This is a genomic window from Cellvibrio fontiphilus (assembly GCF_042646205.1).
GTDB lineage: Bacteria > Pseudomonadota > Gammaproteobacteria > Pseudomonadales > Cellvibrionaceae > Cellvibrio > Cellvibrio fontiphilus_A.
Genome location: NZ_JBHRTF010000002.1, coordinates 1 through 57,671 on the forward strand (window position 1 = coordinate 1; position 57,671 = coordinate 57,671).

Consider the following 57,671-nt stretch of genomic DNA (forward strand, 5'->3'; position numbering starts at 1 on the left):
AACTTTCGCGCTCGACTTGCATGTGTTAGGCCTGCCGCCAGCGTTCAATCTGAGCCATGATCAAACTCTTCAGTTTAAAATCAGGTGTCGTCTTGTCGGCGAACCAACTCGAACAACTAAACTTTGCTCAGAATCATTAAACACAAATACATTACTGTTTGTGTGTTCACTTCATCTGATAATTTGCTTGTTGCCAATCACCATCCGCAAGTGCCCACACGCATTGCTTGATCTGTCTTGTTAAAAAACCGGTTAGCGCTTCGGCTTAACCGTGGGAGGCGCATTATACGCACCTTTTAAACTTTGTAGACCATTAATTTCATTAATTTTTTACAACTTATCGAGCTTGATGTTGTTACCGGGTCGCTGCTCGACAGGGCGCGCACTATACGAATCGCACCGCACCAACGCAAGCTTTTTTTGGCGCCAATAACAAAAACCTATCACTCCGCCTGTTTGATAAACACAACGGCGATTAATTCACCTGCCCCTGATCTGTTTTGCCGCCAAAAATAAACCCATACAGCCAAGCCAGCGGACCAGAGAGCCCGTAGATAACCGCAATCGCCAAAACACCCTGCTGCTGATAAATAATCAAGGAGGCAAAAACCAACACCACCAACAGCATAAAGGCGAAGGGAACCCGACCGCGGAAATTAAGCCCTTTGAAACTGGTGTAGCGGAAGTTGGAGACCATCAGTAAGCCGGTAAATGCCGTCAGAACCGCTATAGCCGCAGCCCAAACTCCTGTAGGGGCACTATCAAACCAAACCCAGACTGTAGCAGCGATAATCGAAGCCGCCGCAGGACTCGCCAACCCCATAAAATACTTTTTGTCGACAACACCTATTTGCGTATTAAAGCGCGCCAATCGCAGCGCCGCACATGCCACATAGATGAATGCCGCCGCCCAGCCCCAACGCCCTAAATCCTGCAACACCCAGCTGAACACCACCAATGCTGGCGCAACCCCAAAAGAGACCATATCCGCCAAACTATCGTATTGTTCGCCGAACGCACTTTGGGTGTTGGTCATGCGCGCAACGCGCCCATCCATACCATCCAGCAACATGGCGACAAAAATGGCGATGGCAGCATGGGAAAAATTGCCATTCATTGACGAGACAATGGCGTAGAAGCCACAAAAGAGCGCACCGGTAGTAAACAGGTTTGGCAGCAAATAGACACCGCGATGGCGAACCTTTTCACCACCCTCAGAAACTTCTTCGACCAAGTCACCAAAAGGCAAAGGCCCCTCATGATCCGTCACCTCGGTGGACTTGGATTGTTTCTGCTCATTATTAGTCATGCTCAACCTCATCGAATGCTAGGAGCCGGGGGCGACATTCTACACAGTCACCAACAAAAAACGCGGCCTGAGCCGCGCTTTTTGTTGTCGCCAAAACCGGGGTTAGTTCTTGGTCTGGTCAACGATTTTGTTGGCTTGAATCCAAGGCATCATTGCACGCAACTTGGCACCAACCACTTCAATGCCATGAGCGGCGTTGTTGCGACGGGCAGCAGTCATTGATGAATAGTTGGTTTGACCTTCCAGAATAAACTTCTTGGCGTATTCGCCAGTCTGGATATCTTTCAGCGCTTGACGCATAGCTTTGCGCGACTCTTCGTTGATCACTTTAGGACCAGTCACGTATTCGCCGTATTCAGCGTTGTTAGAGATTGAGTAGTTCATGTTGGCGATACCGCCTTCGAACATCAGATCAACAATCAACTTCAGCTCATGCAAACACTCGAAATAAGCCATTTCTGGCTCGTAGCCTGCTTCAACCAGAGTTTCAAAGCCCATTTTTACCAACTCAACAGCGCCGCCGCACAATACAGCTTGCTCACCGAACAAATCAGTTTCAGTTTCGTCTTTGAAGGTAGTTTCGATGATACCGGTACGGCCGCCACCTACGCCTGATGCGTATGACAGAGCAGTATCTTTCGCCTTGCCAGAAGCATCCTGGAATACAGCAATCAGATCTGGTACGCCGCCGCCACGTACGAATTCAGAACGCACAGTGTGACCTGGTGCTTTTGGCGCGATCATGATCACGTCCAAATCTTTGCGTGGCACTACTTGGTTGTAGTGGATCGCAAAACCGTGAGCAAACGCCAAAGTAGCGCCTTGCTTGATGTTTGGCTCGATCTCTTCTTTATAAAGCTTTGATTGGAACTCGTCCGGAGTCAGGATCATCACCACATCTGCAGATTTAACTGCAGTAGCAACGTCAGTCACTTTCAAGCCATGAGCTTCTGCTTTTCTTACAGTAGCAGAACCGGTGCGCAGACCAACTACCACATCAACACCTGAATCTTTCAGGTTGCAGGCGTGAGCGTGACCTTGCGAACCGTAACCAATGATGGCTACTTTTTTGCCTTGGATGATAGAAAGATCAGCATCTTTATCGTAATAAACGTGCATAACAGACTCCTGTTGGGATGATTACCGCCTGAGAGTGGAAAATCACAAGGCGATTTGGATAAAAGGCCGCCAGTGTAGAGAAACACCCGCATCGCGTAAAATGATATATTCGCAATTCAATATTTCATTTTATGAAACACGGTTATTACCCACTTTATGGATATCACCAAACTTCGCCTGTTTTGCAACCTCGCCAACAGCCTGCACTTTGGCCGCGCTGCCAATAGCAGCCACGTTTCTCCCTCCACGCTTAGCCGCAATATCAAGCAACTTGAAGACGATTTGGGTGTGAGCCTGTTTGTGCGCGACAACCGCTCGGTGATACTCACCCACGAAGGCGAACAATTTTTAGGGTTTGCCAAAGAAGTGATCCAGCAGTGGGAGACGTATCAGGAATCGCTGCTGGCGCAGGCCGACCAACTGCGCGGGCAACTCAGCATCTACTGCTCAGTCACTGCTAGTTACAGCTTCCTCTATGAGATCCTCACTGAGTTCCGCGTCAAACACCCAGGTATTGCGATCAAACTTCACACCGGCGACCCAGCTCAATCCATCGAGCGAATTTTGGCAGGCGATGAAGATATCGCCATCGCCGCCAAACCCGACAAATTACCATCAGGCATCAGCTTCAAACCTATCAACAGCTCGCCGCTGATTTTTATCACCGCAAACACAGAAGATTGGCAGGGCAAAAGCTGGGATGAAATTCCGGTGATCATTCCGGAAGAAGGCTTGGCAAGGGAGCGCTTAAATATTTGGTTCGATTCACTCGGCATCAAACCGAATATTTATGCCGAGGTAAAAGGTAACGAGGCGATTGTGAGTATGGTGAGTTTGGGATTCGGTGTGGGCGTTGCACCGCAAATAGTGGTGGATAACAGCCCACTGGCCGATAAAGTAAAACGTTTTGATCCACAACCGGATTTAGGCCCTTATGACACAGGAATCTGTGTGATGGAAAAACGCCTGAAAAGCCCGATTGTAAATGCATTTTGGAGCCAACTGCGCGAACCGAATCGTTAGATATTTACCGAAAGGGTTTGCTCAGAAAAGGCGAGCCAGCCAAGCCAAAACGCCAAGGCAAATCCATCGCTTTGGAAATTCCGATGCGCGGGCCAGCCACCACATCAATGGGTGTCATTGCAGGCGATAAGTGAAAAGGTTTTTGTGTGAGCGAGCGCCCATTAAATGCATGAACAATTTCCAATGCCTGCCCCACTCGTCCTGGCCCTGAACATAACAATTTTTCCGCATCAACACCGCGCCGCTCGCGCATAACGTCCAAACCCTGTGTGGGCTGTATCGCACGAATTAAAACACCTGCACCATGCCCTTCCGGCGCGCACACAAAATTCAAACACCAATGAATGCCATAAGAGCGATAAACATAGGCGCAACCCGGCGCACCAAACATAGCCATATTGCGCACACTCGGCCCAGAGAAAGTATGTGATGCAGGCTCGGATTGATCATAAGCCTCCACCTCAACAATTACACCGCCAACACCATTTACAAAAAAGTGCGCACCTATTAACTGGGGCGCAACTATGTGCGATGGCTGGGAGAAATCTATTGCGATACTTTTCATATGTTATTGTTGAGCGGAAGTAAAACCTTGCTGTTTTTTCAGTTCCATCAGCAGCGCATGTAACATTTCCGTTGATAAACCATGCAGCACCAAACGATAACCCGCGCGCAGAGTACTCATTGGCACTAGCGGATGTTTGTTGTTAAGCAATACCAAATGCTGGGGGGAATTTAAAATCGTCGCCACATACAAACCAATCGTTTCATCCAGCTGCAGCGAGTTTGAGGCGCGCCAAAAATCATTATCGGTTAAAAATAATTGATAAGTCGGCGTAAACATTTCGATAGCAGTTTGCAGATCGATGCCGTTTAACCTACCGCGCGGCATGGCTTCCAGTGTCACCTCCGGTTCTTTGATCATACTGAAATCGGGTTGTGCAACAGGCTGTAATTTTTTATCGGCGTCGCGCAGGGCTTTGCTCAGGCGAATCACGAAGTTAAATAAATTTAAATCGTGTTTTAAAAATAATTCGTCCTTCAAATCATCCAGAGTTATTGGTTTCAAAGGTGATGTTTCAACTTTCACCGGTGAATTAGCCGCAATAAATTCCAGAATCTGCGCCCCCATATGAAAGTGACGCAACACCAACCAGTTAGCCTCGGGGCGCACGCAATATTTCAAGCCAGCAGCGAGAATCCAGTGCAAAAATTTGGACGCCGCCCACTTGCGCGGCACCACCACTTTAAAAATCTGGATTAATACAATCAGCGTGCGTGCGATAGGTCTGACAAAAGGCAATAAAAATTGGCGCGATGGTGATGCCGAGTCAGTAAGCCAAGCCTGCTTAACATGATCCGGCAGGGGTGTACTTTGATCCAAATACAGCGCAAGCCACGGATTAGGATCGCGCGGATCAAATTCTGTTTGCAAAAACTCAGGTAACTGTTCTGTTTTTTCTACGTTATCCATCTGTTATGACTCCAGAATATGTTCGAACTGCATAAGATACAGTTGTGCCGTGCGTTTGGCCGTAGCGATAATCGCGCTTGCCGCCTTAGGATCAATCGCCATCACCAGTTCAACGGCAGCCAACCAACGCGCGAGATGATGTTCGTCATTCGCTCCGTGATATTCCAAAAAGCGAAATGCACTTGCCGGTAAATCCACTTGTTTGCGCAGTAAGGGTAGGAGCGCAGGCACGATACGCTGACCAGTGCCTTCAATGATATAGATCGCACCCAATAATCCGATGGGATTGGTTGTCGCAGCAAGCGAATGCAAATAACTATTCAAAGCTTCACCACCGGGATTGCGGCGTAAATTATCCAGCGGTTCAGTGCCGCCTGCTGCACAATAATCCTCGTACAAAATTTTGAAATCGTTTTGCTCTTCGCCCGCATGAGTTTCAATTAATGCAGCAAGGTCAGCATAGCTACCGGTGAGCGATGCCACGGCTTCGCGCATCCATTTACTACCCTCGCGCACTTGCGGCACCCATTGCGCAGTCCACTGGCGATAATCTTCCAGCGCAAATTGTTGGCTCACTAATTTGTGAATCACCGGACTGCGCCAAACTTGCGAGCGGTAGTCATGCCAGATACCTGCAAGGGTTGTTAATAAACTTTGCAAATGTTGCGGCGCAGATTGTGGATCATGAGGCGCTGCAATAGCAGGCAACTCGGTTTTTTCTGACGCTGTCGATCTAATTGCGGGAGTAAGGTTAGCAGCCAAAGGCGCATTGGCCGCTTCCACTTCAATCAGCATGTAAGCCGCCGTCATACGCCCCGACTCGGGGATAAAACAGAATATTTTTTCGCCCGGTTTAACCTGATGGGTATCAAGAAATTCCGCCAGCATAATAAAAATCGAGGCGGAGCCGGTATTGCCGCGCGTGGTTAAGTTGCTGTACCAGCGCTCGCGCGGAATGGTTAAGCCCGCCTTTGCCAGCAATTCTTCTACTACTGGAATAAAACGCGCCGATGAATAGTGACAAAGAAAATGATCAATCTCATCCGATGTAACCCAACCATCGTGGACGAGCTTTACATATTCGTGAATGCTCACATCAAACAAATGCGGCAGCAGGCGAATATCCTGCCGCAGCGACAACGCACCCGCCGCTTCCGCTTCACTGGATGACGGAAAATCCAAGAAAGATTTTCTGCGATCTTCGGTTAAACCCAGTTGCATGCAGACCGGATAATCACCCGCAAAGCTTTTTTGGTGAATCCAGTTTATTTTTAAGCGCACGCCGTTTTTTGCTTGTGGTGCATCGGTAAGCAACACTGCACCTGCGCCGTCAGATAACATCCAGCGCAAAAAGTGCGCATCAAAATCACTACTGTAACCGCGCGGGGCAAAGCGGCTTTTTTTAAAAATGCGCGAGGGCATTTCCGCTGTCGCCACTAAGGCTTGTTGATGCGCACCCAGCTCCACGGATTGCGCTGCGTAATTTAATGCGGAAATACCCGCAGCGCAGACACCAAGGCTCGATAAGGTTTCCATTGGCGGCGCACCTAGTTCACCTTGTACCATGGTGGCAAAACCGGGGATTAGTGCATCACTGCCCGATGAACCGACCGAGAGCAAACTTACATCACTCAGGCTCGTATTGGCGCGCGCGAGACAATCGTTAATCGCATTGGCCGCAAGCTGCGTGTGCGACGTCACTGTCTCGCCATTTTTATCAATGGCGTAATGACGGGTTTGAATACCGTTCTCTGCCAAAATTTTATTTTTGATACGCAGTGAAATGCGATTGAGTGGCGCAATAAAATCATCCATCGCCTGATTATCAACTGGCTCACCCGGTAGGTGATAGCCCGCTGATTGAATATACACACGATTAAAACGGGTAGGCATAAGTTAGTCCTTGTTGTGAAGCGAACGACTGCGCCAGCGCGGGTGCAGCAACGCCAATAAATAAGTGCGCAGCATATAACGCAGTAAACTATCTTCCTGCAACGCAGGATGAACTTGTGTTGCATAATCATAATGTTGGTGCAACTCCAGCAACTGCGACCAATGCGCACGCGGGTGTTGGTGGTGCGCGGTATGCAGCCCGATATTAAATAACAAGGGGTTAAGCAAACCATAAAAATTACGCGCAAAGTGTAAATTTTTGCCCGAGCCATCGGCATGTGCGTGTTGCAAATAGTTAGTCGCCAACAACCAATGCAGCCCATGCAACTGTGGAATCAATACCAACACGAGCCACTTTTCCCAATCAATCCACGCCAGCGCAATCCACAACCCAACAACAAGAAAATACTGCAACACACAATAATAAAAATACGCGCGTTGGAATTGATAGCGGCGTTTTAAGTAGGCGAAAAATTCTGGATAGAGCACCGAAATTGCCTGCAGCGGATGCAACAAATAACCCAACAAATGATTAGTGTCGCCGCGCGCACCGGGTGTATTAAAACGATAGGTGCGAGCCAGATCCTGCTCGCCGTGTTGGTAGCGATGGTGATTGCCAATATGGGAGGGATAAAACACAAAGGTGGGATGCCCCTGCAAGAGCGTGAGCCATAAATCCGTCAGGCGATTTAACCGGCGCGAAGTCCAGATTCGCAAATGGGTATGATTATGGTGAATCACCCCCACACCCAGCGTTAAAAATAACTCTAGCAAATACAGCGGCCAACTGAATCCCTGCTGCCATTGCCACACAACCAATAATGGCAACAGCAGTAAATAGGCAATGCTCTGCCAATCGCGCCAGTTACGCATCTTATTTAGCGCACACGCCAGCGGTTAATTTGTTTGTCGGCAGCATCGGCAGGCAAAGCGGTTTTAAAAATCCAATCCATAAACGGAAACATAAAACCGTAGTTGCCATTAAAACAGGCATGATGCAAATGGTGGCGACGCGCACCGTTAAAAATCACGCGCGGCGAGCGCGGATTAAAATCAAAATTGGAATGACCAATACTATTGAACAGCAAACTAAACAAAGGCACAGAAAAAAGTGCATAAACACTAAAATCATGCACTAACATGGGCAGCAGAATCACGTTGCCCAACATCAAAGCTTCAACTGGATGAAACGCATAAGTAGACCAGGGAGTCGTCACTACCGAGCGATGATGCGGCAAGTGAAAACGGCGCAACCAGCGCGTATGTAGCAACCAATGGTTGATATAAAAATGGATTTCATTCCAGATAACCAACACAAAAATTTCCAGCAGGATTTGTAACCCGGAAGGATTCTCCGCCAACTCCGCCCAACCCAGTTGCAGCAATCCCCAAGGGAAAATCATCCCCACCCCAAAAATCCCAATCGAACTTGCGGACAACAATAACTCACGCCGCAACTGCCCCTCACCCAACGGACGAGGGTCAAGCTTGATACCAATATGCAATCGCGGCAGCAGTTGCTGGGTGAGCATAAGGTTCAATGTACCAAACAACAAATAAATTCCGCCAAAAAAAGCGAGACCAACACCGGCTATCTCGAACATATTGGAATGTAAAATAAACTCACGCATTACTCTGAAAACCTATTCCGTTAATGATGCAGCAGCAAAGCACTTATAGATTGACTACAGCTTTATAAAAAAGGCCGATACCCTTGCGAGTATCGGCCCCTCTTATACCAACAAACACAACTTACAAACTCAACACCTTCTCGCCGCGCGAAATGCCGCACACGCCAGTGCGCACCACTTCGATAATCGCGGCATCGCCGACTGCTTGTAAAAACGCGTCGAGTTTGTCGCTCGCGCCGGTGATTTGGATGGTGTAGAGAGTGCTGGTGACATCCACGATTTGACCGCGGAAAATATCTACGCAGCGTTTAACTTCCGCCCTTTGCGCGCCAGAAGCTTTGACTTTGATCAGCATGAGTTCGCGCTCGATGTGCGAACCCTCGGTCAAATCAACCAGTTTTACCACATCAATTAATTTATTGAGGTGTTTGGTGATTTGTTCGATTTTGTGATCATCACCCAGCGTCGTCAGCGTCAGGCGCGACAGGGTTTCATCTTCCGTTGGCGCAACGGTCAGGCTTTCAATGTTGTAGCCGCGCTGGGAGAACAAACCAACAACACGGGACAGTGCACCGGGCGCGTTTTCAACTAATACAGAAATGATGCGTCTCATATCAGGTGCGCTCCGTTTTGCTTAACAACATATCGCGCATGGAACCATTGGGCGCAACTTGCATGGGGTAAACGTGTTCAGATTGATCAACCATGATGTCCATAAATACCACGCGATCTTTCAATGCAAAACACTCGGCCAATTTCGCTTTCAGCTCTTCTTTTTTGGTCACGCGAATACCAACATGACCGTAAGCTTCCGCTAATTTTACGAAGTCAGGCAATGAATCTTCATACAGACTTTCCGCGTAGCGGCTGGAGTACTGCATGTCTTGCCATTGGCGCACCATACCCAGGGCTTGGTTGTTCAAACAAATCACTTTGACTGGCAAGTGATATTGCGTACAGGTGGACAACTCCTGAATACACATTTGAATAGAACCTTCACCGGTAACGCAAACCACGGTCGCATCGCGCTCCGCCATTTGCACACCCATCGCCGCTGGCAAACCAAAGCCCATGGTGCCGAGGCCACCAGAGTTAATCCAACGACGCGGTTTATCGAACAGGTAATATTGCGCGGTAAACATTTGGTGCTGGCCAACATCAGAGGTGACATAGGCATCGCCTTTGGTGACTTCCCAAATCGCTTGAATAACCTCTTGCGGTTTAATTTTATCGCCCGAGGTATCAAAACGATTTTTGGTATACAAACCGTGGCGCTCGCGCCATTCGTTGATTTGCTCCCACCAGCTGGCAATCGCTTGCGCGTCCGGTTTTTCATCGCTTTCTTTAATCAGGCTGAGCATTTCGCTGAGCACGTTATCCACCGCACCGACGATGGGCACATCCGCCGTTACGGTTTTTGAAATGGACGCTGGGTCTATATCAATGTGGATAATTTTGGCGTTGGGGCAGAACTTGCTCACGGTGTTAGTCACACGGTCATCAAAACGCGCGCCCACAGCCAGAATCACATCACTGTGATGCATAGCGGTGTTGGCTTCATAGGTACCGTGCATGCCGAGCATACCGAGGAAGTTTTTGCCGGTGCCAGGGTAAGCGCCCAGACCCATCAGGGTATTGGTTACCGGGTAGTTGAGCAGATCCACCAATTCTTTGAGCAGGTGTGATGCGTTGCCTTGAATCACGCCGCCGCCGGAATAAATCATCGGGCGCTTGGCGCCGAGCAGCAACTGCACTGCTTTTTTGATCTGACCGGAGTGACCGCGAGTCGCTGGCGTGTAAGAACGCAGCTTTACTTTTTCCGGATAAGCATAAGGAAAGGTGTAAGCCGGATGCGTCAGGTCTTTAGGCACATCAATGACCACCGGGCCAGGGCGACCGGTTGAGGCGATGTAATAAGCCTTTTTAACAATTTCAGGAATCTCACTGGCGTGTTTGATCATAAAACTGTGTTTGACGATCGGGCGAGAGATACCCACCATGTCGGTTTCCTGGAAGGCGTCTTCACCAATCAAGTGGCTTTGCACCTGACCGGAGATCACCACCATCGGGATGGAATCCATATAGGCCGTGGCAATACCGGTAATGGCATTGGTCGCACCTGGGCCGGAAGTTACCAGAACTGTACCCACTTTGCCGGTCGCACGGGCGTAACCATCGGCGGCGTGAGTAGCGGCTTGTTCGTGGCGAACAAGAATGTGTTTAACGTCTTTTTGACGAAAGATGGCATCGTAAATATGCAGCGCAGCGCCACCTGGGTAGCCGAACACGTATTCAACGCCTTCGTCTTTCAGGGCGCGGATGAGCATATCTCCGCCGGAAAGCATTTCCACAATAATTCCCCTTTTAGGACAATAAATCGCATTTGCGAGTGCGAGCCGCATGCAGGCAAGAAGGAGCAGCGAGGCATCACACAAAACAGGCGCTAGCGCACAGCAGCAGACCAGCGCAGTGAATGATCCACGAACAAGACCCGGCAAGGCCAAGCTCGGACCAGCGAAAACCCTGCAGGTAAACAAAGGCTTTCTCAGGCAAGGCTCTGGTAGGAACCTAACCATTAGATGGGTCGCCAAGAGGGTGACTTGGCGGGAGCAGCCTAACGCCCAAGCTTAGGGGCTTCTGCAACCATCTAGCGGAAGCGGCAATTGTCCCAAGATAAGCTGCAATGTCAAGAAATTAGATGAATTTTTGTTCGTTTTTTAACGGCGAGATGAATCTACTTACCTGCTTGCGCTTGCTCACAGTTTTCAGCGGTGCGGTTTCGCTGGCCCAGCTTAAGCGCTATATTTGAGACAATTACTGCTGCAACCACCGGAACAAGGCGATCCCCATGAAACACAAACGTTTAATTAGCATTATCAGCCTTTGGGTTGCTGCATTAGCCAGCGGCAGCGCAATAGCTGCAAAAGATAATGTATTTACCTGGACCGACGACAAAGGCGTGGTTCACTACGGTGAACGTCCACCCAAAGATTCCCAGGCCCGTCAAATCAAAACACGTACAGGCCATAGCGATCCGACACCCAATACCACTGCCCCCACATCACCGACAGTATCCGCAAATGCAACACCCGATCAGGTTGCCGCTTCACTGAAAGATCCCGAGCGCTGCCTGACTGCACAAAAAAATCTGGAGCTGCTAAATACTGCAGCGCGCATCAAAATCGCCGGTGAAGATGGTGTTCAGCGCCTGCTCACCGAAGAAGAGAAAGAAGTTCAGCGCAACACTATGCAAACCATTATTGATCAAGCCTGTGAGTAATACCTAACCGGGAGCTTAATGCTCCCCGTTTGACAACATCCCCGCCTAGCACTCACCAATCTGCGTAGCTCCACTTTATTAAATATACCTACAGTTGGTAATTACAGCTGGTAGCTACCGTTGTATGACTCTTGCGCCTGGCAAGGGCCAACACATATGTCGATCAAATTTACAATTACACTATATTACAAAATCATTAACCCTATGAATTTAAATGAATTTTAACCTGCGGCACAAAATCTGCTTAGAGGAGAACGCTAGGGAAAACTCCAGCATTCAATTTTGTTTCTTAAAGGAAAAGGTCACATGAAAACTTCATTAGTTGCGGCGGGATTCATCGCCACTCTGGCACTCAGCAGCGCTGCTAACGCCTTGGTTGTTACCCCGGAAAATAGCGGCTCTACACTTGCCAATACCATCCTCGGTTCAGGCATCAGCATTAGCAACGTTAACTACACCGGTGCTAACGGCGCATCAGGTACCTTCACTAACGGCAACAGCGCAGGTCTGTCTATTGATAAGGGTATAGTGCTCTCCACTGGTCAAGCTACCAATGCAATGGGCACAAATAACACCAGCAGTGCAGGAACCTCCAATGGTACAGCTGGTTACGCCCCACTTACCGCCATTGCCGGGTTCAATACTTATGATGCCACTCGCCTGAAGTTCGATTTTGAATTTAACGGCGGTACTGGCGGCGATTTGTTCTTCAACTTTGTTTTTGGTTCTGAAGAATACCTTGAGTACGTAGGCACTCAATTCAATGACGTATTTGGTTTCTTCGTAGATGGTGTAAACGTTGCCCTGACTCCAGGCTCCAACGACCCAATCACCATCAACACTATCAATACCACCCAAAATAGCAGCCTGTTTGTCAACAACACACCAGCTACTTACAGCACCCAAATGGATGGTTTTACCAAGAGCTTGCAAATCACTCTGAAAGGTTTAAGTGCTGGTTTGCATAGCATGGAATTTGCGATTGCCGATGCCGGCGACAGTGTTCTTGATTCCTGGATTTTCGTTGAAGCCAAATCCTTTGCTGATACCCCCGTTGGTGTTTCCGAGCCTTCATCACTGACTCTCTTGGGTTTGATGTTGATGGCATTGGGCTGGAGCCGTCGCAAAGCGGCTAAATAAGCGCATAGCGTTTTTTTAGTGCCCAAAAATAAAAACGGCCGCCAAAAGTTGGCGGCCGTTTTTATTTGGATAGCATTGATTAAAAATTAATTTAACCGCTTTGGATCAAACACAATTTTGTCACCAGACAACTTGCCGTGAATAATCACGCCGGGAATAAATTTACCGCTCAGAATATCTTGTGCCAGCGGGTTTTCGATCAGCTGCTGGATGGCGCGTTTTAACGGGCGCGCGCCGTAGACAGGATCAAAACCAACACTGGCCAGTTTATTCATTACCGCATCATCCAATTCCAAGCTCAATTCGCGTTCAGCCAAACGTTTTCTCAAGAGTTCGAGCTGGATATCTGCAATGCCACGAATTTGCTCGCGACCCAGTGGGTGGAACACGACAACCTCGTCGATGCGGTTAATAAATTCGGGGCGGAAATGGCGACCGACCACATCCATCACCGCCTCTTTCATGGCGTTATAGCGATTTTCATTGTTGAGCGAATTATTCATGTCCTCGCTCACTGCATTATCAAAACTCACGGTATCAAAGGAGCGATCTTCTGCTAATTCCTGAATGCGATCCGACCCCAGGTTGGATGTCATCACAATCACGGTATTGCGAAAATCCACTGTGCGCCCTTGACCGTCGGTCAGGCGGCCATCGTCCAATACCTGCAACAAAATATTAAATACATCGGGGTGCGCTTTTTCCACTTCATCAAGCAGCAATACCGAATAGGGTTTACGGCGCACGGCTTCGGTTAAATAGCCGCCCTCTTCGTAACCCACATAACCCGGTGGTGCGCCAATTAAACGCGCGACTGAGTGTTTCTCCATAAACTCTGACATATCAATACGCACCATAGCGTCGGTGGTATCAAATAAAAATTCGGCGAGGGATTTACACAATTCGGTTTTACCCACACCGGTTGGCCCTAAAAACAAAAAAGAACCGTTAGGGCGATTGGCATCACTCAAGCCCGCACGCGAACGGCGCACCGCATTGGCAACAGCAACCACGGCTTCGTGCTGACCAATAACGCGTTTGTGCAACGCATCTTCCATACGCAATAATTTTTCGCGTTCACCTTCCAACATTTTGGACACAGGAATACCGGTCCACTTGGAAACCACTTCAGCAATTTCTTCGTCAGTCACTTTATTGCGCAGCAGTTTCATTTCCATCATTTCCGCTTGACTGGCCATGTCTAGCTGTTTTTCCAACTGCGGAATAATGCCGTACTGCAATTCACTCATGCGCGCCAAGTCACCTTTGCGACGTTTTTCTTCCAACTCCAAACGCGCCTGCTCTAATTGGCTTTTAATTTCATGGGAGCCTTGCAGCGCCGCTTTTTCGGCGCGCCAGATCTCTTCCAAATCATTGTATTCGCGCTCGTAGCGATCTATATCCTGATCAATTTTGGCGAGGCGTTTTTTACTCGCTTCGTCTTCGTCTTTTTTCACAGCTTCGCGTTCAATTTTTAATTGAATCAAACGGCGCTCCAAACGATCCATCTCTTCCGGCTTGGAATCTATTTCCATGCGGATGCGGCTGGCCGCCTCATCGATAAGGTCGATGGCTTTATCAGGTAATTGGCGATCAGTAATGTAGCGCTGGGACAATTTAGCGGCTGCAATAATCGCCGAGTCAGTGATATCCACACCGTGGTGAATTTCATAGCGCTCTTTTAAGCCGCGCAAAATGGCAATGGTGTCTGACTCATTGGGTTCATCCACCAAAACTTTTTGGAAGCGGCGCTCAAGTGCAGCGTCTTTTTCAATATATTTGCGATACTCATCCAAAGTAGTCGCGCCCACGCAGTGCAATTCACCGCGCGCTAATGCCGGCTTGAGCATATTGCCTGCGTCCATCGCACCTTCTGCTTTACCGGCGCCGACCATGGTGTGAATTTCGTCAATAAATAAAATGACGCGCCCTTCTTGTTTGCTCAATTCGTTAATTACGGATTTCAAACGCTCTTCAAAATCGCCACGGAATTTTGCACCGGCGAGCAGTGCACCCAAATCCAGCGCGAGCAGGCGTTTATCTTTTAAACCTTCGGGCACTTCACCATTGACTATGCGCTGGGCGAGGCCTTCCACAATCGCAGTTTTACCTACGCCCGGCTCGCCAATTAACACCGGATTATTTTTAGTGCGACGCTGCAACACTTGAATAGTGCGGCGAATTTCATCATCGCGGCCAATCACCGGATCGAGTTTGCCCTCTTCCGCGCGCGCGGTTAAATCCACGGTGTATTTTTCCAGTGCCTGACGATTACCTTCGGAGTCGGCGTCCTCGACTTTTTCACCGCCGCGCACTTTTTGAATCGCCTGCTGCAAACGCTGGGCATTGCCGAATTTTTTTAACAGTTCCGGTAGTGCACCCTGCATTTCATTCATTAACACCAGCAACACTGAATCGCTGGAGACAAATTTATCTCCCGCTTTTTGTGCATGGCGATCAGCAAGATTGAGGACTTTTACCAAGTCCGGTGACATGGTGACTTCACCGGTAGGATTTTTGATTCGCGGCAAGTTTTCCACTAATTCGTTAAGCGCGGTGCGCAAACCGGACACATCAAAACCGGCCTGGCTCAACAGGGAGCGCACACTGGCAGCACCTTTTTGATCAATCATCGCCAGAAGCAAATGACTAGTATCCAGTTGGCTGTGATCCTGCCCCAGTGCGATGGACTGGGCGTCAGACAGCGCCAGCTGTAATTGATTGGTTAAACGGTCGATACGCATGACTTACCTCTGCAAAAAAATCAGTCGGGGCGAACAAAACGGGTCGCAAGAATTGACTCGATTGGAGCAGACGTGGGGGCAAGCAAAGTGATTTCAAGCAGGCGGCAACCTGCTTGAGAATATTGATAACCAAGAAGTGATGTTTTTTGCGCTAGATCAAACGCTTTTGCGCCAGAGGAGCGCTTACACTTGCGGAGAGATAGTGCGCGGGGTTTCTTTTACATCAAAAAACTTGATGGTCAGCGGGTAGTTTTTAACGACGCCTTTATTGGCATCCATGGCCCCCATAATGGTAAACACCACCGAACAGATTGCCAGCGCAGCCAACATCGGAATGCCGATCAAAACAACAAACAAAATCAGGCAGATAATTGCGTAGATCAGCGAACTGAATACCCAGTTCATCACCACTTTACCTTGCTCATCAACATAAGGGTCGTCTTTTTTGGACTGCCACATAATCAGCGGAACGACCAGCCCTAAAAACGGAAACAGCCAGGAGCAAAACTGGGTCAGGTGCAAAACCATGGCGTAATCGTAGTTATTGGTCTGCAAAATCGTATGCGGCTGGGCCAGCTCTTTTTGACCGTTGAGAATACGCGCCTTCGCCTGTTGGTATTCCTCCTCGCTGATCAAACCTTTTTGTTTGAGATCGTTCAGTTTTTCAATTTGTTCAAGATCCATGGCAAAACTCCTGTGACTATTTTAAACCTGTGACTATTTTAAACCTGTGACTATTAAAAAAGGAGAACCACACTGGCCAAAAGAGGCGCAAGCTGGCACAAGCCAACACCGAGCTAAACGCGTTCCGGTTAATTGTTTTGACACATTTAACACCGGAATGGATTCAGCCGGCTGCTGTTTATTCTAGCCAGATCAAACTGGCCATTCTGCCGGTGGTTTTATCGCGGCGGTAGGAATAAAAGCGCTCTTGATCTGCAAAGGTGCAATAGTCACCGCCGTAAATCGCAGTCACCCCCAAGGCATTCAGCTCAGCGCGAGCGAGCGCATAGATGTCGGCATAAAAATGTAGCGGGCGCGCACCAACAGCAAAAGCCGCCGCGATTTCATCCGCGTGTTCTGCACTGCGCGCAGCTGCAAAAAATGCTTCAAGCACATCTATGCCCACTTCAAAATGCGCTTGTGAAATAGCCGGGCCAAGGTAGGCAAGCAGGTCGCCGCGCGCCGCCGGGAATTTATCCAATGCCTCTGCGCAAATTCCACCGGCCAGGCTGCGCCAACCACAATGCAGCGCCGCTACCTGCGTACCCTGTTTATCGCACAGTAAAATGGGCAAACAATCCGCGGTCATCACCACACAGGCATGCCCGCGCTGATTACTGTAACTGCCATCGGCGGTACGCACCAAACCATCGGTTTGCGCATCGACTACTTTAATGCCGTGGATCTGTTCGAGCCACTGCGGCGTGTTTTGCAATCCTAACTGCGCTGCAAGCTGCGCGCGGTTAGCGGCAACATGCGCAGGGTTGTCGCCCACATGCAGGCCGAAATTGTTGCTAGCGAAGGGCGGCAGGCTTACACCACCCGCACGGGTGGTGATAAATGCGCGCACATTGCTTGGGGCGGGCCAGCCCAACACCAAACAGGGATATGACGATGCTGGCTGTTGGGTTGAATCATTCATTCGAATTGAATACAAATTGTCCGCTGTAGGCTCGGCGCCAGTTGAGGCTCGTGTCTGGCGCCCACAATTGTTTGGAGTAGTCTATTGCTGCACCACCCGCAGAAACAGGATTACCCATTGCCATCAACTTGTTATTCCAAGTGAAAGAATCCGTCGCTAAAAATGGCACCTGATTAGACTCCAATGACCAATTGTTTCCGTCAGCTGAAGACCATTGGCTACGATCCGCACGGTCGGAATTGAACAACACTAAAGTTTCATCGCTAACTGCGACCAAAAAGTCATTCTTAATCGTCAGATTGTTTAACGCTTCTGCTTGCCAAACTAAGCCATCGTCAGTTGAGTAGGCTTTTAAGGTTCGCGTAGCGTCCCAAATAGTCCCGTAATTGACAATAAACCACAGCCGGTTCTTAAAAACAAAAAGCTGTTTGTATATCAATCCACCCGTCGGTAAATCAAAGTTTCCAGTCTTCACCCATTCGGTGCCATCAACCGATGACCAAATCTCATCAAATGACTGACTAAAGTTGTTTCCACCCGCAGCCCATAGCTTGCCATTAAATGAGACAAGCGCTTGTGATGTGCGGGGAGAAAAAGCGGTAGAAGATGCTATTTGCGTCCAGTTTTTGCCGTCTGGTGATGACCAAATATCGTTCCGATATTGCCCCGTGCCCGCAAAGCCACCCACTACATATAAGGCGCCGTTATGCACCACAAGGTCACATAGCGATTGCGCGGGCACTGGCGAATTGATAGATAAACGACTCCAATCTAGTAAATCATTTGCCTGCCACAATACATCCGCGCCATCAGTGGCATAGAGTTGGCCAGCAAGCTCAAAATACCGGCAAGCATCCGGAATGTTTGCGCGAGTGCTGTTAGCCCAATCCACACCATTTGACGTGGCCCAAACCTTGTCGCGCAAGAATCCACCCAGCATAAATAGCTCACCCTTTAGCGGCAGAATTTTATGCTCCAACTGCGTTTCAGGCAGTACCGATGATGCCAATTCCCAGGAGAGTCCATCGCTAGAGAACCAAATATCCTTTAACGCCCCCACACCAGAAACATAACCACCAGTGAGCCATAGCTTGCCGCCAAATTGATGTATTGCATGGCCGTCGCGACTAGTAAAGGCAGCGTGTTCGACAACCAGCGACCAGTTAACGCCATCCGTAGATGTCCAGACATCATTTTTAGCCGATGTGGTAAATCCACCAGTCAGGAAGAGTTGGTTGTTGTATGAAGTGATTTGCATTCCCGAACGCGCGCCAAAAGGAGCAGCATCGACTTCTTTGTTCCAAGTGATACCGTCGGAAGACGACCATATATCACTCAAGGTATCGCCCGCCTCACCCCCAACCAACCACAACTTGCCCAAGAAAGCGAAAACCGTGTGTTCGTAGCGCGCACTAAATGCAGCATGTTGGCTTCGTAGAACCCAATTAATGCCATCAGTTGATGACCAGATATCGTTAGCGCGGCCATTGTCAGTCAAGCCACCAATCAGCCATAACTGATTATTAAACAAGGCGATCCGGTGATACTTGCGCGCAGAAAAAGCGGCCTGCGCCAACTCCTTTTTCCAGTTGGCACCGTCAGTTGACGACCAGATATCGGATTTATAACCGCTTTGCGAGCCGCCAATTAGCCATAATTTATTATTAAATACCAAAGCTTCAGCGCCATCGCGATCGAGAAACTTGTCAGTACCAATAGTTAGGGCAGATATATCATCGCCATTTTTTAAAGCGTAATAGGCATGCCCACCAAGTGCTAAGGTGCCATCAGTGACACTGCCTCCAGTTAAAACATCCGCTTCAACTGCATCGCAATCCTGATAGCGCAAATAATCACATTGCCCATCGGTGGTGCGAACAAACTCCATCCCGTTTGCCAATAGCTCAACATCAACCACGGTATCCGATTCGCCAACCCAAGCCGTAAAACCAACCTTTGCCGGTGTAGCCGGGAGCGACGAGCGCCCCAAGCTACTCGTACTTGCCAGAACGCTTGATGAAGATGAAACCGCAGCAGAGCTCAGGCTTACTGCTGAAGAACCGGGCAGCCCCCCAGCGGAGGATGAACTTGACTGCGCAAGAGAACTAAATGAAGACGAAGACGCTACAGGTACGGGCTTATTCCCACTAGAACCACCACCGCCACAACCACTCAACACACATACAGCTAACAGCAAAACGATATCTATCCGGTACATATAATCTGTTTGTCCTTAACACTCAGTCATCGACAAGGGTGTAGCCAGTATTTAACGCTTCAAGCAGGTTTTTAAAATCCTCTGGCAAGGGCGCAGTCCACTCGGTGTATTCGCCTGTGCCCGGATGCTCCAACCCCAGTTTGAAGGCATGTAAGGCCTGGCGCGGGAAACTTTTGAGGGTATCAACCAAATGTTGGTTGGCGCCTTTGGGGATCTTAAAACGGTTGCCGTAAGTTTGATCGCCTACCAGCGGGTGCCCGATGTGCGCCATATGCACGCGAATTTGATGGGTGCGGCCCGTCTCCAGTTTTACCCGGATATGGGTATGACTTGGATAGCGTTTGGCCACGCGGTAGTGAGTCACCGCGCGTTTACCACCTGCGCTTAACACCGCCATGAGTTTGCGCTGGATAGGATGGCGTCCCATAGGTGCATCCACCGTACCGCCACCGGTCATAGCGCCGACCGCAACCGCTTCGTACTCTCGGCTCACGGTGCGATCCGCCAACTGCTCGACCAGATCGGTGTGTGCTTCCAGGGTTTTGGCAATCACCATCAACCCGGTCGTTTCCTTATCCAGACGATGCACAATACCCGCGCGCGGCAAATTGATCAGGCCGGGAATATGGTTGAGCAGGGCATTGACCAGAGTGCCGGTATAGTTGCCCGCCGCCGGGTGAACCACCAGCCCCGCCTGTTTATTAATAACAATCAGGTCATCGTCTTCGTGGACTATGTCCAGGGTAATCTCTTCCGGCTCCCAGTCGCCCTGCGCCTCCAACTCAGCCTTTAGCTCAAGCTGTTCACCGCCGATCAATTTGTCCTTAGGTTTGGCGATGCGGCCATCCACCTTGAGCTGGCCGTCTTTAATCCAGCTTTGCAAACGCGAGCGCGAGAAGTCGGGGAACAACTCCGAGGCGATCTGGTCAAAACGCATGCCGCTCATTTGGATCGGCACCTGTGCGCTCAGGTCAAAAACATCTTTCATTAAAAAACCTCTAGTGATGTGTTTCTGGCTGTGATGATTTGCCAAAAACCGGAAAGTGGGAGCTTTTACCGCTGCCAGATTGGTATCCGCCAAGCTCTGTGTTTAAATACCCTGCCCCGCAAATGGGGCCTTTGTTTATTGAGATAAGAGTCTATAACCCTATGCGCGTCCTGCCCTGTTTGATGCTCAGCAGCCTGATTTTGCTGACTGCTTGCTCCTCTAAAGAGCCCGAATACACCACCGAAGCAGATTTATACAATGCCGCCGAGCAGCAACTGGAACGTGGCCAGTGGGAATCGGCGATTCGCAACCTTAACTCACTGGAAGAAAACTTCCCCTTCGGCACCTATGCCGAGCAAGCGCAGCTGGAACTTATCTATGCCCAGTACAGTTCTGGCGAGCCAGATGCGGCGATTGCCACTGCCAACCGTTTTATCCGTCTTCACCCACAACACCGCAACGTCGATTATGCTTACTACATGCTGGGCATGAGTTCCTTTACCAAAGACCAAGGCATGTTTGAGCGGGTAATGCCGGTGGATACCTCCAAACGCGACCCGGGTGCAGCGCGTGAATCACTCGCCAATTTTACCCAATTACTCAATCGTTTTCCCGACAGTACCTACGCGGCAGACGCCAAGAAGCGCATGTTACACCTGCGCAACCACTTGGCGCGCTATGAAATTCACGTAGCCAACTATTACTTCAAGCGCGGCGCGTATCTGGCGGCCATTTCCCGTGGCCGTTATGTCATGGAAAACTTCCCGCAGAGCCCCGCAATCCCGGACGCCCTGGCCGTTATGGTACAGGGCTATTACCTGATGAAGATGGACGCACAGGCAGAGGAAATGCTGGAAATTCTCAAACTCAATTATGCCGATTATCCAGCGCTGAACAGCAACGGCAGCTTCAATAAAGAGTATATGTATAACAACGGCAGATCACGCTGGCTTGCCTATTTAACACTAGGACTGTTCAGCAAAGATGAAATTACCGGTTTTGATACCCGCGCACTCTATGACCCGCAATACAAAAAACCGGATATGTCCGTCAGTCGTGTGAACTAAGGCCTGACAGCGATCAACAGAGATGTAACAACAAAGGCCGCAATGCGGCCTTTGTGATTTTTACAGCGCACGTATTAATTAATCGCCCAGTTTCCAACCTGAGGTAATCGGGTAGCGACGGTCGCGACCGAAACCGCGCTGGCTAATACGAATTCCCACGGGTGCCTGACGGCGCTTGTACTCGTTGATATCCACCAGACGCACGACACGCTCCACCTGCTCGCGGGCAAAGCCCTGACTGATAATGGCCTCGGCACTGTAATCCTGCTCGACATAGAGTTCCAGAATACGGTCAAGAATATCGTAGGGCGGCAAGCTATCTTCATCCTTCTGGTCAGGCGCCAGTTCTGCTGAGGGCGGACGGGTAATGACCGTTTCAGGAATCACCGGGCTGATGGTATTGCGGTAACGCGACAAGGCAAATACCAGGGTTTTAGGCACGTCTTTGAGCGCATCAAAACCGCCGGCCATATCGCCGTAGAGCGTAGAGTAACCCACCGCCATTTCGCTTTTATTGCCGGTGGTCAACACCAGATAGCCCTTTTTATTGGAGATAGCCATCAACAGCACACCGCGACAACGGGCCTGCAGGTTCTCTTCCGTAGTATCGCGTTTGGTGCCAGCAAATTCATCGCTGAGCGCGGCCATAAACGCCTCGTACATAGGCTCAATACTGATAGAGCTGTAGCGAACCCCCAAACGTGCAGCTTCATCAGCCGCATCGTTTTTGCTTAGGTCAGAGGTGTAACGAAACGGCATCATCACCGCTTCCACCCGGTCAGAGCCCAAGGCATCCACCGCCATTGCCAGGGTGAGCGCCGAATCTATACCGCCGGATAACCCCAGCACTACGCCTTTAAACCGGTTTTTATTGACGTAATCGCGCAATCCCATCACCAGTGCCTCATAGACAGCGGCAATATTGTCGGGAATAGGTGCGCATGATTGGCCTGGCACCTGTACCGCATCCGATAGAACATCCAGGGCGACGGCATAATTGCCTTCTGCAAAGGCGGGAGCACGGAATCGGGTGATGCCACTGGCATCAACTACAACCGAGCCACCATCAAAAACCAATTCGTCCTGGCCGCCCACCAGATTGGTGTAAACCACCGGCATGGAACCTTCGCGCGCGCGCTGGGCCAGTATCGCTTCACGCTCCAGCTGTTTGCGCTGATGATAGGGCGAGGCATTGAGGCTAATCATCAACCTGGCACCTGCAGCCTTGGCCTGCTGCATCGGCTCAGCAAACCAAATATCCTCACAAACACCCAGCGCCGTAGGAACCCCCTTCAGATCGAAGACACAGGGTTTATCGCCCGCGGCAAAATAGCGCTTCTCGTCAAATACCTGATAATTAGGCAATTGCTGTTTGGCGTACTCGGCAACCACCTGCCCGTTGGCGATCACTCCAGCCATGTTATATAACTGACCATCGCGAAAACGCGGATACCCCACAATCAATGCACAGGGCAAGTTGGCAGCCATCAGTTCGCCAAGCGCACGCTCGATACGCAACTCCAAACTTGGGCGCAACAATAAATCTTCCGGTGGGTAACCCGTCAATGTAAGTTCGGGAAAAATCACCGCATCCACCATTCCCTGAGCAAGCGCATCGCGAGCGGTGGCAAGCACCTTGGTTGTGTTCCCGGGAATATCTCCCACCAGAGTATTGATTTGGGCGAGTATCAACGACAAGTGCGACATAAGATCTTGTGATTACCAAAAAATAGAGTGAATGCTGCAGGGATAAAAAGGTGTGAAAAAACGTCAGGCCGGCAGCGGAAATGAGTGAAAAATGGCAAAATTGATGCAACTACGCTGAATCCGGAAATAATCAGCGCCCAATCGCAACACTAGGCAGTCATTCAGGTTCCTAATACCTGCATGTATTGTCCGTGAAATAAACTGTCAAAGCCAAGTGGATTTTATTGGCTGATGATGAAGGATGTAGCCTCAATCATGCCCTACGCGCCGCTCGCCAATCCGCAGGCCTATAACCCCTATGACCTGCTGCGCATCTACACCTATTACCGCACACTGCTTGGCAGCGTGCTTCTGCTCATGTTCCAAATTGAATTTGCTCCAAAAATTCTGGGCAATGACAACCCTCACGTCTTTTTTTATACCTCTATCGCCTATACCGCGATTAATTTCCTGACGCTGGTAGTGATGTGGCGAGTCAAATACGCACCATCACAAAGTAAACTTTTTGGCTCACTGCTGATTGATGTTGTCGCCATCAGTTTATTGATGCACGCCAGCGGTGGCGCACCCAGCGGCTTGGGATATTTACTACTGATCGCGATTGCCGCCGGCGGCATTATGCTGCGCGAGCGCACTTCATTTTTCCTTGCTGCTATAACCACGATTATTGTTATTGGTGAGGGTGCTTACAGGTTTGTGATACTCACCCAAGACAACAAAGCCGTATTTACTTCAGGCACCTTAAGCGCCCTCGCTTTTCTCACTGCGCTTTTATTTCAACATCTCACCAAAAAAATTCGCCTTTCGTATGCCGAAGCAGAGAGCCAGGCCAGACAAGCCGCCCATTTACAAAAACTGGCGCAGCTGATTGTTGAGCGCATGCGCACCGGTATTCTGGTACTCAATAACCAACTGATTATCGAATTGCACAATCATGCTGCACTCAAGTTATTAGGTGCTCGCGACAACACACTGGAGAAAATTCCGCTTAGTCAATTTCCTGAACTCTATAAGAAGCACCAATCCTGGCAGAAAAATAGTCAGGATCACTCGCCATTTCTAAAAATTGAAGGCGAAACCAGCAGTGAGATTAAAGTGAACTTTGCTTATCTCGAAGCAGATAAAACGAATGAAGTATTAATTTTTCTGGAAGATGTACGCTCGCTCAACCAACAAGCCCAGCAATTAAAATTAGCGTCTCTGGGGCGATTAACCGCGAGTATCGCCCACGAAATTCGCAACCCACTGGGCGCCATTAGCCATGCCAGTCAATTGCTCGCAGAATCCCCCCAGTTGCCACAGAGTGATTCACGCTTGCTGGACATCATTAATAATCACTGCACCCGCGTTAATCAAATCATCGAAAACATCTTACAGTTATCGCGTCGCCGCCCTACGCAAACACTCCCCATAAACCTACGCGAATGGATTCCAGCGTTTATTCAGGATTACAAGGCAACCAAGGGCAATACGCCCGAATTGGAAATCGCACTATTGGAAAAAAACCTGAGCAATAGTCGCGGTGATGACAGCCTTCATACGCACAAAAATACAACGCTTGAAGCTAAATTTGATACTAGCCAGTTAACACAGGTATTAAGCAATCTTTGCGATAATGGCTTGCGTTACAGTATTAAAAAAACTGGCAGGCCTGATCTGCGCTTGGAGATCGGAGTGGACATGGCCCAGCACCAACCCTATATTCGCGTGATTGATTATGGCCCAGGCATTAGTGATGAAAATGCCAAACATCTATTCGAGCCATTTTTCACCACCGAAAGTATGGGTTCTGGTTTGGGCCTGTATATTTGCAAAGAACTGTGTGAAGCAAATCAGGCAATTATTTCGTACATACGCACTACACAAAATGAAAGTTGTTTCCATTTGCAGCTGGCGCATCCAGAAAAAAGTTCTTGATGCCAATCTTGTCGATTAAACCAACATATTATTTATAGAACCTTGCCTTTGCGAGTTAAATCCATGACTGAAAAACGCGCCCTGATTATCGATGATGAGCCCGACATACGCGAATTACTGGAGATCACTCTCGGCCGCATGCAAATTTGTACCCATACCGCTGATACAGTCGCCAGCGCCAAGCAGATGCTCGCCACACACTCCTATGATCTGTGCCTCACCGATATGCGCCTGCCTGATGGCAAAGGCTTGGAGATAGTAGAACTCATCCAGCAGCGCTACCCGCAACTACCGGTAGCAGTCATTACCGCCCATGGCAGCGTAGATACAGCGATTGAATCCATGAAGGCAGGGGCATTCGATTTTATTTCCAAGCCAGTCAATCTGGCTACGCTGCGCAAGCTAGTCAATACCGCGATTGAAGCCAGTCAATTAGCGCCTCAGCCACTCCCCAAACTCACACCTATTATTGGCCAATCAAAAGCTATTCAGGATTTGATTCGCAGCATTGAAAAATTGGCTCGCTCACAAGCGCCGGTTTATATCAGCGGTGAGTCGGGGTCGGGTAAAGAACTGGTCGCCCACTCAATTCACGATTTGGGGCCACGGGCGAACAACCCGTTTATTGCCGTCAACTGTGGAGCCATACCGCGCGAACTGATGGAGAGTGAATTTTTTGGCCACAAAAAAGGCAGCTTTACCGGCGCACATCAAGACAAGATTGGTTTATTTCAAGCTGCTGAGGGCGGCACATTATTTTTTGATGAAGTCGCTGATTTACCCTTGGATATGCAGGTAAAACTCCTGCGCGCTATTCAGGAAAAGTCAGTCAGGCCAGTGGGAGCGGCAGAAGAAGTAACTACCGATGTACGGATTCTCTGCGCTACCCATAAAAATCTTGAAATAGAAGTAAAAGAAGGGCGTTTTCGTCAGGATTTATTTTATCGCCTGAATGTGATCCAACTAGCGGTCGCACCACTGCGTGAACGCCGCGAGGATATTTCATTACTGACGCAACACTTGTTGCGTAAACTCGCCGCCGAAATTCATCTGCCCTGTCCGGATATTTCTCCTGCTGCACAGGATGCCCTGACCCACTATCACTTCCCCGGGAATGTGCGCGAATTAGAAAATATTCTGGAGCGTGCGTTTACGCTGTGTGAAGGTAATAGAATTGATGTGGACGATTTACAGCTTCGTGACGCAACTGATGGAGCTGGTTTTTCCTTTGAAAAAACAGCTGCTTCAAGCCGTTCGATACCCACCGAACGCATGGGGGTAGATTACCCGGCACGCTGCGCAGAATATCCCTCGCTGGACGAATATTTGCAGGACGTAGAAAAAGAAATACTCTGTCACGCCTTGGAGAAAGCCAAGTGGAATAAAACACTTGCCGCAAAACATTTGGGCATCAGCTTTCGGTCACTTCGATATCGACTACAAAAATTAGGGCTGGATGATGAGTAGCAACGCACTGCCCTGCAAATAAAAAGCGCCATCCATTACTGGACAGCGCTTTAAAAAACACCTATCTCTATTACCAGCAATTATCTGTGTTATCAGCGTCACTGCTGTCGAACGCTTCTCGCACACCCAACTGGTTCAGAGTGAAGCTATCACACTCATCGTCATTGTCCTGCCGCCCTCCCGCCACTGGAGTCGCTGTTAACTTGTATGTAGCAGAATCCAAATCTGCAGCATCAGCGATTTTTACCTGATAAAAACCTTCGGTGGAAAGAATACCATCAGCGTCCTGCAGGCTATCCACCACGGCACACACGCCATCAGCTGTGTCATATTTACCGTGCGCCGTAAAACACCGCTGCAAACGCTGGGCGGCTTCATTTAACGCGACTTTTGCATCGGAGCGATTACTCTTTTGCACTTGTTTCAAATAAGCAGGGTAAGCAATACCGGCAAGAATGCCGATAATTGCAACCCCGATCATTAGCTCTATCAAAGTAAAACCGCGCGCAACCTTATTCATAAACAACACCTTATTTTAATTGACGCCAGGACATACGGCCGCGTGAGCCTGCCCCGGTATTTACTTCCTCTGCTGTAATCTTACCGCCCAAGCTACTTCCAAGCAGGTAAGCCCTCTCCCCTGCGAGGATCGGCACCAAGTCACCGAGTACTGGATCAGTCAGGAACTGGCTTAGCCCATTGGTTTCAACCAGCATTTTAAGCCCTACATATTTGTCACCAACGCCGGTGAGTTCCATCAACCAACCACTGCCACCATAATCACACTGATTGGCAGAAGGAATAAAAGTGTTAAGTATCAAACGGTCGAACATCAATAAAGGCTTAACAATGACGCGCTCACCTTTAAGGTTGTTGCCATATTTTAAATCAAGATACCATCCCTTGTAGTCATCCCAATCAACAACCGGTTCTTGAGGGGCTGCTACCGGTGTTGCATCAGGAGAAACCGTTCGCGTTGTACTGTTCTCGCTGGTAATAACCTTTTGTTTGAGCAGATTATTTCGCTGCGCCGCATTGAGAATAATATCGTCATCGACATCAGCGATGGCATATATGCTTTGGACCGCGGTACTGGAAATGTCCGCAACCTCGGAATATTTACCAGTGCCAAAATACACCATAATCGACGGCTTTTGATTGGCACCGTTGCCCGCCAGCTTAAGGGCATTTCTGCCTAATGTCGGCGTACCGGTGATAGGCTGCAAATTTCCACTCGCATCCACTACCGTTATCAATGGTTTGGCGTTATTGCCACCTCCCGGGTAAGCATAAAGGCCCCAGCTGCTGATGCTTGTGGATGTTAAATCAAACCTCCACATATTCCCCTTGATATCTCCAGCATAAGCGTAAGTAGATACACCTTCAGCATCCGGTAACAAAGCAGCCCCGGAGAGACCGTTGCCCGTTTGCGTGGACGTGGCAATAGATTTGACGCTGGTAGGTGTTTGCACATCGATAGCTATCAGTTTTGCAGTACCGTTAACACTTTCAGTGCCATTACTCAGAATGGCACTCCAGCGTCCGCCGGGGCTTGGCACAATTAGCATGGCGCTGTTGCTATACCCTAAATCATTGCGATAGCTAAGCGAAGTATCCCCAGCGTGAATATCAAATATTACGCGGGGAGCACCGCCGGTTGTTAGAACATCAGTAACATCCAATAAATAGGCGCCGCGACCACCCGCTCCAAGAGTCCCACTTACCAAGGTGCGCCACTGTTTTACTCCATTAACCTCAATGTAAGCATCCCCGACATAAAGAGGGCCATCCACAGTGTATTTGTGTTGGTAATTAACATCAGAAAGAGATGCCAACTTGGCGTATACACCGCGCGGAATATAAGCAAACAGCTCAGCACCGGTCTCCGCATTAAAGGCATGCATCATTCCATCGTTTGCGCCAACAAAAACAGCCTTGGTGCGACTCACTTTGGCTTCTACATATTCCTCGTACTCAGCGGCGCCATAATCTATACCTGTAGCTTCATTAGCAGGTGGTAACAAGTTATAACGTTGACCGCCTGCACCAGCATAGGCTGGATCAGAGTTAATAATATCGCCCAGTATTTTCTGGCGCGGACGAAACCCCGCCTGATCAGTACCCATCAACCAATTGAAACGTTTTTGGGCATTATCACTATTGGCTTCAGAGGCAAGTTGCAGCGCCGACTTAAGCGCAGCTGCAGCACTGTTACTCCAACCGCTCGATGACAAATTCACCACGCCACTGTCACCAAGGGTATAAACGTTGCGAGAAGAAACCGTACTAGCAGTAAGTGTTGTATCTGTGGTCCAACTAACATTGGTCTCACTCACCGTTCCGTTGCCTTGCAGCGGATAAGCACGCATGGTTCCGCTCCAGCCATCACTATTAAATAATGCCTGATAAACTTTGGTTTCATCTTCCAAACGGGTTGAGTTGGATGCAACCGTCGCAGATGAGCCAGTCTGACCAAACTCACTGAAAAAGTTATCCAATTCTGTTTCTAATTTGCGCGGATCAATCGCCTTAAAGTAGGACTTTACTTCTGTGAGATCAGCGATCTCGTCTGCGGTTAAATCATCATTTTCGTAACCGCCCCATTTTGCAGCATAAAACAAGGGCGGCTTGAGCAGGGAACCAGTGGATGAACCTACAGTGAAGGCTTTGGATGTAGCTGCATTACCAACCTGACAGTTATTGCAATCGCCACCGGTGTAACCACCAATACCTGAGTGGACATGGAAGCCGTCATTAGTTGTTCCACTGATGGTATAGCCAAATCCCATGGCGTAGGGGGTAGAGGCAGCAACTGAGTCTGTGGTTACTGTTACCGAGTCAGCCGTTACCGTGTAATCGATGATGCCCCACATGTCCTGGTCATAATCGCCACCATGCTCTGTATCCTCCCAGTTAACATAAAGGCGCCCTGAGTTTGAACTCTCACCAAAAGTTTGGGATACCACCTTAAAGTCTACGATAGCGCAGTTAGCATTGGGGGTAAGGCTGGTGTTCCGACAGGCAGGCAAAATCGTCACCTTGGCACCACTAGTAGACCCGGGAACCGCAACAACAACGTTAGGCACAGAAGCAGCCAGAGATACACCATAGGTACTGACTTTCTCGCGATTGGCAGCAATACCAGCGGAACGGGCTTTATATGCCAGACCAGCAATTTTATAGCTGCCTTCCAGTCGGGGCGCATCCGGACAGGCGCCTAGTACATTGGACAGGGATCCGACTGTCTTGGCTGTACACAATTGATTGTTGTTAGTGCCATTCTGCCCCACGAAATAGCTATTTCCATGAATACCTTCTGCAGCACCGATAATATTGGTCGCAGCATCTATGTCACCGATTGTGCTGGGTACATTTGTTAAATCATTGGCGTCATAAGAAGTCATGGAAGCATCAAACTGAACGACATTGATAGGCGCGCAGTAATTGCCAGTCGTAGATGCAGACACAGGGTCCCCCCAACTAGTAACACGATTTAACCCGGGGATATAAGCAGAGTCATCTACATCGAACTGCGGGCTATTAGCGCCACTGAGGTAACGAAGAGACTCCAGATAAATCTCCGCCTGGGGGTTGCCCCAGTTAACGCAGTGCCCATTGGAAAAACTACTGGTGCCCCACTGGCACCCATCTGTTTGCGACGCGCCGGGAGTATTCACCAGGTGATTGTTGTTGTGATAGAGGCCATCGCTATAGCGATAGCCATATATGCGCAATAAGTCCAAGGTCTTAATAATACTGTTGCCGCCGGAGGGCACTTGGAAAATACCATTACTGTCAACTTCGTTAGTTATCGACCCAACTGCCTTCCGTAGCACACCACCAGATTTATTTTTACCGTATGACCCGGTCATTAAACCGAAGTGCTGGGTTCCGCTATGAACTTGTAGTAGACCCCGAGGCTTCTGGGCTGTTGTACTGTTGTATTGATGACATTTTTCATTGTCACGGGCTTCATCAATTGCCGTTAAACCACTCACACATACTGCAACACGAGCGACAAATTCACCCGCTGCAGAACCAGAACCTAACTTGTGCGCATCGACTGGGCTATCAGAATATGCCGGAATTCCACTTGCGGTAACGCTATTTCCGTTGCTGCCATTGCCACCAGAAACCGTTGAGCCCCAACGGCACTGCCAACGTTCGTTACTTGCCCACAAACTGTAGTTCCCGCGAGCTACTCGCATCAGCGGACGAGCGCCGGTAGCAGCTGTTGCCGCTTGCGAAAAACCTGCAGTTCCAGGCTCCGAGGTATTACAGATAGTAATTCCCGATGTCAGCAAATCGTCATTGATGTTCGAGGAAAAAGGAGTTAGCTGCGCAATATCACTGCCAGCATAATACTTGGCAAATGAGTGAGCATCTGTGGGCAAGTATGCGCGTTCAAGCACAGTTGCCGCTGTGGTATCCGTAGAGCGCATGCCGCCGTATAACATTTTTCTCACGGCATCCATACGAGTCATGCTGGCCCAATTCAGAAAATTACCACTCCATTGGTTTGTCACATTGCCAGCATTGCAATATTTGGTATCAGAGAAGGAGGCCGGATTAAATTGGTTAGTGGTTGTGTCGTAGGTATAACATTTGTAGCTATCAAAATAACCGTAATAATTGAACCCGTGCACATAGGTTGTATCGGGAATACCGTCAGGATCCTTACCATAATTGGCGTTTACTGCATTGTTTAGGGTGGCACGACTATCGGTAATGTCAGAAAAGTCATCATATAGCTTAAAGAATAACTGATGATCCCTGGACATATTTAACATGGTAATTGGTTTAACTGGCGCCACCAGAAACAGAGGTTCTTGGTGTGGTTCAGCAAAGGCTACATGAGTTAAAGATAATGAAAATAGGCCAGCGACCGCAGCAACCCAGATTTTGGTAATTGTTTTATTTGCAAGAAAATGTGTGTACATAAATGTCTCCAAAAACCTAGGAAATTATCGGGCAAAAGTGGATTGCAGAATTACTTCTGAATCCTCTGTAAGCCCCACACCACGACTGGTGATGCGATAAAATTCCGCATCCTGAACTCGCTCAACGCTTACATGATCAACACCACTCCCTTGGCTGGCAGCAAGACGAGTAATAATCACTTTTTCAACGGTGTAACGGGGCTGATCTGCAACACCTTTAATTGTGTCATCGTCGAGCTGCACACTGTTTTCCTCCCACTCATCTTTTGTCCACTCAGCGGGGCGAGATAGTGCAGCATCGGGTTTGTTCAAGTCAGGCCAATAACCAACAACAGCACCACTAAAGCTTGGAGTAACCACGCCATTCATTACTTTTTCCGCCTCACGCAGGGCCGCCTCGGCCGATTGAAACGCAGTATTTCTATCGCGCATATTGCCAGCCATACGCTCTTGCAAATCACTACCGCGAATAGAGGCGAGTCCGATAACAGTTAAAATAAGCAGCAATACCAAGCCAACGACTAACACCGCACCAGATTGTTTCTGAAGAGATCTTATTTGCTGTTTCATAAATAAATTCCACATATCCGGCAATCACTAAAAGGAACGAGTACGAATACCAACGGTTGTGCTAAATACCTGCCGTAAACGGCGATCAGCGGGATCAGGCTCGATATCATCCTCACCTTCGAAGCTGTATTTTTGCATTTCAGGAATAACACCGTCGTCAATACTGGCAACTAACAACTCAACACGCAGGGCAACTACCTTTTCCCAATCAGAAGCGTTAACGATTTCACTGGCCAGTCGATAATTGTCGGGGACAAAATCATCGTTAGAGTCGACACCATAACGCACACTCATATCCTCAACTCCCTCCAGCAACTCCAAATTCACACCATTAGTGTTTTGCCAGAGACTTGGGCGGCCGGATGTACCGGTCGCAATAAAATAAGTAATGCTTGTAGCAGATAGAATTTCTGATCCGGGTTTGAATTTTTCATCGTCACTGCCTGAATTACCTCCCCAGCTGGCATTCGCATTACCGGGTGAATAGCTATTATTCCCGCTGTGTACAACATTCATTTCAGTGCTCCCCTGGACTGTCTGCAGGTTTACCACTTGAAACACACGAGCCTTGGTGCAATCCGTAACCACCAAAATATCACCCTCGCAAATACCACTTACGCGATCACCACCGTCGGAGCATGCATCCGCTTCTACACCTGTATTGTTAGCAAATAATGTCCCGGACATATTGTTTTTAGTGATCGCAACGCCAGAGCCATAAGCACCGCGTAAAACAAAAAAATCTGTATCCGCTTTCGGTAAAGGACTTAAACCGTGGTTAGCAGGCAAGTTGGCTGCGGTGTAGCCCATGATTGAGGTGGTAAAATCATATTGATAACTGGAGCTATTGTTCAGCATGTTGCTCACTTTCATTTCCGATGAACGCGAAGCACACCCCATATAACCAGCCATACGAATATCACGCGCTAAAAAATCTACCGCTAAACGCCCGGTTTCCTGAATGCGAGAGAGCGCCTGCTGAGTGGTATAAACTGTTTTGCTTGAAATAAATACTTGCAACACACCGGTAATCAAAATCAAGCCCAGCGTGATGGCAATCATCAATTCAATCAGTGACAGACCTAGTTGTTTCTTCATACGTTTATTCTCATATCACTGAGGTAAATTCGAATTCACTGACAGCTTCTGCTGCAAGATCCTCGTCATCATTATTTTCATCAAACAGTGATGAGTCCTTCCATCTGATGGAAATAGTGCAAATACGCGTTGCCTGCACGCACTCGATTTTTCCCTCACCTTCAGGCAACTGTTTTTCGATAGCTTCACGCCAAGCGGTCACGTCAGCCGTGGCCACTGCATTGCCAGCAGGCTCATCGTCGTAATCGGCGGTATAAGCCGCGAGGCGGTTCTCGTTATCAAGGCCGCGGTTGATGCGCATACGATCCATAATGTCGTAGGCAAGAATATTCGCTTGGGAGCGCATAAAAGCACTCTGGTTAAATTGCAGCGAGCGCGTTTGCAGCGTAGCCATAGCTAACAAGGAAGTTGCAAGAATCAGCACAGTAACAGCGACCTCAATCAAGGTAGCGCCAGATTGTTTGTTAACGTGCGATTCCGCGTTAATGTTCTTTTGCCTCATGACAGCTCCTGATTAAGGACAAGCTTGTTTGGTAGTACTCAACATACCGGCCAAACCGACATTGATTCGAACAGCGGCATCACCCTTACAACCTGTAACGCGGGCAGATGCCTGGCGCCCAAAGTTATCCAGTCTGGCCAAGGCACCTGAACTGTTAAAGCGGATAAAACTCACATCGGCAGGTGTTGGAGCGAGAGTCCGAACACTAATTACCGCTTGGGGATTAATATCGCTCCAGTAACGCAGCACCGTATCGATTGTTGGGGCGGCAGTGTTATCAGCGGCAGCGTCATCAACAAACACCAACCACCCCTCTTTCCAGTTGTTCGCTGCCAAACAGCTTGCGCCATCACTGGACGCACAAATAGAAACACGCTTGCCCCGTTTTATTGCCTCAGAACGCGCATAGTTGAGCGCTCCAGCCATCTCATTACCCAGGGTTGCCGAGCTGTTGTTGCGCATGGTTTGATTAAAACTGGGGATGGCAATCCCCAAAGCAATCGCTGCCACGGCAAGGGTTACCATTAGTTCAATGAGCGTAAAGCCTGCTAATTTCCTCATTAGTCTTGCCTATTCACGGTAGATTTGAGACAGAAAGCAAAGTTGCCAACAATAATTGATCAACTGCATCGACAAGTATTTTTTGCCCATTTATATTCCTCACAACTTAACACAAGCTCTGATCGTATCGGTTGAGCATGCGATGTTCGGTCAACAAGGATGCATGAACGGCCAGCGTAAATTTTTATGCTGGTTTAACAACACGCCAAGGAGAGGTCCCCCCTATGAAACCCAAGGGTTTTTCACTGATTGAATTGATGGTTGTATTAGTAATTTCTGCAATCATAATCGGCTTTGCTGTGCCCAGTTTTTTTAGCCTACTCAGAGATATCAACACCAAGGTGGCCATGTATGAGCTGCTGCGCGCCATCGAATCATCCCGCTCGCTCGCGGTAACCAGCAATAACCGCACTGTCCTGCTTGCCAATCAAGAAGATTGGGAGCAAGGCTGGACACTCTTTATTGACAAAAACCACGATGGGGAATTGAACGGGGAAGAAACACTCAAACTGCAAAAGAAAGCGCTGAATAATGTGAAAATCAGCGCGAATACTCATGTGGAGAAATATATTTCTTTTATAGGTACGGGCGAGGGACGCAAATTAGGGCCAAATGGTAGCGGCGCTTTTCAAGTGGGAACTATCAAAATCTGCCCAGATACCGAAGGTACAGGCTACGCACTAGTTATCTCTCGCGGTGGGCGCACCAGAATTAAAACACTCACGACAGCAGAATGCACTGAAATCAATTGACCAACAGTACTGCGACCCTATTGCCGCAGCGCCTTGGGAAGGGAAAAACTAATATTTTCAGGTGTGCCATCCATTTCAATGGGCGCTTGTGCACCACAAGCAGTCAACTTATCAATCACTTGTTTCACCAACACTTCTGGTGCAGACGCACCCGCGGTGATGCCGATACTGACGCGGTTTTTTATCCACTCAGGATTAATATCTTGCGGCCCGTCGATTAAATAGGCTTCTGTGCCACAGCGCTCAGCCAACTCGCGCAAGCGATTAGAGTTCGAGGAATTAGGCGAGCCAACCACCAGGACCAAATCACACTCCAAAGCTAACTGACGCACTGCGTCCTGGCGATTGGTAGTGGCATAACAGATGTCGTCGCGGCGCGGCCCCTGTATCTTTGGAAACTTATTACGCAGTGCATCGATAACCTTGGCCGTGTCATCCATTGATAAAGTTGTTTGGGTGACGTAAGCAAGGTTTTCCGCATCCTTGACCTCCAGTGCATCCACATCGCTCTCGTCTTCCACCAGATAAATAGCACCGCCATTTTCTGCGCTGTACTGCCCCATGGTTCCCTCAACTTCCGGGTGCCCCTGATGACCAATCAAAATACATTCGCGCCCTTCGCGACTGTAGCGGGTAACTTCAATATGTACTTTGGTGACTAGCGGACAGGTTGCATCAAATACCTGCAAGCCGCGATCTTCCGCCTCTTTACGCACCGCCTGTGATACACCGTGTGCACTAAAAATAAGAATCACGTTATCGGGAACTTGCTCTACTTCATCGACAAAAATAGCACCGCGCTCGCGCAGGGAATCCACCACAAATTTGTTATGTACGACTTCATGGCGCACATAAATAGGCGCACCAAAAACATCCAGTGCACGATTAACTATATCGATCGCACGATCAACACCAGCACAAAAACCACGCGGATTGGCGAGCTTGATTTGGGTCATGATTAATGTACCTGCACCGGTTCAATTTTTAGTATGGCAACCTCAAACAAAATATCGCGTCCAGCCAGAGGATGATTAAAATCTACAACTACTACATCCTCATCAAAACGCACTACAACGCCGGGCAATTCAGTTTTTTGTGCATCAGCAAATGACAACATCAACCCTTCACTCAACTCAAGATCAGGGCTGAATTGGCTGCGCGCAATTTCCTGAATATTGTTTGGATTACGCTGGCCGAAACCATTTTCGGGTTTGATAACCAAGGTTTTATGTTCACCTTCCAACATACCGAACAAGGCCTTTTCAAAACCTGGCAACAGATTGCCGTCACCCACAGTAAAAGTGGCAGGATCACGTTCAAAATTGGAATCTACCAACTCACCATTTTCCAACTGCAAGGCAAAATGCAGAGTAATTTTGGTACCTGGTCCAATGGCCAAATCACGCATTTTTCGAATTCTCTTTGCTATTTTCTTTACTGAACAACATGTCGATAATCAACACGGCAGCCCCCAAGCTAATCGCCGAATCAGCAAGATTGAATGCGGGCCAATAATTATCCTGATAGTGCACCACAATAAAGTCCACCACATGCCCCAGCACAATCCGGTCATACAAATTGCCTACAGCGCCGCCTAAAATAAATGCTAACGCAAAAGCTTCGCGTGGTTTTTGTTGAGCGCAGCGCGCAATCCATACACTTAATAACACGCTGGCCACTAGCGCGATCACCGCAAAAAACCAGCGCTGCCAACCACCGGCATCAGCAAGAAAACTAAATGCCGCGCCGGTGTTGTATGCCAAAGTGAAATTGAAAAACGACGTGAACACCAAAGTTTCGCCATACTCAAAGGCGGCTTCGATTGCATGCTTGCTGGCCTGATCCAATGCCACTATCACAAGAGCAATAACATACCAAAACCAGACTTTCTGATAAATTTTCAACGGCAGCACCCACTGATTGTCCATTAAGCAAAGTGACGGGATTCACCCGCACCATCAACGTTTTCCACACAACGCAAACAAATAGTCGGGTGCGCAGTGTTAGCACCTACGTCGGCGCGATGATGCCAGCAGCGCTCGCATTTAGCGTGCTCGGATTTTTTCACTGCCACCTGAAGGCCGACCACATCCGTTACCTCGGCTTGCTGCGCCTGCGCCAAGGGGCGAATCTCAGCAGTAGACGTAATCAGAACAAAGCGCAATTCATTGGCGAGTTTTTGTAATTCGCTTTGCAATTTTTCGTCGCAATACAAAATCACTTCCGCGCCCAATGAACCGCCAACCTCACCCGCGGTACGCTTTGCTTCAAGCACTTTATTTACGGCATCTTTGACTTGGGCGATCAAATCCCAATAGCTGTCAGCAAAGGAATCCGCTGGCATGGCTGGCAATGCGTACCACTCTGCAACAAACACATTGGCTTCGCGCTCGCCGGCAATTTCTTTCCAAATTTCATCGGCAGTGAAACTTAAAATCGGCGCAATCCAGCGCACCATAGCTTCAATTACATGTTGCAATGCCGTCTGTGCCGAGCGGCGCGCCAGTGCATCGCCTTTTACGGTGTACTGGCGATCTTTAATAATATCGAGATAGAAACCACCTAATTCCACCACACAGAAGTTGTGCAGCTTTTGGTAGATCAAATGCAATTGGTAGCTGTCGTAGGCAGCGATAATTTCTTGCTGCAACTGCGCCGTGCGCGCCACAATCCAGCGGTCTAACTGCAACATATTTTCTGGCGCAACCGCATCTGTCGCCGGATTAAAGCCGGTCAAGTTGGACAAAATAAAACGCGCGGTATTGCGAATACGGCGATAAGAATCAGCGGTGCGTTTTAGAATTTCATCTGACACACTCATCTCGGTGCTAAAGTCGGTCGCAGCAACCCAGAGGCGCAATACATCTGCGCCCAAATCATTCACGACTTTTTGCGGCGGAATCACATTGCCAATCGACTTGGACATTTTGCGCCCTTGCGCATCCACCACAAAACCGTGAGTCAACACCGTTTTGTACGGCGGAACGGCATGCATCGCCATAGAGGTTTTCAGTGATGACTGGAACCAACCGCGATGCTGGTCTGAACCTTCCAGATATAAATCAGCAGGAAAACGCAAACCGGCGCGCTGGGCGAGCACTGCAAAATGGGTAACGCCGGAATCGAACCAAACATCCAGAGTATCAGTCACTTTTTGGTATTTATCGGCATCGGCACCAAGCAATTCGGCGGCATCCAATTCAAACCAGGCATCCATTCCGCCCTGCTCTACTTTTTGCGCAACCGCTTCGATTAAACGTGCAGTTTCCGGATGCAATTCTTGCGTTTCTTTATTCACAAACAACGCGATGGGCACACCCCAAGTGCGCTGACGCGAGATGCACCAATCCGGCGAGGTAGCCAGCATGGCATCAATCCGCGCCTTACCCCAATCTGGCACCCATTGCACGCCATCAACGGCTTTTGCCACTTGATCGCGCAAATTATTTTTGCTCATGCTCACAAACCATTGCGGTGTAGCACGGAAAATCAGTGGCGTTTTGGTGCGCCAGCAGTGCGGGAAGCTGTGAGTGATTTTGCCTTGGGCGAGCAGTGCATTTTTTTCAATTAACAAAGCAATGACTTTTTCATCCACTTTATAAACATGATCGCCCGCAAAAATTTCTACATTGGGGCGATAGGTGCCGTGATCGTCAATGTAATTGAGTGTGCCGATTCCGTATTTCAGGCCGACATTAAAGTCGTCTGCGCCGTGATCCGGTGCGGTGTGCACAAAACCGGTACCGGCATCGGTCGTGACGTGATCGCCGAGAATCACCGGCACCTGGCGCGCATAGAAAGGATGTTGTAGCAACAATTTTTCCAGCGCCGCGCCTTTTACGCGGCCAACAATTTCATGACTTTCGATTTTTGCACGTGTGAGCACGCTACCAATTAAGGTTTCAGCAACCAGCAGACGTTCGTCGCCAACTTGTACCAAGGCGTAATCCACTTCTGCATTGGCAGAAACCGCTTGGTTAGCAGGTAAGGTCCAAGGCGTGGTAGTCCAAATGACTAAGGAAATTTTTCCGCTGCCGCTTAATTCGGAAATTGTTTTTTCAATCGCCGCTTGATCGACAAACGCAAACTTTACGTCGATAGAAAAAGAGGTTTTATCCTGATACTCCACTTCCGCTTCAGCCAGTGCAGAACCGCCGACTACACTCCAGTACACAGGTTTAAACCCTTTGTGTAGATGGCCGTTTTCCGCAATTTTGCCGAGCGCGCGAATAATGTCCGCTTCAAATTTGTAATCCATGGTGAGATAGGGTTTGTCCCACTCACCTAAAACCCCCAAGCGCACAAAGTCAGCTTTCTGGCCATCCACTTGTTTGGCGGCGTATTCGCGGCATTTGTTGCGGAAGGTTTTTACATCGACTTTATCGCCCGCTTTGCCGATTTTTTTCTCCACGTTGTGCTCAATGGGCAAACCGTGACAATCCCAACCAGGCACATAGGGCGCATCAAAACCGCTCAAGGTTTTGCTTTTGACGATAATGTCTTTAAGAATTTTGTTAACCGCGTGACCGATATGAATATCGCCATTGGCGTAGGGTGGGCCGTCGTGCAAAATAAATTGCTCGCGCCCTGCACGCGCTGCACGAATTTGTTGATACAAATCGCTCGCTTGCCATTGTTTGAGCATGTCCGGCTCGCGCTGGGCGAGGTTTGCTTTCATCGCAAAACCGGTGTTGGGCAAATTCAGTGTGGCTTTGTAATCAGTCATGATTCACGGTCAACTTTGTTAACAAAATAAAAAAATAGTGATGAATTCTCGCCCAGTTACTGCTTTTCTTTAACGTCCAGCAGGCCTACCAATTTGGGCGTAATCAATAAAATAACCAATGCCAGCAGGGTGCAGAGAATTGCCGAAGCTTCGCGCCCCAAGCCGGCGGCAACACCAATAGCAGCAGTTAACCAAATACCGGCGGCGGTGGTAAGACCTTTGAGATCCTGTTCGTTGTTACCTTTTAAAATAGCGCCAGCACCAAGAAAGCCAATGCCGGCAATAATTCCCTGCATAACACGGCTCAACTCGGCATCCGAGAGCCCCGCCCGCTGGGGGATCAGCACAAACAGCGCAGCGCCAATAGCAACCAGCATGTGAGTTTTAATGCCTGCCGCTTTGCCGCGCTGCTCTCGTTCAAAACCTAAAATCCCACCCAACAAGGCGGCCATTAACAGGCGAATTATTAGCGTGGTAATTTCACCAACATCCTTGAGGTCGGAAAACTCTGCCACAAAGGTGGCGGAAATCTGCTGCCAAACACTGCCCATACTCACAACTCCTTTTTCACCAGAATGAAAATATTTTGCAACCTCAAGGCTTTTTAGCGAGCACTCAGGTGCTGAAAAAATTCTCTTCCCTGCGCGATATCGCGCTGCAGTTGTGTTTGCAGTTCATCCAATGAATTAAATTTTTGTTCGTCGCGCAACTTGGAGTGAAAAACCACATCGATTTTTGCGCCGTATACGCGACGCGAAAAATCAAACAGATGCACTTCCAGTAAGGGTTTTTTATCGCCACTTACCGTGGGGCGAATGCCAACATTCGCCACCCCTGAATGCAAACTGCCATCGGCAAATTTGACCGTGACGGTAAAAACACCGTGCAAGGGCGAACGATAACGGCGCAGGTGAACATTAGCGGTAGGCACACCTAACTTGCTACCCAATTGCTGGCCATAGGCAATGCGACCGCTGATACTGTAAGGCCTACCAAGCAGATTTTCGGCTTGGTTGAAATCCCCCATCTCCAACAGCTGTCGGATGCGTGTACTACTGACTCGCTCGCCGCCCAGTTCCAGGGTACAGGTATCGGTCACACCAAAACCGCGTTCACGCCCAAGGCGCTGTAGCAAAGCAAAATCGCCGCGGCGATCACAACCAAAACGAAAATCGTCGCCCACCACCAAGTGTTTGATGGCAAGACCATCTAATAACACCCGCTCTACAAAAGCTTCAGCAGTGAGGTTGCGCAAGGCTTGATTAAATTGCACACAGAGTACCCGCGATACTCCGGCGGCCAGCAATGCCTGCACCTTTTCGCGCAATCGCATTAAACGCGCAGGGGCTTTATCGCCAGAGAAAAACTCATGCGGCTGTGGCTCAAACACGATTACCACTGCGGGCAAGTTGTAGTAGCGACTGACATCCATCAATTGGCGCAGTATCGCCTGATGCCCAAGATGGACACCATCAAATGAACCGATAGTAGCCACGCAGCCGCGATGCCAGGGGCGCAGGTTATGTAAGCCGCGAATAAACGCTGGTGCCGCAGGATTCACGCTGTGCTTTGCCTCAACCAATTTGCCCAAAAACGAAGGGCGGCAGTATACAGGAGCGGCGACGCCTGAGCCTACCCCGCCCCGGCGTTAGAGCCAGGGCTAGGGCTGGGCTTTGAAATCCCGCAGGCGCACGCCGACCGCCAAGAGCGCGAGCAGGTAGGCAGCAAAGCCTGCCGCGCAGAGAATGCCAAGGCGAATTACCCGCTCCAGCGCAGGCCAATCCACCCAGAGATTCCAATGCCAGAGAAAGGCGAGCAATACTGCCACCATGGCGCCATTGGCCGCCCCATAGCGCAACCAGAGTTTCACCCACTGATCGCTGGGCGTGTAAACCCCTGCGCGCCGTAGGCCGCGATAGAGCAACCAGGCATTCACATAGGCCGCCATCGCGGTGGTAAACGCCAGCCCCACATGCCCCAAACCCCAGAGCATGACCAGCGGGATGACCACCAGCGGCTTCATCAAAATATTCGCGCCTATGGCGATGATGCCGATACGCACCGGCGTTTTCATATCCTGTCGCGCAAAATAGCCCGGCACTAGCACCTTGATGAGCATGAAGGCAAACAGCCCGAGCGCATAGGCTTTGAGGCTGTAGGCCGACATAAGAATATCCGTCTGCTTCATTTCGCCGTGATAGAACAGGGTGTACAAAATCGGCTCCGCCAAAATGATCAGCGCGAGGGTCGCCGGCAGCGCGATAAGCACCACAAAACGAATCGCCCAATCGAGCATCTGGCTGAATTTTTCGCCCGACTGCGCCGCACTCAGGCGCGACAAGCCCGGCATAATCACCGTCGCAATCGCAACCCCAAACACGCCGAGCGGCAGCTCCACCAAACGGTCGGAATAGAACAGCCAGCTCACGGCGCCATCGCCCAGCATGGTGGCGATAACCGAGTCCAACAGCAGGTTCAATTGGCTTACCGACACGCCAAACAGCGCCGGGGTCATGAGCACCAAAATGCGTTTTACGCCGGGGTGCGACCAATCCAGCTTGGGCGATGGCATAAGGTGGATTTGTTTTAAAAATGGCAGCTGGAACAGCAGCGAAAACACCCCCGCCGCTACAATGCTCCAAGCCAAGGCATAGGCTGGATTGGGGAAGAAATCCGCCACCAGCAGCGCGGCGGCGATCATAAAAATATTCAGGAAAATCGGCGTGACGGCCGGAATCGCAAAGCGGTCATAGCTATTTAAAATCGCGCCGGCAAAACCGGTGAGCGATATCAACATCAAATAGGGAAAGGTGATGCGCACCAGCTCGACCAGCAGCGAGAACTTCTCCGGCTCATCCGCATAACCGTAGCCAAACACATAGGCAAAACCCACCGCACCGGCCACACCGATCAGGGTAAACAACAGCAGGATGGAACCCAAGCAACCGGCGACCTTATCCACCAACTCTTTAACCGCGGCGTGGGTGCCCTTCTCGCGGTACTCCGATAACACCGGAATAAAGGCTTGCGAGAAGGCACCCTCGGCAAATAAACGGCGGAAAAAATTGGGGATTTTCTGGGCGATAGCAAAGGCATCCATGGCGCCACCGGCACCCAATACCGCCGCCAGTACTATGTCGCGAATCAAACCCAGCACCCGCGATACCATGGTCATGGAGCCGGTGAGCAAACTGGAGCGCAACAGGCTGCCGGGCTTGGTTTTAGGCGGGCTGGGCGGCTGGTGTGGAGCTGGCGATGACGCAGAGTCGGACACGGGTGAATCCTGTGCAGGCGAAAAGGCGGCATTATCCACGGCTGTTATACTCAGGCACAACACCCGCCCGCCAAACAAGGAGCTATACCATGTCTATCCGCAGCATATCCATTGGCACTGTATCTATTGGCGCAATGAACACACTTGCCTGCATCAGCCTTACTTTACTACTGGCTGGCTGCAGCAAAGAGCCGGCACCTACACCAACCCCGCAAGACGCTCCTCTCATCGACTACACCGCAAAGAAAACCATGCACCCCAGCTGGGATGCCAACCAAGATGGCATGAACGACTGTGAAGATGACGGCACCTGCGACGACAGTGTGGATTACACTCAACCCCGCCCAAGCGCCGCTGCACCGGCAGCCGATAACGCACAGCGCGGCCCCTTTCGCTTCGTATGTACAGATGCAGCCCAGTCAGAGTTTACCGCGCTGTTTCACAACGACCTGAATGACCCCGCCAACAACCGCCTGCACCTTAGCCATCAGGGTGAAACCCGCGAGTTAACGGCAGTACCAGCCGCAAGCGGCAGCAAGTACGAAGGCAGCAATGCCAGCTTTTGGGAACATCAGGGCGAGGCGAGCATCCAGTGGCAACCAGACACTACCCACCAATGTGCGCCAGCCCGCTGACCTCAGCCAAACCAGAGCAAAAGGCTACTTAGCGCTCATCTCACAAAAAATAACATCTGCACAATTTTCTGATCCCCAGACACAATGGCACAATCTGCTCCCCAGCCGCTGGCTTGCCGCGATTGGGATCAGATTGTTTCAATATCAGGAAGTTGTATGTTTATTAAGGTCGATGAAACACCGGCAATCTCGGTGATTGTGCCCGTATTTAACGTTCAGGATTATTTGCCTGAATGCCTCTCCTCGCTTGCAAGCCAAAGCTTTAGCCTACCCTACGAGATACTACTGATTGACGACTGCTCGACCGACAAGAGCAAGGCGATCTGTGAAAGTTTTATCGCCAACTACCCAGGCAGGGCAAGGCTGATTTGTCAGGATAAAAATAGCGGCGTATCGAATGCCCGCAACCGGGGAATTCAAGCCGCAACCGGACGATACTTTACCTTTGTCGATTCGGATGATCGACTGCCCGCCATGGCGCTGGAGCAGCTGTATGCGGCGGCCATCAAACATGGCGCGGATGTAGTCAAAGGTAACTGCATTATTTTTGATGAACAAAAATCACGACCAGCGAACCACAATGTAACAAAAGAGAAAATCTACCGGGACGACGCGATTTTATCGGCCTTCCTGCAACATCAGGAGATACGTGGTCACACCTGGGGCAAGCTGTTTTGCCGTGCCAGCTTTGCACATATCCTCAACCCGCCTAATGTAACCATGGCAGAAGACACCCTGTATTGTGCCGAAGTGTTTGCTAACGCAAAAAAACTGGTGCTCATTACCGCCAATGTCTATCACTACCGCCTGCGCGCAACAGGGGCAACCGGCAGGAAGTTCCAGACCTGCGGCTATTTATGGTGGCTGCACAGCATTGAAAGTTGCGGACATTTTGTCTCCAGGCCAAACCAGCAACGACACCTGAAAGCACTACAAATCAGGACGCTGTTACAACTGACAAGAGAAGCGCGTTCACTGCAAACAGATGAGTTGCGCACTGTTTTGCCAGAGGTGACAGCTCGCCAACAACAATGGCAGCTCGACATTCCTGCGCTCAGGCTTGCACTGCAAATACACCCGCGGTTTTTATTTCACTTCCTCAAATTCACGCGGGAACTCAAACAATTGAAAGCGCGCTTACGCAGCACGCCAACCGCGAGCAGCATTTAGTAACGGATGCGATAGCCACCCCTAGACAGACCAACCAAGCCCCGGTTTTTGGAGGTTGACATAAGTTCAACCTCCATATACTGTATATAAAAACAGTAACAACTTTGTTGAGGATTTACCCCATGGCAGTAGTCGCCGTTTGGTTATGTGATCGGGATGGCAGTATGTTTGAAGACAGAAAAATCGCGGAAGAGCACGATAAGTACCTGGAGCTTGCTGCCAACATTACCCAGCTGATTGAAGACAATATCCCCGGTATTGATGAACAGCACAGCGAAGCGATTGGCCTGCTGTTGGCGCAGCGCCGCGAATTGTTAGCCAAAGCCTGTAAGGGCAAACCCGATGAATTGTTGCAGCCTTTCACCTACGAAAAGCCTGCCACCCTGAACAGCAAAACCACCGCCGCCACGGACAAGGACAACTAGGCAGCAGCGGTTTGTTGTAAGCGCGGACGCGCCCACAAACGTCCGCGCAGTTGATGGCCGCCCACACAGCCATCAACACCCCACAAACAACTGAATCACCACTCAGTGGTTTGTTCGTGTAAAGGTGTGCTTTTGCTGGGTGTAACCACTAGTCCCCAGCAGCAGTTGTTGCTCCCGGCATTGCGCACCCGCTTCCAACCATTCGTTAATGCCCGCTTGTCAGCCACAAGCGACCACAGAAACGAATCGCTTTCACCACTGCACCTTTCCTATGGAACCTCAACGGGTGCGGTGGCTTTTTTGTTTTTTTGCCTTATTGTCATTTTTACTATATAACTATAGCTCCAGCCTTGTGACTGGATAAAGCAATAACAATACAGACCAGTGGAAATGACGATATGTATATAAAAAATGTGTGCCTTCACTTGCGTCACCAACTTTTGGCAATCGGCAGCCTGCTTTTCGCACTTATCAGCTACCCCCTGACAACCCACGCAGAAACCCTGCGGATTGTGCAGGGCAATAACAGCATCGAGATTTATGCCAGAGGGCTGCTGCAATTAGCCCTGAGCAAACTCCCAGAAAACTACACGCTGGCAGAGACAGTACCCAATACCAGCGAAGAGCGCATGGTCAGTATGTTGATGGACAAACAGCTGGACGTGGTCTGGTATGCAACTACCAACGAGCTGGAGGAAAAACTCCAGCCGGTTTACATTCCTATTTATCGCGGCTTGCTGGGCTACCGGGTATTGATGATAAAAAAAGGCAATCAACACAAGTTTGATGGCATTAAAACCCTTGAGGATTTACGCCGTGTTTCACTCGGCCAGGGGCATTTCTGGGCAGACACTAACGTACTTACCGCCAACGGTTTGAATGTAGTGAAAGTTTTAAAATACGAAGGGTTGTTTTACATGTTGGATGGCGAACGCTTTGATGCCTTTCCGCGCGGCGCCCACGAACCCTGGTCGGAAATGCAGCGCTACCCGAGCCTGGAACTGGAAGTGGAGAAGAACCTGCTGCTTGCCTACACCAATCCTTTTTACTTTTTCGTCAATAAAGACAACACCAAACTCGCGCAAGATATAGAGCGCGGTTTGCGCCTTGCGATTGAAGATGGCAGTTTTAATGAATATTTTTTTAATGACCCAACCGTAAAAGATGTGATGACCAAAGCCAATTTGAAAAATCGCACACTGATTAAATTGGACAATCCGGGGCTATCGAAAAAAACGCCACTGGATGATGCATCGCTCTGGTTCGATCCCTACAGCTTCAACGAATAATGCTCCCGCAGTGCTCGCCCCTCAGCGGCGGGGCGAGCACCAACCAAAATCCTAGGCGTACATATTCAGGTATTGCACCATGCGCGGAAACCTGGCGCGGTTAGGGCTGCTGCCGTGCGGCAATGCGTGATGCCAAATAATCAAATCACCCGCCTTGGCGGCGATGGGTTTTACCGGCCACTGCGCCCAATCCTGCTGTTGTAAATCCACACCCTGCGGTTGCGCGGCCAGCCACTGGTCGATTTTTTTATGAAACCCTGGCACACAGCAAAATGCTCCCTGGTGTTCCTCCACATCGGTTAAATAAATCAACGCCTGGGTGCCAAACGGAATCGGCGGCGTTAATTCCACATCCCAATGCATTCCCGGCCCGGGGAACTGCCACCGGTCAGTTTCCGGCGGGTTAAAGCCCACGCGATCTGTGGTCATGACCAGATCCTCGCGCTGCCACAGCTGCTGAAAAATGCGGAGGATATAACTCGAACTACGCGCCACTTCAAAGGCGGGATGGGCAAATAACTGCACCATAATTTTTTTCATCTGCGCCGACGATTGATACCAACTGGCAGGATCCTCCTCCCGCATACCTAAAAACTCCCAAATAGCAGCGCGTGCTGCTGCAGTTTCACTGGCTGACAACACGCCCGGCACAATCAAATAACCCTGCTCATGCCAGTGTGCAAGCTGCACCTCATCCAGCGGCAAATCCGCCCGGCAATTCAGCGCCTGCTGTTTATTGTCAATAAAGTGGCGTATCGCATTATTGGTCTGTTCGACCTGTTGCGGTGCAAAGGTGCCGGCATTGGCACTCGCGAGCCAATACTCAACATCCACAAGCGCGCGCGCGGAATAGAGTTGCTGCATAGCAGGCTCAAGCCCCACACCCAACTGATCCAGTAAAATCTTATCCAATAGCCATTCATTCTCCGGAATGGCGGTTAATTGTTGTCGCGCCGCCGCAGACTGGCTCGCTTGTTTGCGCAACTGAATTTTGTGCCACAGTCGCTTGAGGTGATAAATACCCTGACTATTTTTTTCCAAACTATCGGGCAATACACCATCGGCGAGTTCGGGCAATTTTTCATAGCGAAAAACACATTGGGGATAAACACCCAACTCGTAACGAAAATGCAGCATTGAATTGGGCAAAACTCGGGCGTTGCGCTCATAAAGTGGTAGGGTCAGCTGCGATTGATTTTCGTGTAGCTGATAACCAGCAAATACTTGGATAAAAGTGGTTAATTTTAAATCCTGCAATACGTCGGCATAGTCCGGCACCCATAGGCTTCCCTGCGCGCAGCCAGTGTCGCCCTTACCCAATTGCAGCGCGCTCGTTTTATCCAACTTAAATACCGGCCCCAAATGCAAATCAGGATTTTTGCATTCACGCCCCGCAAGGGAAGCGCCGGCACTCAACCATAAATCCAGGCGAATCATTTCCGGGATCAACCAACCATCGGTTTTTAAAAATTGTTGTAGATGACTAAAAATACTGACCTGCGGCTCCTGTATCAGCCCCTGCCGCATAGTCTCGGAAATGATCAGATCGAATTGCTCCGGGCTTTGCCACACACAGGCATCGGCCTGCTCCAGCCGCACAATAAAACGCTCCACGCCCAAAAAACGAATCAGGCGCTGCACTTTTTCCAGCGACTCGGCATGAATATCCAACAGCGTCACACGCAGCGGCGCCGCATCGAATAACGGCAACAGCGGAATTAGCAATAAACCAAATGGGCCAGTGCCCGCGTATAGAATATCGATGGATTGTTGATGGCCTTGTTGATGACCTTGTTGATGGTTGCGCTGATGAAGGTGCTGCAACTTTTGCTGGATTGCCGCGTAAACACCCTGCATAAAAATGCGTGTGCGCTGCACATCTTCCGCGCACTGCGCCGCCGTAGTGGGCGATACCGCCTTGCCCTGCGCGGTGATAGTGGCATGCTTATCCAGAAACAGTGCCGGATGCAATTCCAGCCCGGTGATATCACACAACCGCTGTACCAACTCGTCAACTTTGGGTTTGGCTTCACCCGCACTGGTGCTGGCGAGCAGTTCAGCAATACGCTGGGGCAGATCAGTAACCATCAAATAGCATCCTTAAACAATTGCGGAAAAGCTTAAGACTATCGCAAATTATCTTTTTTGGTATTTCACGCTATTTCACGCGTTGCGACCTGCTGCACAAATCCATTCAGCATCGCCAAGCTGTCATCAAACCGGCAAATTAACTTCATAATTGGCCGCTAGGGTTGAGCCTGCAACATCCAACCCAGCCCCAAGGAGGTTCCCATGCCAGGCCGAATTCAAGTATTTACCATTACTGCATTAGCGCTACTGCTGATGGCCGGCTTCGCCGCTGCCCATAGCGATAAAGACAATCACCACAATCACCAGAACAACCACTACGACAACCAAAAACACAGCAACGCCGGCATCCAACTTGGCCCGCGCCCACAATTTTTAGTAGAGGATATGGACCCAAGCGCGCTCAAGAAGAAATTGCAAAGCTGTATTAACCAGCCAGTTAAAAAAACCAATTTCTCGATTGGCCATCGCGGCGCGCCCTTACAATTTCCCGAGCACACCAAAGAATCTTACGAAGCGGCAGCAAAAATGGGCGCCGGCATTTTGGAATGCGATGTCACCTTTACCAAAGACAAACAGCTGGTATGCCGCCATTCACAATGTGACCTGCACACCACGACCAATATTCTCGCCACACCGCTCGCCAGTAAATGCAGCCAGAATTTTTCGCCCTTTGATCCTGTGAGCGGCAAAGCGGCCAGCGCTAACTGTTGCACCAGCGATATCACCCTCGCTGAATTTAAAACCCTGCGCGGAAAAATGGATGCGTTTAATCCAAAAGCAACAACAGTGGATGAATACCTGAAAGGCACCGCCAGCTGGCGCACCGATTTATACGCCGACAAAGGCACCTTGCTTACCCACGCAGAGAGCATTCAACTGTTTAAAAAACTCGGGGTAAAAATGACACCCGAATTAAAATCGGCCAGCGTAGCTATGCCCTTTGAAGGCACCTACACCCAAGCCATGTACGCGCAACAAATGATTGATGAATACAAAGCCGCCGGCGTAAAAGCACGCGATGTCTGGCCACAATCATTTGATATTCAGGACATTCGCTACTGGATTAACCACGAACCAGCGTTTGGCAAACAAGCGGTGTATCTGGACGATGCCAATACTATCGCCGACCTGCCCACCGCAGCAGATTTACAACTCTATGCCGATGAAGGTTTCAAGATTGTCGCACCACCCATTTGGGTTTTGCTCGCGCTCGACAACAACAATAAAATCATTCCATCAGAATATGCACGCAATGCTAAAAAAGCCGGATTAAAAATTATCACCTGGTCATTTGAGCGCTCAGGCCCATTAAAAAATGGCGGTGGCTGGTATTACCAAACCATCAACCCGGCCATTAATAATGACGGCGATATGATGGATGCACTGCATGTATTGGCGAAAGATGTCGGCGTGATTGGAATTTTCTCCGACTGGCCCGCCAGCGTGAGTTATTACGCGAGCTGTATGGATTTGAAATAAACGCAACGCTAAAAACACAAAGCCGCAGTCATCACCGATGACCGCGGCTTTTTTATGGCGCAGTGATCTGCCTGCAGGCCAGCACGTAACATTAGGCTCACTTGGAGCCAGGTTATGCACGACAAACAATTATTCACCCAAGCCGACATCTCGCGCATTATTGAAATGGCCTGGGAAGATCGCACACCTTTTGAAGCCATAAAAACCCTCTACGGTTTAGGCGAGCCGGATGTGCGCGCATTGATGCGGCGCGAGCTAAAACCTTCATCGTTTCGCCTGTGGCGTGAACGAGTGAGCGGGCGAAAAACCAAACACCTGCAATTACGCTCGCCTGATATTAACCGCGGTTACTGCCCTACGCAGTACAAGCGCTAAACCGAAACGCCATCAATTACACAGCAGCGTTTCCAAACACTGCTCCTGAATACCATAAAAGGCTTTGATGTCAGCGATCTGTTGCAAAATCTCACTATTGTCGCGCGGCGTTTTGCGTTTTTGGGCGAGGATCATTTTATTTTTGCTGGTGTGTTCGAGTGAAATAAATTCAAACACCTTGGTGTCATAACCATGCGCTTCCAGCAAAAGCGCACGCAAACCATCGGTGAGCATTTCTGCCTCTTGCCCCAAATGAATGCCATGCTGTAACAGCGGCGCGAGCAACGCCGGGCTTTTTAATTGCGGGCGGATTTGTTTGTGGCAACAGGGCGAACACATAATAATCTCGGCGCCGGTGCGAATGCCCATATTCAATGCGTAGTCAGTTGCTGTGTCGCAGGCATGTAGCGCAATCATAATATTGATATTTTGTGCGGCAAAATGCTGCACATCACCCTGTTCGAATTTGATTCCCGCCAGCGCCAATTTGTGGGCGGTTTGATTGCATAAATCCACCAAGCCCTGCCGCAACTCCACCCCTGTAACCTGGGTTTTCACACCGAGATTTGCCGTTAAATAATCGTGTACCGCAAAAGTTAAATAAGCTTTGCCTGAACCGAAATCAGCGATGTGTAATTCGCGGCGTTTATCCAACCCCGTTTGCTGGATTGCCGTAGAAAGCACTTCAATAAATTTATTGATTTGTTTCCACTTGCGCGACATAGCCGGAATGATTTGACCATTCGCATCAGTAATTCCCAACTCGCGCAAGTAAGGTCGATCCTGTTCCACATAGCGCAGTTTCGCGCGATTGTGTGCAACCTCAACCGCAGCGCCTGCTTGAGCGCCCGCTGCGGCAGTATTTTTATTGCGATTTTTATTAATCAGCACCTTACCTTTTTTGCTGAAACTTATTTGGATTTCCCACTCATGAGTAATTAGATGGGCGTTGTGGAAATCTGCACCTAGCCACTGCTGCAATTGCGTGACCGCCTCGCTGAGCGCGAAATTTTTAGTCACATGGTTGGTGCGATAGTCGTATAAAAACGACAGCAGCTGCTGCTCTTTTATCTGCACCGGGCGAATAGTAATACGATTTAAATCCGCCTCGGCACCTTTGTATTTGGACAGCACCAAACGCTGTAACTTGCCGGCAGTAAATGCCTGCTGGCAGTCGGTAAAAAAGCTGGCTAACTCGGCATTTGGGGCTTCACTCATCACCACTCTACTCCAATAGTCAGTTTCTATAGGCAAAGCGCCTACAGGAACAAGGTGGCTATATTACCCTTTTGCTGCCCAGCCGCGCACAACCACGCTGTCAACTCCACTTACTTCAGCAATAGCCAGAGGCGAGATTTTACTTGACCTAGATCAACGAATTCCTGTAATTTCAGTAATTACTGAAATTACAGGAATTCCACAAATGCCGATTACCCTCACCCCAATGATCCAATCCTGCATCCTCCATTTTGGTGAAATGGGGAGCCGCTGGGGGATCAACCGTACCGTGGGGCAAATGTATGCCCTGTTAGTGCTGAGCAAAGAGCCGCTGTGCGCCGACGATATGACCGAGGCACTGGGCATTTCGCGCTCCAATGTGAGCATGGGTTTAAAAGAATTAATGTCCTGGGAGTTGGTGAAGCTGCAGCATCGCCCCGGTGAGCGCAAAGAATTTTATTCCGCGCCGGGCGATGTGTGGGACATAGCCAAAACCCTGATTGAACAGCGCCGCAAACGGGAAATAGACCCGACTCTTTCCACCCTGCGCAATTTATTAATTGAGCAGCCCGCCAACGCCGAGGAGGAATACGCGCAGCAACGGATGCGCGAAATGCACGAGCTGATTGAAATGATTACGCTCTGGACACAGGAAATCCAACGGCTGGATTCAGCCAACCTGGGCAAATTACTCAAGCTAGGTAGCAGTATCGGCAAAGTACTCGACATGAAGGATCGTTTATTGGGTGGCAAAAAAGAATCCACGAAATAATTGACCGAGGTATATGTCATGCTCGACACACTGATCCTTTCACGCATTCAATTTGCCGCGAATATTTCGTTTCATATTTTATTTCCCACCATCACCATCGCACTCTGTTGGTTTTTGTTGTACTTCAAAATTCGCTACAACCGCAGTGGCGATGAAGTGTGGATGCGCGCCTATCGCTTTTGGGTAAAAGTATTTGCGCTCACCTTTGCACTCGGCGTGGTCAGTGGTATCACCATGAGTTTTCAATTTGGCACCAACTGGCCGGGCTATATGGAAACCGTGGGTAATATCGCCGGGCCGCTGCTGGGTTATGAAGTGCTGACTGCATTTTTTTTAGAGGCAACTTTCCTCGGCATTATGTTGTTTGGTATTGATCGCGTATCCAATCGCATACATACACTGGCGACTTTTTTAGTCGCGTTTGGCACCACTATGTCGGCGTTTTGGATCATCGCACTCAACTCATGGATGCAAACCCCCACCGGTTTTGAACTGCGCGATGGTGTGGCCTATCCCACCGATTGGCTGGCGATTATTTTTAATCCATCCATGCCTTATCGTTTAGCGCATATGCTGGTTGCCTCAGGTTTAACGGCGGCGTTTTTAATTGCTGGCCTCTCTGCCTATCGCATTTTAAAAGGCGATCACAAACCAGCACCGCGCCTCGCGCTTAAAACCGCAAGCATAGCGGCAGCCATTTTAATTCCGCTCCAAATTTTTCTGGGCGATATACATGGTTTGAATTCGCTGGAGCACCAACCTGCCAAAGTCGCCGCCATTGAAGCCGTATGGCACACCGAAAAAGGTGCGCCGCTGGTATTGTTTGCCATTCCCGATAAAGAGACACAAACCAATAAATTCGCAATTGAAATACCAAAACTGGCGAGTTTGATTCTCACCCACGATGCCAATGGCGAATTAAAAGGTATTAATGAATTTGCAGGCGTTCATCCACCGGTTGCCCCGCTGTTTTACGGCTTCCGCATCATGGTGGGCATAGGAGTACTGATGCTGTTGGTATCCTGGTGGGCGGTGTTTCAGCACTGGCGCAACAAAGAAATATCGCCACTGTTATTAAAAATATTTGTGGGCATGACCTTCTCCGGTTGGCTTGCCACACTTGCAGGTTGGTACGTAACTGAAATTGGCCGCCAGCCCTGGTTAGTCACCGGCGTATTAACCACCGCCGATGCAGTGACCACCACACCCGCCGCCAATGTGGGCATTTCACTGGCGATTTATGTAACGCTTTATGTTGTGCTGTTATTTGCGTATGTGCGCACGCTATTCCTGATGGCAAGAAAAGCCGTACTGGTGGATCGCCCGGAAGAGATCAAAAGCCTGCAGGAAACATTATTTAACGCACAGCAAGTATCTTAAGGGGACAGACATGACCGATCTCAGTCAATTAAGTGGCGCGGCCTATTGGTTGCCCATTGTTTTTATCAGCCTGATGGCACTGGCGTTATTTCTCTACGCCATACTCGATGGCTACGATTTAGGTGTAGGTATTTTATTGCCCAACGACAATGAACAGCAGCGCGATACTATGATCGCCAGCATAGGCCCCTTTTGGGACGCCAATGAAACCTGGCTGGTACTGGGCATAGGTTTATTATTAATTGCCTTTCCCAGTGCCCACAGTTTAATTCTGTTCCATTTGTATTTGCCGATTACCGTTATGCTCACCGGTTTAATTTTGCGCGGTGTTGCGTTTGACTTTCGCGCCAAAGCGCCGGCAGATCACAAAGACTTGTGGGACAAAATATTTAAAACCGGCTCGCTCATGGCCACCTTGTCGCAAGGTTATATGCTGGGCAGTTATGTGATGGGTTTTGAACAAAGCCTGGCCGCCATTTTCTTTGCTGCGCTCAGCGCGGTGTGTGTAACTGCGGGCTACAGTTTTATTGGCGCCGCTTGGCTGGTGATGAAAACTGAAGGGGAATTACAAAAACGCGCCGCTTGGTGGGCGCGCCGCTGCGCCTGGTTAATGACACTGGGCATTATCGCCGTTTCTATTGTTAACCCCTTGGTGAGCGATACCATTTTTAATAAATGGTTTGGCAGCTCGCTGTTTATTATTTTGTTGATGATTCCACTCTTTTGTTTTTTGCTGCTGTTTATTGTGGATCGCTACCTGCGCCTCTTCCCGTTTGCCAATGATTTCGGCTGCTGGATTCCCTTTGCCTCGGCAGTATTTATTTTCCTGCTCAGTTTTATCGGTTTGGCCTACAGCTTTTTCCCCTACGTGGTGCCCGGCCAACTGGATATTTGGCAAGCGGCAAGCGCACCTGAATCGCTGATGTTTATTTTGTACGGTTCAGTATTGGTGCTGCCCACCATTATTATTTACACCATTTTTTCCTATAAGGTGTTTTGGGGTAAAGCAACACAATTACGTTACTACTGATTGCCGTTTTCGATAGTGGAACATATTGCGCGCTGACCAGACAATTTGCCGAGGTTTCAGCGCGTAATAACCTGAATGCGCACAGTGCGCGTTGCCAAATGCACTTCACGTAAAAAATACGCAAGGCCCACAATCAGCGTTAGTGTAGAAGCGGTAAAGAGCGCACTGATCACCCACTTGAATTGCACTTGCAGCAGCACTTGTAAAAAAATAAACGCCACAACCATACACACTAATAACGCAGAACAAGTGCAAGCGGTAATCGCCGAACTGGCGTAATGGCGACGGCGTTCCAGCCGGCTTAATTCTTTGTGCAATAAATCTGAATTCTGAAAATGCGCAGGTAACTCTTCTTCGGTAAGGCTGCGGCCGCGATCAATAATGCGCGCCAGCCTGCTCGCCATCACATTTAATAAACCGGCAATACCGGTAAGCAAAAACACTGGCGCCAAGGCAAGTTGGATGGCGTGGGCAATATCACCAAAGGAGATAATCATTTCAGCAGCGGAGTTCATAGGAGGTTCTCGTAAAGACACCTCCCGATAATAAACTATGCCCTCAAACCCAACCAGCGGCTCAGCCAGCCAATCCGCCGCAACAGCACAAACTCCAACAGCAGCAGCACACCAAGCGACACCGCCAAGAGCGGCAAGAAGATTGCCAAACCAAGGGTGATAGCCACCACTGCAAAACCAATGTGTGCAGGCATAGCTGGCGGCGCCCCCAAAACCGCCGCAGGTTTACGTTTGCGCCAGAGGATAAAACCGCTGAGGCTAAGCAGTATTAAACCCGCACAGGTGAGCAGCCCCAAGAGCAGATTAAACCAGCCAAACAACTGGCCTTCGTGCGCCGCCACGCCTATACCGATGGCGCGATCCAATAATTTTTTTTGCGCAAAATCGCTGCGCTTTTCAATAGCGCCGGCGGTGTTAATCCACACATCGGCGCGCAGCGGGCGATTCGGTGTTTGCGACGAGGCTTTCCAGGTTTGCGCCATCACCTCATGATCAGTGTGATGCATGCGATGCTGAGCACTATGACCGTGATGTTCAGCCTGCGCGGTGCTCGCCACACTCAATTCCACTGGCGGTGCAAGTTGTAATTGTTGCGCCGCGTCAAGAACGGCCGGTGTTAAATTAAAAACTTCTGTTGCTTGCGCGCGCCAGTGTTGATGCTCTTGCGCGCGGCCCTGGTTCCAATCTTGTTGCTCTTGTGCTGGGTTGAAGCGGGAGAAATCCAGCGCGCGCACTTCTTTTAACGCAGCGCCCCACACCAATGCCCAGGGCAAACCGGTAATTAACAAAAATAAGGCGAGCGCAGAAATCCAAATACCCGTGACGGCGTGAATATCGCGCCAGAAAGTTCGGCTGCCCTCGCGCAACCGTGGATAAATCACACCGGCTAATCCGCGCCCATGGCGCGGCCACCACAAGTACAAACCGGTGACGATTAATACAATCGCCCAACAGGCCGCAAGCTCAACCAACACAGAACCGAAATTGCCTAGCAATAATTCACCGTGAATAGTTTTAACAATATTCATCAACTGATCATCACTGCGCTCTGCTGCTAATACCGCGCCGGTGTAGGGGTTTAGATAAACCAGCCAGCTGGTATCGGCCTGCACTGTAATTAACACGGCTTCATCAGCCGCTTGTGGCAGGCGATAACTTAAGAATTTTCCCTCCGGCACCGCGGCAAGCGCGGCATTAATCTGGGCATTGGGCGCCAGCATTTCACCCGCCAGGGGCAGGCCGCGATAATGGCGCTCTTGCCAATGTTCGTAATAGGGTTTGAATAAATAAATCGCACCAGTGATGGACAATAAAATCACAAAAGGAATAACAAAAACGCCGGCATAAAAATGCCAGCGCCAAATGGTGCGATATAGCGCTTTTTGCGCCGGTTTCATGTCAGTCATGTTGATCTCATTGCAACGCAATTTTTATGATGGATTAGATATGGTGAATTAGAGTGCGTAAGAAAGCCCCAGGTAATAACTTCTGCCCGGCCAGGGGTGAGCGACATAACTCAGCTCATTGGTCAGGTTGTCTACACCAACATTTATTTCTAATGCGGGCGTGACATCAAAGGTGGTTTTTACACCGAGGCGGGTGTAACCATCCTGCGCACCCATGACTTGCTCCGCCGTGTCAGTGTTGTCGAGGCGACCAAAACTTTTATCGGCATATTGCAGATTTGCACTCAAATCCCAACGATCGGTTGCGTGATAAGTCGCCATGATATTGCCACGCCAACGCGGCATGCGTGGGTAGTCATTACCTTCAATACTATTAGTGCCCGCAGGATTATTGGCTTCCGCCGTTGAGTTATCCGCGATGATGGATTTGGTGTAGGCGAGATTAAAACGCAGATCCAATTCCGGCACCCACAGGCCGTAGCGATTTAAAATGAATTCGATTCCGTCCGTTTCCACTTCATCAATGGCGGCAAAGGTAGTGACTGAAGGAACCGGGGAACCGCTCGGTAAAAAAGTGGTTTGTGATTCGATGGCATCCTTAATCGTTTCAGTGAAAATATTGATGCGCGCATAACCGGCATCAAATTGTTTTTCCAACATCAGGTTGTGATGCAAACCATTTTCCGGTTTTAAATCCGGCTGCGCTTGCACAGCGGAAGAATAATTTAAGCTCTGGGTAAATAATTCTTCCACAATCGGAAAACGGTAGGCTTTTGCTAATGAGTAACGCACCAACCAGTCTTCAGCGGGAACATAACCCAGTGAAAATTTGGGCGAGAAT

Annotated in this window: 49 protein-coding genes and 1 rRNA gene (1 of these 50 running past the window's edge); 16 read left to right on the plus strand and 34 right to left on the minus strand. The window is 49.5% G+C overall.

The features are described 5' to 3' along the window. From ACFODX_RS01905 to ilvC, 3 genes are all read right to left on the minus strand, one after another. Positions 1 to 76, minus strand: a 16S ribosomal RNA gene (locus tag ACFODX_RS01905); the annotation flags it as partial. Between the two features lie 399 nt (positions 77 to 475). Beyond that, positions 476 to 1,309: a CDP-diacylglycerol--serine O-phosphatidyltransferase gene (gene pssA, locus ACFODX_RS01910; protein WP_378115519.1), complete on the minus strand. Its 834-nt coding sequence runs from the start codon at positions 1,307 to 1,309 to the stop codon at positions 476 to 478. A 102-nt stretch (positions 1,310 to 1,411) separates the two neighbouring features. Next, positions 1,412 to 2,428 carry a ketol-acid reductoisomerase gene (ilvC, locus tag ACFODX_RS01915; RefSeq protein ID WP_324256812.1) on the minus strand — a complete coding sequence of 339 codons (1,017 nt, stop codon included), beginning with the start codon at positions 2,426 to 2,428 and terminating at the stop codon, positions 1,412 to 1,414. A 156-nt stretch (positions 2,429 to 2,584) separates the two neighbouring features. Here ilvC and ilvY point away from each other — a divergent pair, with 156 nt between their 5' ends. Next, positions 2,585 to 3,451, plus strand: coding sequence for an HTH-type transcriptional activator IlvY (gene ilvY, locus ACFODX_RS01920; protein WP_378115521.1), 867 nt, complete (start codon positions 2,585 to 2,587; stop codon positions 3,449 to 3,451). Between the two features lie 4 nt (positions 3,452 to 3,455). Here ilvY and ACFODX_RS01925 read toward each other — a convergent pair whose 3' ends face one another. The 7 genes from ACFODX_RS01925 to ACFODX_RS01955 form a co-directional block, all read right to left on the minus strand. Next, entirely contained in the window at positions 3,456 to 4,016 is a 561-nt protein-coding gene (locus ACFODX_RS01925; protein ID WP_378115523.1) for a DNA-3-methyladenine glycosylase, read from the minus strand. A 3-nt stretch (positions 4,017 to 4,019) separates the two neighbouring features. Further along, positions 4,020 to 4,925 (minus strand): DUF6999 family protein, encoded by a 906-nt coding sequence (locus ACFODX_RS01930; protein WP_378115525.1) that lies wholly within the window; start codon positions 4,923 to 4,925, stop codon positions 4,020 to 4,022. A gap of 3 nt (positions 4,926 to 4,928) precedes the next feature. Further along, a complete protein-coding gene (locus ACFODX_RS01935; protein ID WP_378115527.1) occupies positions 4,929 to 6,818 on the minus strand; it encodes an iron-containing redox enzyme family protein in 1,890 nt (629 codons plus the stop codon). A gap of 3 nt (positions 6,819 to 6,821) precedes the next feature. Then, positions 6,822 to 7,691, minus strand: coding sequence for a fatty acid desaturase (locus tag ACFODX_RS01940; protein WP_378115529.1), 870 nt, complete (start codon positions 7,689 to 7,691; stop codon positions 6,822 to 6,824). A gap of 5 nt (positions 7,692 to 7,696) precedes the next feature. Beyond that, positions 7,697 to 8,449: a sterol desaturase family protein gene (locus ACFODX_RS01945; RefSeq protein ID WP_378115531.1), complete on the minus strand. Its 753-nt coding sequence runs from the start codon at positions 8,447 to 8,449 to the stop codon at positions 7,697 to 7,699. A gap of 121 nt (positions 8,450 to 8,570) precedes the next feature. Beyond that, on the minus strand, positions 8,571 to 9,062 hold the full coding sequence (gene ilvN, locus ACFODX_RS01950; RefSeq protein ID WP_324256818.1) for an acetolactate synthase small subunit: 492 nt from the start codon (positions 9,060 to 9,062) through the stop codon (positions 8,571 to 8,573). Position 9,063: 1 nt separating this feature from the next. Then, a complete protein-coding gene (locus ACFODX_RS01955) occupies positions 9,064 to 10,800 on the minus strand; it encodes an acetolactate synthase 3 large subunit (protein WP_378115534.1) in 1,737 nt (578 codons plus the stop codon). A gap of 497 nt (positions 10,801 to 11,297) precedes the next feature. Here ACFODX_RS01955 and ACFODX_RS01960 point away from each other — a divergent pair, with 497 nt between their 5' ends. Next, on the plus strand, positions 11,298 to 11,729 hold the full coding sequence (locus ACFODX_RS01960) for a DUF4124 domain-containing protein (protein WP_378115536.1): 432 nt from the start codon (positions 11,298 to 11,300) through the stop codon (positions 11,727 to 11,729). Positions 11,730 to 12,035: 306 nt separating this feature from the next. Beyond that, the gene (locus ACFODX_RS01965) at positions 12,036 to 12,869 is read left to right on the plus strand and encodes a choice-of-anchor L domain-containing protein (protein ID WP_378115538.1); all 834 of its coding nucleotides are present in this window, start codon (positions 12,036 to 12,038) and stop codon (positions 12,867 to 12,869) included. Between the two features lie 86 nt (positions 12,870 to 12,955). On the opposite strand, the gene clpB is transcribed toward ACFODX_RS01965, so the two are convergent. From clpB to rluD, 5 genes are all read right to left on the minus strand, one after another. Continuing rightward, entirely contained in the window at positions 12,956 to 15,613 is a 2,658-nt protein-coding gene (gene clpB, locus ACFODX_RS01970) for an ATP-dependent chaperone ClpB (RefSeq protein WP_378115540.1), read from the minus strand. Positions 15,614 to 15,796: 183 nt separating this feature from the next. After that, positions 15,797 to 16,297: a DUF4870 domain-containing protein gene (locus ACFODX_RS01975; RefSeq protein ID WP_378115542.1), complete on the minus strand. Its 501-nt coding sequence runs from the start codon at positions 16,295 to 16,297 to the stop codon at positions 15,797 to 15,799. Between the two features lie 178 nt (positions 16,298 to 16,475). Continuing rightward, a complete protein-coding gene (pgeF, locus tag ACFODX_RS01980; protein WP_378115544.1) occupies positions 16,476 to 17,273 on the minus strand; it encodes a peptidoglycan editing factor PgeF in 798 nt (265 codons plus the stop codon). Continuing rightward, entirely contained in the window at positions 17,251 to 19,176 is a 1,926-nt protein-coding gene (locus tag ACFODX_RS01985; RefSeq protein ID WP_378115546.1) for a Kelch repeat-containing protein, read from the minus strand. Before ACFODX_RS01985 ends, pgeF begins: the two co-directional genes overlap by 23 nt. A gap of 322 nt (positions 19,177 to 19,498) precedes the next feature. Further along, entirely contained in the window at positions 19,499 to 20,464 is a 966-nt protein-coding gene (gene rluD / locus ACFODX_RS01990; protein WP_378115548.1) for a 23S rRNA pseudouridine(1911/1915/1917) synthase RluD, read from the minus strand. Between the two features lie 161 nt (positions 20,465 to 20,625). On the opposite strand from rluD, the gene ACFODX_RS01995 reads away from it, so the two are divergent. Then, complete coding sequence (locus ACFODX_RS01995) at positions 20,626 to 21,531, plus strand: outer membrane protein assembly factor BamD (RefSeq protein ID WP_378115550.1); 906 nt, start codon at positions 20,626 to 20,628, stop codon at positions 21,529 to 21,531. Positions 21,532 to 21,609: 78 nt separating this feature from the next. Here the strand turns inward: ACFODX_RS01995 and ACFODX_RS02000 are convergent, their stop codons facing one another. Continuing rightward, positions 21,610 to 23,238, minus strand: coding sequence for an NAD+ synthase (locus ACFODX_RS02000; protein ID WP_378115552.1), 1,629 nt, complete (start codon positions 23,236 to 23,238; stop codon positions 21,610 to 21,612). Positions 23,239 to 23,469: 231 nt separating this feature from the next. Here ACFODX_RS02000 and ACFODX_RS02005 point away from each other — a divergent pair, with 231 nt between their 5' ends. Together ACFODX_RS02005 and ACFODX_RS02010 are read left to right on the plus strand one after the other, a co-directional pair. After that, positions 23,470 to 25,155, plus strand: coding sequence for a sensor histidine kinase (locus ACFODX_RS02005; protein ID WP_378115554.1), 1,686 nt, complete (start codon positions 23,470 to 23,472; stop codon positions 25,153 to 25,155). A 63-nt stretch (positions 25,156 to 25,218) separates the two neighbouring features. Continuing rightward, a complete protein-coding gene (locus tag ACFODX_RS02010; protein ID WP_324256829.1) occupies positions 25,219 to 26,622 on the plus strand; it encodes a sigma-54-dependent transcriptional regulator in 1,404 nt (467 codons plus the stop codon). A 70-nt stretch (positions 26,623 to 26,692) separates the two neighbouring features. Here the strand turns inward: ACFODX_RS02010 and ACFODX_RS02015 are convergent, their stop codons facing one another. From ACFODX_RS02015 to ACFODX_RS02040, 6 genes are all read right to left on the minus strand, one after another. Further along, positions 26,693 to 27,142 carry a type IV pilin protein gene (locus ACFODX_RS02015; protein WP_324256830.1) on the minus strand — a complete coding sequence of 150 codons (450 nt, stop codon included), beginning with the start codon at positions 27,140 to 27,142 and terminating at the stop codon, positions 26,693 to 26,695. Between the two features lie 10 nt (positions 27,143 to 27,152). Next, entirely contained in the window at positions 27,153 to 31,412 is a 4,260-nt protein-coding gene (locus tag ACFODX_RS02020) for a pilus assembly protein (protein WP_378115557.1), read from the minus strand. 174 nt (positions 31,413 to 31,586) lie between these two features. Continuing rightward, positions 31,587 to 32,132, minus strand: a complete 546-nt coding sequence (locus ACFODX_RS02025; protein ID WP_324256832.1) for a pilus assembly PilX family protein — start codon at positions 32,130 to 32,132, stop codon at positions 31,587 to 31,589. Positions 32,133 to 32,159: 27 nt separating this feature from the next. Next, positions 32,160 to 33,230: a PilW family protein gene (locus ACFODX_RS02030; RefSeq protein WP_378115559.1), complete on the minus strand. Its 1,071-nt coding sequence runs from the start codon at positions 33,228 to 33,230 to the stop codon at positions 32,160 to 32,162. Positions 33,231 to 33,240: 10 nt separating this feature from the next. Beyond that, positions 33,241 to 33,732, minus strand: coding sequence for a type IV pilus modification protein PilV (gene pilV, locus ACFODX_RS02035; protein WP_324256834.1), 492 nt, complete (start codon positions 33,730 to 33,732; stop codon positions 33,241 to 33,243). Between the two features lie 12 nt (positions 33,733 to 33,744). Next, entirely contained in the window at positions 33,745 to 34,293 is a 549-nt protein-coding gene (locus ACFODX_RS02040; RefSeq protein ID WP_324256835.1) for a GspH/FimT family pseudopilin, read from the minus strand. 224 nt (positions 34,294 to 34,517) lie between these two features. Between ACFODX_RS02040 and ACFODX_RS02045 the strand changes: the two genes are divergently transcribed. Next, the gene (locus ACFODX_RS02045; RefSeq protein ID WP_378115562.1) at positions 34,518 to 35,045 is read left to right on the plus strand and encodes a GspH/FimT family pseudopilin; all 528 of its coding nucleotides are present in this window, start codon (positions 34,518 to 34,520) and stop codon (positions 35,043 to 35,045) included. Between the two features lie 17 nt (positions 35,046 to 35,062). Here the strand turns inward: ACFODX_RS02045 and ispH are convergent, their stop codons facing one another. From ispH to murJ, 7 genes are all read right to left on the minus strand, one after another. Further along, the gene (ispH, locus tag ACFODX_RS02050; RefSeq protein WP_324256837.1) at positions 35,063 to 36,001 is read right to left on the minus strand and encodes a 4-hydroxy-3-methylbut-2-enyl diphosphate reductase; all 939 of its coding nucleotides are present in this window, start codon (positions 35,999 to 36,001) and stop codon (positions 35,063 to 35,065) included. 2 nt (positions 36,002 to 36,003) lie between these two features. Then, the gene (locus tag ACFODX_RS02055; protein ID WP_324256838.1) at positions 36,004 to 36,453 is read right to left on the minus strand and encodes an FKBP-type peptidyl-prolyl cis-trans isomerase; all 450 of its coding nucleotides are present in this window, start codon (positions 36,451 to 36,453) and stop codon (positions 36,004 to 36,006) included. Next, positions 36,446 to 36,973, minus strand: a complete 528-nt coding sequence (gene lspA / locus ACFODX_RS02060; protein WP_378115565.1) for a signal peptidase II — start codon at positions 36,971 to 36,973, stop codon at positions 36,446 to 36,448. The genes ACFODX_RS02055 and lspA overlap by 8 nt, the downstream gene beginning before the upstream one ends. Then, a complete protein-coding gene (gene ileS, locus ACFODX_RS02065) occupies positions 36,973 to 39,771 on the minus strand; it encodes an isoleucine--tRNA ligase (RefSeq protein ID WP_378115567.1) in 2,799 nt (932 codons plus the stop codon). Before ileS ends, lspA begins: the two co-directional genes overlap by 1 nt. Before the next feature lie 56 nt (positions 39,772 to 39,827). Continuing rightward, a complete protein-coding gene (locus ACFODX_RS02070; protein ID WP_378115569.1) occupies positions 39,828 to 40,322 on the minus strand; it encodes an MgtC/SapB family protein in 495 nt (164 codons plus the stop codon). Positions 40,323 to 40,375: 53 nt separating this feature from the next. After that, the gene (ribF, locus tag ACFODX_RS02075; protein WP_378115571.1) at positions 40,376 to 41,332 is read right to left on the minus strand and encodes a bifunctional riboflavin kinase/FAD synthetase; all 957 of its coding nucleotides are present in this window, start codon (positions 41,330 to 41,332) and stop codon (positions 40,376 to 40,378) included. A 99-nt stretch (positions 41,333 to 41,431) separates the two neighbouring features. Continuing rightward, entirely contained in the window at positions 41,432 to 43,045 is a 1,614-nt protein-coding gene (gene murJ, locus ACFODX_RS02080) for a murein biosynthesis integral membrane protein MurJ (RefSeq protein WP_378115573.1), read from the minus strand. Positions 43,046 to 43,134: 89 nt separating this feature from the next. On the opposite strand from murJ, the gene ACFODX_RS02085 reads away from it, so the two are divergent. The 4 genes from ACFODX_RS02085 to ACFODX_RS02100 all read left to right on the plus strand — a co-directional run bounded on the left by ACFODX_RS02085 (position 43,135) and on the right by ACFODX_RS02100 (position 46,564). Next, entirely contained in the window at positions 43,135 to 43,680 is a 546-nt protein-coding gene (locus tag ACFODX_RS02085) for an MliC family protein (protein WP_378115575.1), read from the plus strand. A gap of 156 nt (positions 43,681 to 43,836) precedes the next feature. Then, positions 43,837 to 44,850, plus strand: a complete 1,014-nt coding sequence (locus ACFODX_RS02090; RefSeq protein ID WP_378115577.1) for a glycosyltransferase family 2 protein — start codon at positions 43,837 to 43,839, stop codon at positions 44,848 to 44,850. A gap of 122 nt (positions 44,851 to 44,972) precedes the next feature. Continuing rightward, complete coding sequence (locus ACFODX_RS02095) at positions 44,973 to 45,275, plus strand: YebG family protein (protein ID WP_378115579.1); 303 nt, start codon at positions 44,973 to 44,975, stop codon at positions 45,273 to 45,275. 398 nt (positions 45,276 to 45,673) lie between these two features. Continuing rightward, entirely contained in the window at positions 45,674 to 46,564 is an 891-nt protein-coding gene (locus ACFODX_RS02100) for a substrate-binding periplasmic protein (RefSeq protein WP_378115581.1), read from the plus strand. A 51-nt stretch (positions 46,565 to 46,615) separates the two neighbouring features. Here ACFODX_RS02100 and ACFODX_RS02105 read toward each other — a convergent pair whose 3' ends face one another. Then, positions 46,616 to 48,652, minus strand: coding sequence for a phytanoyl-CoA dioxygenase family protein (locus tag ACFODX_RS02105; protein ID WP_378115583.1), 2,037 nt, complete (start codon positions 48,650 to 48,652; stop codon positions 46,616 to 46,618). Positions 48,653 to 48,856: 204 nt separating this feature from the next. On the opposite strand from ACFODX_RS02105, the gene ACFODX_RS02110 reads away from it, so the two are divergent. Next, positions 48,857 to 50,134, plus strand: a complete 1,278-nt coding sequence (locus ACFODX_RS02110) for a glycerophosphodiester phosphodiesterase family protein (RefSeq protein WP_378115585.1) — start codon at positions 48,857 to 48,859, stop codon at positions 50,132 to 50,134. Between the two features lie 114 nt (positions 50,135 to 50,248). Next, complete coding sequence (locus tag ACFODX_RS02115; protein WP_378115587.1) at positions 50,249 to 50,509, plus strand: TIGR03643 family protein; 261 nt, start codon at positions 50,249 to 50,251, stop codon at positions 50,507 to 50,509. A gap of 12 nt (positions 50,510 to 50,521) precedes the next feature. On the opposite strand, the gene ACFODX_RS02120 is transcribed toward ACFODX_RS02115, so the two are convergent. Beyond that, the gene (locus tag ACFODX_RS02120; protein ID WP_378115589.1) at positions 50,522 to 51,727 is read right to left on the minus strand and encodes a class I SAM-dependent methyltransferase; all 1,206 of its coding nucleotides are present in this window, start codon (positions 51,725 to 51,727) and stop codon (positions 50,522 to 50,524) included. Positions 51,728 to 51,938: 211 nt separating this feature from the next. On the opposite strand from ACFODX_RS02120, the gene ACFODX_RS02125 reads away from it, so the two are divergent. From ACFODX_RS02125 to ACFODX_RS02135, 3 genes are read left to right on the plus strand one after another with little or no spacing between them, the layout of a single operon-like run. After that, positions 51,939 to 52,499 carry a GbsR/MarR family transcriptional regulator gene (locus tag ACFODX_RS02125; protein WP_378116936.1) on the plus strand — a complete coding sequence of 187 codons (561 nt, stop codon included), beginning with the start codon at positions 51,939 to 51,941 and terminating at the stop codon, positions 52,497 to 52,499. A gap of 18 nt (positions 52,500 to 52,517) precedes the next feature. Further along, a complete protein-coding gene (locus tag ACFODX_RS02130) occupies positions 52,518 to 53,879 on the plus strand; it encodes a cytochrome ubiquinol oxidase subunit I (RefSeq protein WP_378115591.1) in 1,362 nt (453 codons plus the stop codon). Between the two features lie 10 nt (positions 53,880 to 53,889). Continuing rightward, positions 53,890 to 54,909 (plus strand): cytochrome d ubiquinol oxidase subunit II, encoded by a 1,020-nt coding sequence (locus tag ACFODX_RS02135; protein ID WP_378115593.1) that lies wholly within the window; start codon positions 53,890 to 53,892, stop codon positions 54,907 to 54,909. A 56-nt stretch (positions 54,910 to 54,965) separates the two neighbouring features. Here ACFODX_RS02135 and ACFODX_RS02140 read toward each other — a convergent pair whose 3' ends face one another. The 3 genes in view from ACFODX_RS02140 to ACFODX_RS02150 are tightly spaced (at most 48 nt apart) and all read right to left on the minus strand, a layout consistent with a single transcriptional unit that may run on beyond the window. Then, on the minus strand, positions 54,966 to 55,424 hold the full coding sequence (locus ACFODX_RS02140) for a DUF2721 domain-containing protein (protein WP_378115595.1): 459 nt from the start codon (positions 55,422 to 55,424) through the stop codon (positions 54,966 to 54,968). Between the two features lie 35 nt (positions 55,425 to 55,459). Beyond that, a complete protein-coding gene (locus ACFODX_RS02145) occupies positions 55,460 to 56,830 on the minus strand; it encodes a PepSY-associated TM helix domain-containing protein (RefSeq protein WP_378115597.1) in 1,371 nt (456 codons plus the stop codon). A gap of 48 nt (positions 56,831 to 56,878) precedes the next feature. Next, positions 56,879 to 57,671: the 3' end of a TonB-dependent receptor gene (locus tag ACFODX_RS02150; RefSeq protein WP_378115599.1), read on the minus strand. It continues 1,571 nt past the right edge of the window; only the last 793 of its 2,364 coding nucleotides appear in the window; the start codon falls outside the window, past its right edge; the stop codon is at positions 56,879 to 56,881.

What these genes read in the sequence shown, in the direction of transcription:
- pssA (WP_378115519.1), bottom strand. Translation starts at nt 1,309, where the DNA reads ATGACTAATAATGAGCAGAAACAATCCAAGTCCACCGAGGTGACGGAT.
- ilvC (WP_324256812.1), bottom strand. Translation starts at nt 2,428, where the DNA reads ATGCACGTTTATTACGATAAAGATGCTGATCTTTCTATCATCCAAGGC.
- ilvY (WP_378115521.1), top strand. Translation starts at nt 2,585, where the DNA reads ATGGATATCACCAAACTTCGCCTGTTTTGCAACCTCGCCAACAGCCTG.
- ACFODX_RS01925 (WP_378115523.1), bottom strand. Translation starts at nt 4,016, where the DNA reads ATGAAAAGTATCGCAATAGATTTCTCCCAGCCATCGCACATAGTTGCG.
- ACFODX_RS01930 (WP_378115525.1), bottom strand. Translation starts at nt 4,925, where the DNA reads ATGGATAACGTAGAAAAAACAGAACAGTTACCTGAGTTTTTGCAAACA.
- ACFODX_RS01935 (WP_378115527.1), bottom strand. Translation starts at nt 6,818, where the DNA reads ATGCCTACCCGTTTTAATCGTGTGTATATTCAATCAGCGGGCTATCAC.
- ACFODX_RS01940 (WP_378115529.1), bottom strand. Translation starts at nt 7,691, where the DNA reads ATGCGTAACTGGCGCGATTGGCAGAGCATTGCCTATTTACTGCTGTTG.
- ACFODX_RS01945 (WP_378115531.1), bottom strand. Translation starts at nt 8,449, where the DNA reads ATGCGTGAGTTTATTTTACATTCCAATATGTTCGAGATAGCCGGTGTT.
- ilvN (WP_324256818.1), bottom strand. Translation starts at nt 9,062, where the DNA reads ATGAGACGCATCATTTCTGTATTAGTTGAAAACGCGCCCGGTGCACTG.
- ACFODX_RS01960 (WP_378115536.1), top strand. Translation starts at nt 11,298, where the DNA reads ATGAAACACAAACGTTTAATTAGCATTATCAGCCTTTGGGTTGCTGCA.
- ACFODX_RS01965 (WP_378115538.1), top strand. Translation starts at nt 12,036, where the DNA reads ATGAAAACTTCATTAGTTGCGGCGGGATTCATCGCCACTCTGGCACTC.
- clpB (WP_378115540.1), bottom strand. Translation starts at nt 15,613, where the DNA reads ATGCGTATCGACCGTTTAACCAATCAATTACAGCTGGCGCTGTCTGAC.
- ACFODX_RS01975 (WP_378115542.1), bottom strand. Translation starts at nt 16,297, where the DNA reads ATGGATCTTGAACAAATTGAAAAACTGAACGATCTCAAACAAAAAGGT.
- rluD (WP_378115548.1), bottom strand. Translation starts at nt 20,464, where the DNA reads ATGAAAGATGTTTTTGACCTGAGCGCACAGGTGCCGATCCAAATGAGC.
- ACFODX_RS01995 (WP_378115550.1), top strand. Translation starts at nt 20,626, where the DNA reads ATGCGCGTCCTGCCCTGTTTGATGCTCAGCAGCCTGATTTTGCTGACT.
- ACFODX_RS02000 (WP_378115552.1), bottom strand. Translation starts at nt 23,238, where the DNA reads ATGTCGCACTTGTCGTTGATACTCGCCCAAATCAATACTCTGGTGGGA.
- ACFODX_RS02005 (WP_378115554.1), top strand. Translation starts at nt 23,470, where the DNA reads ATGATGAAGGATGTAGCCTCAATCATGCCCTACGCGCCGCTCGCCAAT.
- ACFODX_RS02010 (WP_324256829.1), top strand. Translation starts at nt 25,219, where the DNA reads ATGACTGAAAAACGCGCCCTGATTATCGATGATGAGCCCGACATACGC.
- ACFODX_RS02015 (WP_324256830.1), bottom strand. Translation starts at nt 27,142, where the DNA reads ATGAATAAGGTTGCGCGCGGTTTTACTTTGATAGAGCTAATGATCGGG.
- ACFODX_RS02020 (WP_378115557.1), bottom strand. Translation starts at nt 31,412, where the DNA reads ATGTTAAATATGTCCAGGGATCATCAGTTATTCTTTAAGCTATATGAT.
- ACFODX_RS02025 (WP_324256832.1), bottom strand. Translation starts at nt 32,132, where the DNA reads ATGAAACAGCAAATAAGATCTCTTCAGAAACAATCTGGTGCGGTGTTA.
- ACFODX_RS02030 (WP_378115559.1), bottom strand. Translation starts at nt 33,230, where the DNA reads ATGAAGAAACAACTAGGTCTGTCACTGATTGAATTGATGATTGCCATC.
- pilV (WP_324256834.1), bottom strand. Translation starts at nt 33,732, where the DNA reads ATGAGGCAAAAGAACATTAACGCGGAATCGCACGTTAACAAACAATCT.
- ACFODX_RS02040 (WP_324256835.1), bottom strand. Translation starts at nt 34,293, where the DNA reads ATGAGGAAATTAGCAGGCTTTACGCTCATTGAACTAATGGTAACCCTT.
- ACFODX_RS02045 (WP_378115562.1), top strand. Translation starts at nt 34,518, where the DNA reads ATGAAACCCAAGGGTTTTTCACTGATTGAATTGATGGTTGTATTAGTA.
- ispH (WP_324256837.1), bottom strand. Translation starts at nt 36,001, where the DNA reads ATGACCCAAATCAAGCTCGCCAATCCGCGTGGTTTTTGTGCTGGTGTT.
- ACFODX_RS02055 (WP_324256838.1), bottom strand. Translation starts at nt 36,453, where the DNA reads ATGCGTGATTTGGCCATTGGACCAGGTACCAAAATTACTCTGCATTTT.
- lspA (WP_378115565.1), bottom strand. Translation starts at nt 36,973, where the DNA reads ATGGACAATCAGTGGGTGCTGCCGTTGAAAATTTATCAGAAAGTCTGG.
- ileS (WP_378115567.1), bottom strand. Translation starts at nt 39,771, where the DNA reads ATGACTGATTACAAAGCCACACTGAATTTGCCCAACACCGGTTTTGCG.
- ACFODX_RS02070 (WP_378115569.1), bottom strand. Translation starts at nt 40,322, where the DNA reads ATGGGCAGTGTTTGGCAGCAGATTTCCGCCACCTTTGTGGCAGAGTTT.
- ACFODX_RS02085 (WP_378115575.1), top strand. Translation starts at nt 43,135, where the DNA reads ATGTCTATCCGCAGCATATCCATTGGCACTGTATCTATTGGCGCAATG.
- ACFODX_RS02090 (WP_378115577.1), top strand. Translation starts at nt 43,837, where the DNA reads ATGTTTATTAAGGTCGATGAAACACCGGCAATCTCGGTGATTGTGCCC.
- ACFODX_RS02095 (WP_378115579.1), top strand. Translation starts at nt 44,973, where the DNA reads ATGGCAGTAGTCGCCGTTTGGTTATGTGATCGGGATGGCAGTATGTTT.
- ACFODX_RS02100 (WP_378115581.1), top strand. Translation starts at nt 45,674, where the DNA reads ATGTATATAAAAAATGTGTGCCTTCACTTGCGTCACCAACTTTTGGCA.
- ACFODX_RS02105 (WP_378115583.1), bottom strand. Translation starts at nt 48,652, where the DNA reads ATGGTTACTGATCTGCCCCAGCGTATTGCTGAACTGCTCGCCAGCACC.
- ACFODX_RS02110 (WP_378115585.1), top strand. Translation starts at nt 48,857, where the DNA reads ATGCCAGGCCGAATTCAAGTATTTACCATTACTGCATTAGCGCTACTG.
- ACFODX_RS02115 (WP_378115587.1), top strand. Translation starts at nt 50,249, where the DNA reads ATGCACGACAAACAATTATTCACCCAAGCCGACATCTCGCGCATTATT.
- ACFODX_RS02120 (WP_378115589.1), bottom strand. Translation starts at nt 51,727, where the DNA reads ATGAGTGAAGCCCCAAATGCCGAGTTAGCCAGCTTTTTTACCGACTGC.
- ACFODX_RS02130 (WP_378115591.1), top strand. Translation starts at nt 52,518, where the DNA reads ATGCTCGACACACTGATCCTTTCACGCATTCAATTTGCCGCGAATATT.
- ACFODX_RS02135 (WP_378115593.1), top strand. Translation starts at nt 53,890, where the DNA reads ATGACCGATCTCAGTCAATTAAGTGGCGCGGCCTATTGGTTGCCCATT.
- ACFODX_RS02140 (WP_378115595.1), bottom strand. Translation starts at nt 55,424, where the DNA reads ATGAACTCCGCTGCTGAAATGATTATCTCCTTTGGTGATATTGCCCAC.
- ACFODX_RS02145 (WP_378115597.1), bottom strand. Translation starts at nt 56,830, where the DNA reads ATGACTGACATGAAACCGGCGCAAAAAGCGCTATATCGCACCATTTGG.